57 protein-coding genes and 1 riboswitch (1 of these 58 cut by a window edge) are annotated in these 55,043 nt (G+C 66.6%); of the genes, 29 read left to right on the top strand and 28 right to left on the bottom strand.

The window, feature by feature from the left end; all coding sequences use genetic code 11:
* The first annotated feature begins 95 nt into the window (after positions 1 to 95).
* Positions 96 to 1,031: a ribose-phosphate pyrophosphokinase gene (locus ASE90_RS09290; RefSeq protein WP_055999154.1), complete on the top strand. Its 936-nt coding sequence runs from the start codon at positions 96 to 98 to the stop codon at positions 1,029 to 1,031.
* Between the two features lie 80 nt (positions 1,032 to 1,111).
* On the top strand, positions 1,112 to 1,603 hold the full coding sequence (locus tag ASE90_RS09285; RefSeq protein ID WP_055999152.1) for a DUF6622 family protein: 492 nt from the start codon (positions 1,112 to 1,114) through the stop codon (positions 1,601 to 1,603).
* 4 nt (positions 1,604 to 1,607) lie between these two features.
* On the opposite strand, the gene ASE90_RS09280 is transcribed toward ASE90_RS09285, so the two are convergent.
* From ASE90_RS09280 to ASE90_RS19680, 3 genes are read right to left on the bottom strand one after another with little or no spacing between them, the layout of a single operon-like run.
* Entirely contained in the window at positions 1,608 to 2,354 is a 747-nt protein-coding gene (locus ASE90_RS09280; protein ID WP_055999150.1) for a sulfite exporter TauE/SafE family protein, read from the bottom strand.
* Between the two features lie 4 nt (positions 2,355 to 2,358).
* Positions 2,359 to 2,751, bottom strand: coding sequence for a hypothetical protein (locus ASE90_RS09275; RefSeq protein WP_055999147.1), 393 nt, complete (start codon positions 2,749 to 2,751; stop codon positions 2,359 to 2,361).
* Entirely contained in the window at positions 2,748 to 2,903 is a 156-nt protein-coding gene (locus ASE90_RS19680) for a hypothetical protein (RefSeq protein ID WP_156357595.1), read from the bottom strand. The genes ASE90_RS09275 and ASE90_RS19680 overlap by 4 nt, the downstream gene beginning before the upstream one ends.
* Positions 2,904 to 2,958: 55 nt before the next feature.
* Here ASE90_RS19680 and ASE90_RS09270 point away from each other — a divergent pair, with 55 nt between their 5' ends.
* From ASE90_RS09270 to ASE90_RS09255, 4 genes are all read left to right on the top strand, one after another.
* Positions 2,959 to 3,234: a hypothetical protein gene (locus tag ASE90_RS09270; protein ID WP_235531733.1), complete on the top strand. Its 276-nt coding sequence runs from the start codon at positions 2,959 to 2,961 to the stop codon at positions 3,232 to 3,234.
* 122 nt (positions 3,235 to 3,356) lie between these two features.
* Positions 3,357 to 4,556, top strand: a complete 1,200-nt coding sequence (gene sucC / locus ASE90_RS09265) for an ADP-forming succinate--CoA ligase subunit beta (protein ID WP_055999141.1) — start codon at positions 3,357 to 3,359, stop codon at positions 4,554 to 4,556.
* A gap of 307 nt (positions 4,557 to 4,863) precedes the next feature.
* A complete protein-coding gene (locus ASE90_RS09260; RefSeq protein ID WP_055999138.1) occupies positions 4,864 to 5,613 on the top strand; it encodes an electron transfer flavoprotein subunit beta/FixA family protein in 750 nt (249 codons plus the stop codon).
* Complete coding sequence (locus tag ASE90_RS09255; RefSeq protein WP_055999135.1) at positions 5,610 to 6,539, top strand: electron transfer flavoprotein subunit alpha/FixB family protein; 930 nt, start codon at positions 5,610 to 5,612, stop codon at positions 6,537 to 6,539. Before ASE90_RS09260 ends, ASE90_RS09255 begins: the two co-directional genes overlap by 4 nt.
* Before the next feature lie 389 nt (positions 6,540 to 6,928).
* On the opposite strand, the gene ASE90_RS21005 is transcribed toward ASE90_RS09255, so the two are convergent.
* The 3 genes from ASE90_RS21005 to ASE90_RS09240 form a co-directional block, all read right to left on the bottom strand.
* Positions 6,929 to 7,242, bottom strand: a 314-nt coding sequence (locus ASE90_RS21005; RefSeq protein ID WP_414889055.1) for an IS1 family transposase, incomplete at its 3' end; no start/stop codon positions are given.
* Entirely contained in the window at positions 7,242 to 7,439 is a 198-nt protein-coding gene (locus ASE90_RS20590) for a hypothetical protein (RefSeq protein WP_235531732.1), read from the bottom strand. The genes ASE90_RS21005 and ASE90_RS20590, both read right to left, overlap by 1 nt.
* A gap of 376 nt (positions 7,440 to 7,815) precedes the next feature.
* Positions 7,816 to 8,355, bottom strand: a complete 540-nt coding sequence (locus ASE90_RS09240; protein WP_055999126.1) for a hypothetical protein — start codon at positions 8,353 to 8,355, stop codon at positions 7,816 to 7,818.
* Between the two features lie 72 nt (positions 8,356 to 8,427).
* Here ASE90_RS09240 and ASE90_RS09235 point away from each other — a divergent pair, with 72 nt between their 5' ends.
* The gene (locus ASE90_RS09235) at positions 8,428 to 9,657 is read left to right on the top strand and encodes a dipeptidase (protein ID WP_055999123.1); all 1,230 of its coding nucleotides are present in this window, start codon (positions 8,428 to 8,430) and stop codon (positions 9,655 to 9,657) included.
* Here the strand turns inward: ASE90_RS09235 and nhaA are convergent.
* The 4 genes from nhaA to mnmA form a co-directional block, all read right to left on the bottom strand.
* A complete protein-coding gene (gene nhaA, locus ASE90_RS09230; protein WP_055999120.1) occupies positions 9,644 to 10,834 on the bottom strand; it encodes a Na+/H+ antiporter NhaA in 1,191 nt (396 codons plus the stop codon). The two genes, ASE90_RS09235 and nhaA, sit on opposite strands and share 14 nt — an antisense overlap.
* 46 nt (positions 10,835 to 10,880) lie before the next feature.
* Positions 10,881 to 11,699, bottom strand: a complete 819-nt coding sequence (gene dapD, locus ASE90_RS09225; protein WP_055999117.1) for a 2,3,4,5-tetrahydropyridine-2,6-dicarboxylate N-succinyltransferase — start codon at positions 11,697 to 11,699, stop codon at positions 10,881 to 10,883.
* Positions 11,696 to 12,358, bottom strand: coding sequence for a pyrimidine 5'-nucleotidase (locus tag ASE90_RS09220; RefSeq protein ID WP_055999114.1), 663 nt, complete (start codon positions 12,356 to 12,358; stop codon positions 11,696 to 11,698). Before ASE90_RS09220 ends, dapD begins: the two co-directional genes overlap by 4 nt.
* 116 nt (positions 12,359 to 12,474) lie before the next feature.
* The gene (mnmA, locus tag ASE90_RS09215; RefSeq protein WP_055999111.1) at positions 12,475 to 13,569 is read right to left on the bottom strand and encodes a tRNA 2-thiouridine(34) synthase MnmA; all 1,095 of its coding nucleotides are present in this window, start codon (positions 13,567 to 13,569) and stop codon (positions 12,475 to 12,477) included.
* A 178-nt stretch (positions 13,570 to 13,747) separates the two neighbouring features.
* On the opposite strand from mnmA, the gene ASE90_RS20285 reads away from it, so the two are divergent.
* The 3 genes from ASE90_RS20285 to ASE90_RS09200 all read left to right on the top strand — a co-directional run bounded on the left by ASE90_RS20285 (position 13,748) and on the right by ASE90_RS09200 (position 14,716).
* Positions 13,748 to 13,951, top strand: a complete 204-nt coding sequence (locus ASE90_RS20285) for a hypothetical protein (RefSeq protein WP_200910846.1) — start codon at positions 13,748 to 13,750, stop codon at positions 13,949 to 13,951.
* Positions 13,952 to 14,051: 100 nt separating this feature from the next.
* Complete coding sequence (locus ASE90_RS09205; protein ID WP_055999108.1) at positions 14,052 to 14,354, top strand: DUF1153 domain-containing protein; 303 nt, start codon at positions 14,052 to 14,054, stop codon at positions 14,352 to 14,354.
* A 110-nt stretch (positions 14,355 to 14,464) separates the two neighbouring features.
* Positions 14,465 to 14,716, top strand: coding sequence for a GlsB/YeaQ/YmgE family stress response membrane protein (locus ASE90_RS09200; protein ID WP_055999105.1), 252 nt, complete (start codon positions 14,465 to 14,467; stop codon positions 14,714 to 14,716).
* A gap of 141 nt (positions 14,717 to 14,857) precedes the next feature.
* Here ASE90_RS09200 and ASE90_RS09195 read toward each other — a convergent pair whose 3' ends face one another.
* Together ASE90_RS09195 and msrA are read right to left on the bottom strand one after the other, a co-directional pair.
* Positions 14,858 to 16,678 carry a GAF domain-containing protein gene (locus tag ASE90_RS09195; protein ID WP_055999102.1) on the bottom strand — a complete coding sequence of 607 codons (1,821 nt, stop codon included), beginning with the start codon at positions 16,676 to 16,678 and terminating at the stop codon, positions 14,858 to 14,860.
* A gap of 146 nt (positions 16,679 to 16,824) precedes the next feature.
* Positions 16,825 to 17,367, bottom strand: coding sequence for a peptide-methionine (S)-S-oxide reductase MsrA (gene msrA, locus ASE90_RS09190; RefSeq protein ID WP_055999099.1), 543 nt, complete (start codon positions 17,365 to 17,367; stop codon positions 16,825 to 16,827).
* 65 nt (positions 17,368 to 17,432) lie between these two features.
* On the opposite strand from msrA, the gene galE reads away from it, so the two are divergent.
* Entirely contained in the window at positions 17,433 to 18,434 is a 1,002-nt protein-coding gene (gene galE, locus ASE90_RS09185) for a UDP-glucose 4-epimerase GalE (protein WP_055999096.1), read from the top strand.
* Here the strand turns inward: galE and ligD are convergent, their stop codons facing one another.
* Both ligD and ASE90_RS09175 read right to left on the bottom strand, forming a co-directional pair.
* Positions 18,435 to 20,846 carry a DNA ligase D gene (gene ligD, locus ASE90_RS09180; protein ID WP_055999093.1) on the bottom strand — a complete coding sequence of 804 codons (2,412 nt, stop codon included), beginning with the start codon at positions 20,844 to 20,846 and terminating at the stop codon, positions 18,435 to 18,437. It lies immediately after the preceding gene.
* Position 20,847: 1 nt separating this feature from the next.
* Positions 20,848 to 21,747: a Ku protein gene (locus tag ASE90_RS09175; RefSeq protein ID WP_055999280.1), complete on the bottom strand. Its 900-nt coding sequence runs from the start codon at positions 21,745 to 21,747 to the stop codon at positions 20,848 to 20,850.
* A gap of 116 nt (positions 21,748 to 21,863) precedes the next feature.
* Here ASE90_RS09175 and pdxH point away from each other — a divergent pair, with 116 nt between their 5' ends.
* The 4 genes from pdxH to ASE90_RS09155 all read left to right on the top strand — a co-directional run bounded on the left by pdxH (position 21,864) and on the right by ASE90_RS09155 (position 25,522).
* Positions 21,864 to 22,439, top strand: a complete 576-nt coding sequence (gene pdxH, locus ASE90_RS09170; RefSeq protein WP_055999090.1) for a pyridoxamine 5'-phosphate oxidase — start codon at positions 21,864 to 21,866, stop codon at positions 22,437 to 22,439.
* Positions 22,436 to 23,392 (top strand): cation diffusion facilitator family transporter, encoded by a 957-nt coding sequence (locus ASE90_RS09165; RefSeq protein ID WP_055999087.1) that lies wholly within the window; start codon positions 22,436 to 22,438, stop codon positions 23,390 to 23,392. Before pdxH ends, ASE90_RS09165 begins: the two co-directional genes overlap by 4 nt.
* Positions 23,392 to 24,174, top strand: coding sequence for a PhzF family phenazine biosynthesis protein (locus ASE90_RS09160; protein WP_055999084.1), 783 nt, complete (start codon positions 23,392 to 23,394; stop codon positions 24,172 to 24,174). Before ASE90_RS09165 ends, ASE90_RS09160 begins: the two co-directional genes overlap by 1 nt.
* Positions 24,175 to 24,460: 286 nt before the next feature.
* Positions 24,461 to 25,522, top strand: coding sequence for an LLM class flavin-dependent oxidoreductase (locus tag ASE90_RS09155; protein ID WP_082449682.1), 1,062 nt, complete (start codon positions 24,461 to 24,463; stop codon positions 25,520 to 25,522).
* Here ASE90_RS09155 and ASE90_RS09150 read toward each other — a convergent pair.
* From ASE90_RS09150 to ASE90_RS09140, 3 genes are read right to left on the bottom strand one after another with little or no spacing between them, the layout of a single operon-like run.
* On the bottom strand, positions 25,444 to 26,829 hold the full coding sequence (locus ASE90_RS09150) for a sensor histidine kinase (protein WP_055999082.1): 1,386 nt from the start codon (positions 26,827 to 26,829) through the stop codon (positions 25,444 to 25,446). The genes ASE90_RS09155 and ASE90_RS09150 overlap by 79 nt on opposite strands.
* Before the next feature lie 11 nt (positions 26,830 to 26,840).
* Positions 26,841 to 27,530, bottom strand: coding sequence for a response regulator transcription factor (locus ASE90_RS09145; protein ID WP_055999079.1), 690 nt, complete (start codon positions 27,528 to 27,530; stop codon positions 26,841 to 26,843).
* A gap of 22 nt (positions 27,531 to 27,552) precedes the next feature.
* Entirely contained in the window at positions 27,553 to 27,867 is a 315-nt protein-coding gene (locus tag ASE90_RS09140) for a hypothetical protein (protein ID WP_055999076.1), read from the bottom strand.
* Between the two features lie 86 nt (positions 27,868 to 27,953).
* On the opposite strand from ASE90_RS09140, the gene ASE90_RS09135 reads away from it, so the two are divergent.
* Positions 27,954 to 29,723, top strand: coding sequence for an ATP-binding cassette domain-containing protein (locus ASE90_RS09135; RefSeq protein WP_055999073.1), 1,770 nt, complete (start codon positions 27,954 to 27,956; stop codon positions 29,721 to 29,723).
* Between the two features lie 234 nt (positions 29,724 to 29,957).
* Here the strand turns inward: ASE90_RS09135 and ASE90_RS09130 are convergent, their stop codons facing one another.
* Genes ASE90_RS09130 through ASE90_RS09110 form a run of 5 tightly spaced genes read right to left on the bottom strand, consistent with a single transcriptional unit; the run spans position 29,958 to position 37,619 of the window.
* The gene (locus ASE90_RS09130) at positions 29,958 to 30,767 is read right to left on the bottom strand and encodes an ATP-binding protein (RefSeq protein ID WP_055999070.1); all 810 of its coding nucleotides are present in this window, start codon (positions 30,765 to 30,767) and stop codon (positions 29,958 to 29,960) included.
* A gap of 20 nt (positions 30,768 to 30,787) precedes the next feature.
* Positions 30,788 to 32,842: a tetratricopeptide repeat protein gene (locus ASE90_RS09125; RefSeq protein ID WP_055999067.1), complete on the bottom strand. Its 2,055-nt coding sequence runs from the start codon at positions 32,840 to 32,842 to the stop codon at positions 30,788 to 30,790.
* Positions 32,826 to 34,181, bottom strand: coding sequence for a PEP-CTERM-box response regulator transcription factor (prsR, locus tag ASE90_RS09120; RefSeq protein WP_055999064.1), 1,356 nt, complete (start codon positions 34,179 to 34,181; stop codon positions 32,826 to 32,828). The genes ASE90_RS09125 and prsR overlap by 17 nt, the downstream gene beginning before the upstream one ends.
* Positions 34,178 to 36,226, bottom strand: coding sequence for an XrtA/PEP-CTERM system histidine kinase PrsK (prsK, locus tag ASE90_RS09115; protein ID WP_055999061.1), 2,049 nt, complete (start codon positions 36,224 to 36,226; stop codon positions 34,178 to 34,180). The genes prsR and prsK overlap by 4 nt, the downstream gene beginning before the upstream one ends.
* Before the next feature lie 4 nt (positions 36,227 to 36,230).
* A complete protein-coding gene (locus ASE90_RS09110; protein WP_055999058.1) occupies positions 36,231 to 37,619 on the bottom strand; it encodes a TIGR03013 family XrtA/PEP-CTERM system glycosyltransferase in 1,389 nt (462 codons plus the stop codon).
* A gap of 179 nt (positions 37,620 to 37,798) precedes the next feature.
* Between ASE90_RS09110 and ASE90_RS09105 the strand changes: the two genes are divergently transcribed.
* The 5 genes from ASE90_RS09105 to ASE90_RS09085 all read left to right on the top strand — a co-directional run bounded on the left by ASE90_RS09105 (position 37,799) and on the right by ASE90_RS09085 (position 41,826).
* A complete protein-coding gene (locus ASE90_RS09105; protein ID WP_082449681.1) occupies positions 37,799 to 38,854 on the top strand; it encodes a mannose-1-phosphate guanylyltransferase/mannose-6-phosphate isomerase in 1,056 nt (351 codons plus the stop codon).
* A 128-nt stretch (positions 38,855 to 38,982) separates the two neighbouring features.
* Positions 38,983 to 40,428, top strand: coding sequence for a S41 family peptidase (locus tag ASE90_RS09100; protein WP_082449680.1), 1,446 nt, complete (start codon positions 38,983 to 38,985; stop codon positions 40,426 to 40,428).
* Between the two features lie 42 nt (positions 40,429 to 40,470).
* A complete protein-coding gene (locus ASE90_RS09095) occupies positions 40,471 to 40,776 on the top strand; it encodes an alkylphosphonate utilization protein (protein ID WP_055999056.1) in 306 nt (101 codons plus the stop codon).
* Positions 40,773 to 41,501: a uracil-DNA glycosylase gene (gene ung / locus ASE90_RS09090; RefSeq protein ID WP_082449679.1), complete on the top strand. Its 729-nt coding sequence runs from the start codon at positions 40,773 to 40,775 to the stop codon at positions 41,499 to 41,501. The genes ASE90_RS09095 and ung overlap by 4 nt, the downstream gene beginning before the upstream one ends.
* Before the next feature lie 46 nt (positions 41,502 to 41,547).
* A complete protein-coding gene (locus ASE90_RS09085) occupies positions 41,548 to 41,826 on the top strand; it encodes a hypothetical protein (RefSeq protein WP_055999055.1) in 279 nt (92 codons plus the stop codon).
* 49 nt (positions 41,827 to 41,875) lie between these two features.
* Here the strand turns inward: ASE90_RS09085 and ASE90_RS09080 are convergent, their stop codons facing one another.
* A complete protein-coding gene (locus ASE90_RS09080) occupies positions 41,876 to 43,135 on the bottom strand; it encodes a hypothetical protein (protein ID WP_235531730.1) in 1,260 nt (419 codons plus the stop codon).
* A gap of 268 nt (positions 43,136 to 43,403) precedes the next feature.
* Positions 43,404 to 44,312 carry a helix-turn-helix domain containing protein gene (locus tag ASE90_RS09075; protein ID WP_055999052.1) on the bottom strand — a complete coding sequence of 303 codons (909 nt, stop codon included), beginning with the start codon at positions 44,310 to 44,312 and terminating at the stop codon, positions 43,404 to 43,406.
* Positions 44,313 to 44,400: 88 nt separating this feature from the next.
* On the opposite strand from ASE90_RS09075, the gene ASE90_RS09070 reads away from it, so the two are divergent.
* Positions 44,401 to 44,655, top strand: a complete 255-nt coding sequence (locus ASE90_RS09070) for a type II toxin-antitoxin system Phd/YefM family antitoxin (protein ID WP_055999049.1) — start codon at positions 44,401 to 44,403, stop codon at positions 44,653 to 44,655.
* Entirely contained in the window at positions 44,652 to 44,918 is a 267-nt protein-coding gene (locus tag ASE90_RS09065) for a Txe/YoeB family addiction module toxin (protein ID WP_055999046.1), read from the top strand. Before ASE90_RS09070 ends, ASE90_RS09065 begins: the two co-directional genes overlap by 4 nt.
* A 667-nt stretch (positions 44,919 to 45,585) precedes the next feature.
* Here the strand turns inward: ASE90_RS09065 and thiC are convergent.
* From thiC to ASE90_RS09050, 3 genes are all read right to left on the bottom strand, one after another.
* Positions 45,586 to 47,481, bottom strand: a complete 1,896-nt coding sequence (thiC, locus tag ASE90_RS09060; protein WP_055999041.1) for a phosphomethylpyrimidine synthase ThiC — start codon at positions 47,479 to 47,481, stop codon at positions 45,586 to 45,588.
* Between the two features lie 27 nt (positions 47,482 to 47,508).
* Positions 47,509 to 47,617: riboswitch (TPP riboswitch) on the bottom strand.
* Positions 47,618 to 47,732: 115 nt separating this feature from the next.
* Positions 47,733 to 48,803 (bottom strand): DNA polymerase IV, encoded by a 1,071-nt coding sequence (dinB, locus tag ASE90_RS09055; protein WP_055999039.1) that lies wholly within the window; start codon positions 48,801 to 48,803, stop codon positions 47,733 to 47,735.
* Positions 48,804 to 48,911: 108 nt separating this feature from the next.
* The gene (locus ASE90_RS09050) at positions 48,912 to 49,847 is read right to left on the bottom strand and encodes an ABC transporter ATP-binding protein (RefSeq protein WP_055999036.1); all 936 of its coding nucleotides are present in this window, start codon (positions 49,845 to 49,847) and stop codon (positions 48,912 to 48,914) included.
* A gap of 86 nt (positions 49,848 to 49,933) precedes the next feature.
* Between ASE90_RS09050 and ASE90_RS09045 the strand changes: the two genes are divergently transcribed.
* Positions 49,934 to 50,161, top strand: coding sequence for a zinc-finger domain-containing protein (locus ASE90_RS09045; protein WP_055999033.1), 228 nt, complete (start codon positions 49,934 to 49,936; stop codon positions 50,159 to 50,161).
* Positions 50,162 to 50,460: 299 nt separating this feature from the next.
* Here ASE90_RS09045 and ASE90_RS09040 read toward each other — a convergent pair whose 3' ends face one another.
* On the bottom strand, positions 50,461 to 50,922 hold the full coding sequence (locus ASE90_RS09040) for a hypothetical protein (protein ID WP_055999030.1): 462 nt from the start codon (positions 50,920 to 50,922) through the stop codon (positions 50,461 to 50,463).
* A gap of 154 nt (positions 50,923 to 51,076) precedes the next feature.
* On the opposite strand from ASE90_RS09040, the gene tldD reads away from it, so the two are divergent.
* From tldD to ASE90_RS09015, 5 genes are all read left to right on the top strand, one after another.
* Complete coding sequence (tldD, locus tag ASE90_RS09035; RefSeq protein ID WP_055999027.1) at positions 51,077 to 52,498, top strand: metalloprotease TldD; 1,422 nt, start codon at positions 51,077 to 51,079, stop codon at positions 52,496 to 52,498.
* Positions 52,498 to 52,701: a DUF2007 domain-containing protein gene (locus tag ASE90_RS09030; protein WP_055999024.1), complete on the top strand. Its 204-nt coding sequence runs from the start codon at positions 52,498 to 52,500 to the stop codon at positions 52,699 to 52,701. Before tldD ends, ASE90_RS09030 begins: the two co-directional genes overlap by 1 nt.
* 146 nt (positions 52,702 to 52,847) lie before the next feature.
* Complete coding sequence (locus ASE90_RS09025; RefSeq protein ID WP_055999021.1) at positions 52,848 to 53,186, top strand: P-II family nitrogen regulator; 339 nt, start codon at positions 52,848 to 52,850, stop codon at positions 53,184 to 53,186.
* An 11-nt stretch (positions 53,187 to 53,197) separates the two neighbouring features.
* Positions 53,198 to 54,562: an ammonium transporter gene (locus ASE90_RS09020; RefSeq protein ID WP_055999264.1), complete on the top strand. Its 1,365-nt coding sequence runs from the start codon at positions 53,198 to 53,200 to the stop codon at positions 54,560 to 54,562.
* 339 nt (positions 54,563 to 54,901) lie between these two features.
* Positions 54,902 to 55,043: the 5' portion of a thymidylate synthase gene (locus ASE90_RS09015; protein WP_055999017.1), read on the top strand. Its footprint extends 653 nt past the window's final position; the window shows 142 of its 795 coding nt (coding positions 1-142); its start codon is at positions 54,902 to 54,904; its stop codon lies beyond the right edge, outside the window.

The raw sequence follows: 55,043 nt of genomic DNA, 5'->3' as shown, positions 1-55,043 counted from the left end.
TGTCGCATCGGCGCAAACGCGGGCGTCACATGGCTTTCACAATTCGTCCGCGGCCTCTATGGCGCACCCATCTTTTCATCGATACGGGCGCACCCATGAAGCTGCTGGCGGGCAATTCCAATCTTCCCCTGTCGACCGCGATCGCGGACTATCTGGAGATTCCGCTGACCACGGCCAGCGTGCGCCGCTTCGCCGACGAGGAAATCTTCGTCGAGGTGCTGGAGAATGTCCGCGGCGAAGACGTGTTCGTCGTTCAGTCGACCAGCTATCCGGTCAACGACAACCTCATGGAAATGCTGATCATGATCGACGCGCTGAAGCGCGCGTCGGCGCGTCGCATCACCGCCGTCCTCCCCTATTTCGGCTATGCGCGGCAGGACCGGAAGCCCGGCCCCCGCACCCCGATCTCGGCGAAGCTGGTCGCCAACATCATTACCGAAGCCGGTGCCGACCGCGTGCTGTGCGTCGATCTGCACGCCGGACAGATTCAGGGCTTCTTCGATATCCCGACCGACAATCTCTATGCCGCGCCGGTCATGTCGGAGGATATCAAGACCCGGTTCGGCGAGCATAACCTGATGGTCGTGTCGCCCGACGTCGGCGGCGTGGTCCGCGCGCGCAGCCTTGCCAAGCGCCTCCACAACGCCCCGCTCGCCATCGTCGACAAGCGTCGCGAGCGCGCCGGCGAATCGGAGGTCATGAACATCATCGGCGATGTCGAGGGTCGCTTCTGCGTCCTGATCGACGATATCGTCGATTCGGCGGGCACGCTGTGCAACGCCGCCGCCGCGCTCAAACAGGCGGGCGCGGTCGGCGTCGTCGCCTATTGCACCCACGGCGTCCTGTCGGGCGGCGCGGTGGCGCGGGTCGAGGCGTCGGCGCTGGAGGAACTGGTCATCACCGATTCGATCGGCAACCACGACGTGATCGCGCAGGGCAAGAAGATCCGCCACCTGACCATCGCCCCGCTGCTCGCCGAAGCGATCCGGCGAATCGCGGATGAATCGTCGGTGTCGAGCCTGTTCGACTGACGCGGGGCTCGTCCGCGCCTTGTCAACCGGTCGTCATGCTATAGCATGGCGGCATCGTCCTTTGGGGGAAGGAACACGTCATGCATGCCAGTCAGATCGCAACCGGGGCACCGACATGGGTGTATGCCCTGCTGGCGGGGCTCGTATTCCTTGGCGTGCGGCGGCTGCGGACGCGCGAGGTGCCGGTCGCGGTCGCGCTGCTTCCGTCCATCGCCTTCCTGTTGTGGAGCGTGATGGGGGTCGCTGCCTTCGCCCATCAGGTCGGGATCCTGCCTGCATTGGGGGCCTGGGCGGGCGGTGCTGCTTTGGGGGCGGCAAGCGGCGCGTTGCTGCCCGATCCGCGCGGGCAGCGGTTGCCGGGCGGGCGGGTGCGCCAGCCGGGGTCCCCGTTGCCGCTGATCCTCTATCTCGGGGTATTCGTCGTCCGCTTCGCCTGCGGCGCATGGGCGGCGGTCGTTCCGGCGAACGCGGTGCTGGCCACTGCGATCGGCATTGCGGCGGGGGCGGCGGTAATGGCACGGCTGCTGGTCGGCGTCGCGCGTTGGCGAACGGTTTCCGCCCTGCCCGCCTGAACGGTCAGGCCACCCCATCCCAGACCAGCTTCACCCCGACCGCGATCATCAACCCATAGATCGCGGTGTAAAACCGCTTCGCCGACACCCGCCGGACCAGCCACACCCCGGCAACCGTCGCCGCGATCGCCACCGGCAACAGCACCGCCGACGTCGCGAGGTTCGCCGCCGTGAACTGCCCCAGTGCCAGATAGGCCGGCACCTTCAACCAGTTGACCGCGCCGAAGAACAGCGCGGTCGTCCCCACCAGCACGTCGCGCGGAAGCTGGCGCGGCAACACCCACAGCTGGAACGGCGGTTGCCCGGCATGGGCGATCTGGCTGGTGAACCCCGATGCCACGCCGAACATCGTGCCGACCCAGCCCGGCGATCGCCGCGCGGCCGGCATCCCGTTGCGTTCGGTCCATAGCCGCCACAGCCCGAACGCGATCGAAATCGCCCCGACCACCGCCAGCACTGCCGAAGGTTGCACCGCGCTTGCAAAGCCATAGCCCAGCAGGATGCCGATCCCCGCGCCCGGCAGCATCCACGCGATCACCCGCCAGTCGATCGTCCGCCGGAACGCCCAGATGCCGACGACGTCCTGCACGATCAGGATCGGCAACAGGATCGCCGCCGCGCGCACCGGATCGACCGCCAGCGCCAACATCGGCAGCGACAATGCCCCCATCCCCGAAAAGCCGCCCTTGGCCAGCCCCAGCATCAGCACCGCCGGCACCGCCAGCGCATAGAAGAACGGATCGTCGATCATGCGGTCAGTCGTCGCGCCGCTCGCCCAGCGCCTGCGCGATGCGGAACAGCGCCAGCACCCCGACCGCCATCACCGCGACCAGCGCCAGCACGGCATAGGTCAGCACCTCCAGCCAGCGCGCGACGGCGCGGGTGGCGTCGGCGTGGCGTGCCGCCGCGATGCTTTGCGGCGTTTCGACGCGCGGCGCGCCGGTGGTGAACGGCGCGGGCCGCGGTGCCGGCACCGGCTCGCCGGTACGCGGATCGACCCGCTGCACATCGCCGGTGTCAACTTCCGCGCCGGGACGCGACGTTCCGCCATCGGTCGACATGGTCGCAACCGCCCCGACCATCGCCAGCGTGGCAAAGATCGCCAGCGCCCATGACAGCGCCCGGGCCTGCCAGCCTTCGGGCGTCATCGGCGGTCACCCCGGTTGCGGTGCTGCGCAGTCGCCGCGTGGACCGACCGACCCATCGGCGCGCGATCTGCGGAACAGGCGACCCGTGCCGCGAACCCCGCCATGACGGTCATGGTCGCGACGAAGATCGGGATGGCGATTGCCGAGTGCATCCGGGGGCTATAGCGGCTTGGCCTTGACATTGCGACGCCTTCCGCCCCGTTCCTCTTGGTCCTGGCGCTCGCCGGCTGCGCCGTGCCCGAGGCGCGGTTGCGCAGCGGATTGCAGGGGGCGGGACTGTCACGGTCGCTGTCGGCCTGCATGGCGCAGCACATGGTCGACCGTCTGAGCCTTGCCCAATTGTTGCGGATGTCCGACCTGCCCGCCGCGCGCGATGCCAACGACCTGCCGGGGTTTCTGCGGCGGGTGCGGGCGCTTGGCGATCCCGAAATCGTCGCGGTAACCGGCAGTTCGGCGGCGCTCTGCGCGACCGGCCTTCGGTAAAGCATCTGCGACGCAATTGCATTAAGCCAGTTTAACACTGGATTCGGTGGTCAGCTTGTGCTTTAGGCGTGGCAACTTTGCCAACTTACCAGACACCCACCCGAGAGGCGGAAGGCGAATCCATGAACATTCACGAATATCAGGCCAAGGAACTGCTCGCGAAGTTCGGCGTGCCCGTGCCCGCCGGTTTCTCGGCGATGACCGTCGACGAAGCCGTCGAAGCCGCCGGCAAGCTCCCCGGACCGCTCTATGTCGTCAAGTCGCAGATTCACGCCGGCGGCCGCGGCAAGGGCAAGTTCGTCGAACTCGGCCCGGATGCGAAGGGCGGCGTCCGCCTCGCGTGGAACCTCGACGAAGTGCGCGCGCACGCGACCGACATGCTCGGCAACACGCTGGTCACGATTCAGACCGGCGACGCGGGCAAGCAGGTCAATCGCCTGTACGTGACCGACGGCGCGAACATCGCCAAGGAATTCTACCTCGCGCTGCTCGTCAACCGCGCCACCGGTCGCGTGTCGATGGTCGCCAGCACCGAAGGCGGCATGGACATCGAAGCGGTCGCCCATGACACGCCCGAGAAGATCCATTCGATCGACATCGACTCCGCGACCGGCTTCATGCCGCATCATGGCCGCGCCATCGCCGCCGCGCTCGAACTGAAGGGCGATCTCGCCAAGCAGGCCGCCAGCGTCGCGTCGAAGCTGTACGATGCGTTCCTCGGCACCGATGCCGAACAGATCGAGATCAACCCGCTCGCCGTCACCGAGGAAGGCCAGTTGGTCGTACTCGACGCCAAGGTCGCCTTCGACGGCAACGCCATGTTCCGTCACAAGGACCTGATGGAACTGCGCGACACCACCGAAGAAGACGCGATGGAGTTGGAGGCGTCGAAGTACGACCTGGCCTACATCAAGCTCGACGGCGATATCGGCTGCATGGTCAACGGTGCCGGCCTCGCCATGGCGACGATGGACATCATCAAGCTGAACGGCATGTTCCCGGCCAACTTCCTCGACGTCGGCGGCGGCGCGAACAAGGAAAAGGTCACCGCCGCGTTCAAGATCATTCTCGCCGATCCGGCGGTGAAGGGCATTCTCGTCAATATCTTTGGCGGGATCATGAAGTGCGACATCATCGCGGAGGGCATCGTCGCCGCCGCAAAGGAAGTGAACCTGTCGGTGCCGCTGGTCGTCCGTCTGGAAGGCACCAACGTGCAGGCCGGCAAGGACATTCTGGCCAATTCGGGTCTGGCGATCGTTCCGGCCAACGATCTGGGCGATGCCGCCAAGAAGATCGTCGCGGAAGTGCAGAAGGCCGCCTGATTCATGGCAGTCCGGCTCGCCCCTGATGACACACGACGGGCTTGGTCGTTTGTCAAAGGAGCAGCGGTCGGCACTCTGGTCATGATGGTTCGGATCCGGCTGCTGTAAGCGCTGAACCCAGCGGAAATGGGGTCCGGGCGGAAACGTCCGGGCCCTTTTTCGTTGGGGAGGCAAGGTAATTCGGTCTAGGGTCGCCGCCTGCCGCTACGGCGTCCCGGCGTTTCCATACCGGACTTGCGAAACCCACGCAGAGCCGCCACAGAAACGCGCGATGCCACAGCGCAAGACGTTTTGAGAGGGAGTGCCCATGAAGGTGCTGGTGCCGGTCAAGCGTGTGCTTGATTACAATGTGAAGCCTCGTGTGAAAGCCGATGGGAGCGGGGTCGACCTCGCCAACGTCAAGATGAGCATGAACCCGTTCGACGAGATCGCGGTCGAGGAAGCGATCCGCCTGAAGGAAAAGGGCGTGGCGACCGAGATCGTCGTCGTGTCGATCGGCGAGCAGAAGGCGCAGGATACGTTGCGCACCGCGCTGGCGATGGGTGCCGACCGCGCGATCCTGATTACCAGCGACACCAAGGTCGAGCCGCTGGGCGTCGCCAAGCTGTTGAAGGCGGTGATCGACGAGGAAGCGCCGGGACTGGTCATTCTCGGCAAGCAGGCGATCGACGACGACAACAACCAGACCGGGCAGATGCTGGCGGCGCTGACCGGCTATCCGCAGGGCACCTTCGCCAGCAAGGTCGAGGTGGCGGGCGGCACGGTCAATGTCACCCGCGAAGTCGATGGCGGGCTGGAGAGGGTCGCGCTCAACCTGCCGGCGATCGTCACCACCGACCTGCGCCTGAACGAGCCGCGCTATGCGTCGCTGCCCAACATCATGAAGGCCAAGTCGAAGCCGTTGGTGGCGAAAACCGCCGCCGATTACGGCGTCGATGTCAGCCCGCGCCTGACCACGGTGAAGGTCGAGGAACCGTCGAAGCGGCAGGCCGGGGTCAAGGTCGCCGACGTCGACGAACTGGTCGGCAAGCTGAAGACGCTGGGAGTGGTCGCATGAAGACGCTGGTTTGGGTTGAACATGACGGACAGGCGGTCAAGGACGCGACCTACGCCGCCGTCACCGCCGCCGCCAGGCTGGGTGAAGTCGAGGCACTGGTCGCAGGGCAAGGCGTCGATGGCGTTGCACAGGCCGCTGCACAGATCGCCGGGGTCGCCCGGGTGCTGGTCGCCGACGACGCCGCCTTTGCCCACAACCTTGCCGAGAACGTCGCGCCGCTGGTCGTCGAACTGATGGGCAGCCACGATGCGTTCGTCGCGGCCGCGACGACGACGGGCAAGAACATCGCGCCGCGCGTCGCCGCGCTGCTCGACGTGATGCAGATCAGCGAAATCCTGTCGGTCGAGGGGCCGGACAGCTTCACCCGCCCGATCTATGCCGGCAACGCGATCGCGACGGTGAAGACCAGCGATCCCAAGCTGGTGCTGACGGTGCGCGGCACGGCGTTCGACAAGGCGGAAGCGACCGGCGGATCGGCCTCCGTTGAGGCGGTTACCTCGACCGGTGACAAGGGCGTCTCCAAATTCGTCGGTGCGGAGATCGCCGCGTCGGAACGCCCCGAACTCACCAGCGCCAAGATCATCGTCTCCGGCGGTCGCGCGCTGGGATCGGAAGAGCAATTCCACGCGCTGATCGATCCGCTCGCCGACAAGCTCAACGCCGCCGTCGGCGCATCGCGTGCGGCGGTCGATGCCGGCTATGCGCCCAACGACTATCAGGTCGGCCAGACCGGCAAGATCGTCGCGCCGGAGGTCTATATCGCGGTCGGTATTTCGGGCGCGATTCAGCATCTGGCGGGGATGAAGGATTCGAAGGTCATCGTCGCGATCAACAAGGACGAGGACGCACCGATCTTTCAGGTCGCCGATGTCGGGCTGGTCGGCGATCTGTTTACGCTGGTGCCGGAGCTGACCGCCAAGCTTTGAGTGAAGCAGAGCGAGCTGCTGAACGATACGCGCGGGCAAAGCCCGAGCGCACAAAGCGCCGGCCGGCCGGCGTCGCCATCGCGACGACCGACGACGCGGGGTTCACTCCCGCGTCGGCCTTTGTCGAAGAACCTGTCTGGTCGAACACTACCCCAAAGGCCGTCGTGGAACCGATGGTCCCGGCACCGAACGTGCCGCCAATCCTCCCCGGTACGGGGAGTATGCACTTCAGACTCTGTAGACGTTTTCTGTCTAGGAAGATGTCGAGGGTGATCTCGAGCATCTGTTGGGTCTTGGAGGCGCGCTTGGTTCGGCGGTTGAAGCGGGCCAGCATGTCGCGAAACGAGGCGTTGGACGATTCGATCAGATGCGTCTGCGCCTTGGTCTGNAGGGTGATCTCGAGCATCTGTTGGGTCTTGGAGGCGCGCTTGGTTCGGCGGTTGAAGCGGGCCAGCATGTCGCGAAACGAGGCGTTGGACGATTCGATCAGATGCGTCTGCGCCTTGGTCTGCTGGTGGGGTTCGGGCGCGCCGATCCGCGCGAAGGCGAGGTGGTAGCAGGAGTTGGCGTCGGTGAAGATGGCGCYGATCTGGCCGACAGCGGCCTTGGCCAGGGCGTAGATGGCGCTCGCGCTGGTGACGCCGCGATCGCCCACATGATAGGCGACGACGCGTCGATGCCGGCGGCTGTACGCCGTCCAGATTACCGCTCGCTGCCGTTTTTTTGGACGTAAGTGTAGATTTCGTCCATCTCGATGACGTCGGCGACGCCGGTGTCGACCGGAGCGGCTTGCGCAAGTTTGAGCTGCAGCACCGCATGGTCCTTGCGGATCCACTTGAGGACCCCCGCCGGCGATGCACCCAGCACCCGGCCGATCGCCCGGATGCCCATGCTGTTCATGTACATCTCGATCGCCAGGGCTTTCGTCTCAGTACTGAACCTGGGCTGGCTGTCGGTGCAGTATCGACCGCAGGTCCGGCACGCGTAGCGCTGATGGCCCGACTTGCGTCCTCGCTTGATCAGGTCCGTCCCATCACACTCTGGACACCGCATCCCATCCTCCCTGTCCCAACTTGCAGGAACAGAAAAGAATCCAGAAAACACCCCATGTAAACAGTCCCCCGGCACGGGGGGGGGGGGGCCATGCACAGCATGGTGGGGGGGGGCTGCCCGCCAACGGGACGGTAGCGTTCCGGGCCCGCCCCCTCCACCAGCTACGCCGGTCCCCCTCCCCGTACCGGGGAGGAATTTCAGCCCGAGTCACACCAGCAACCCCTTACTTCGCCGCCACCGGCAACGGCACCGCCGGATCGAGCGGGATCGCGATCCGCTTGGCCCGCTCCTCCTTCGACGGCTTGCCTTTCCCCCCGCGAACGACGTCGCCGAGCAGCTTGAAAAAATTGGTCGCCTCGCCGGGTTCTTCGCAGCAACTGTTCGGATCGATCAGCTTGCCGACCGCGCGGACGAGGAAGGTGCCCCCGCCAAAGATATCGACCCCGGTCGTGCACCCTTCCGACAGCGTCGCGCACGGACTGGCCGTCGCCGCCATCGCCCCGCGCCCATCGGCATAGGGATTGGACGGTAGCGGCCGCTCGGGCGGGGTGCGTTCGGATGGCAGCGGAAGCCGCGGCGTCTGTACCTCCTTGCCGCAGACGAGAATTTCGTCGTCCTGCGAATTGCGCCGCGCCGACGCGCACGGATCGACGAGGATCGAAATTCGCTCGGGCGGCGCGTCGATCGGGACGGCGGGAGTCGCGGCCTGTCCGGCAAGCAACAGCAACAGGGGAACCATCGGCGCATCTCCCTTCGCGGCCATGCACGCAGCCTATGACCTGCCGCTACTGTAGCACTTGTCGCGCGCCTGCGCGACGCGGTAGCTTGGCCCCCGATGCTGCTTCCCCTGCTCCTGCTCGCCGCGCAGGCACCTGTGCCGGCCGCCGCCGACATCGCTCGCGCCGAACGCGTGCTGGCGCGCACCCCGATCATCGACGGGCATAACGACCTGCCCTGGGAAATTCGCGACGGGCATCATGCCGCGGTCGAGGCGGTCGACCTGACCGCCGATACCAGCCGCATCGAACCACCGCTCCAGACCGATCTGCCGCGCCTCGCCAGGGGGCATGTCGGCGGACAATTCTGGTCGGTATGGATTCCGGCGACGACGACCGGTCCGCAGGCGGTCGAAACCACGATCGAACAGATCGACATCGTCCGCCGCATGATCGCCGCCAACCCGACACGCATGGCGCTGGCCCGCGACGCCGCCGACATGGCGCGGATTGCGAAGCGCGGCCGCGTCGCCTCGCTGATCGGCGTGGAGGGCGGGCACCAGATCGATGGCCGGCTGTCGGTCCTGCGCCAATATTACAATCTCGGCGTCCGCTACATGACGCTGACCCATGGCAAGAGCGTCGGCTGGGCCGACAGTTCGACCGATGCGCCGCAGGCGAACGGGCTAACCCCGTTCGGACGGCAGGTGGTGGCGGAGATGAACCGCTTGGGCATGCTGGTCGATGTCGCGCACGTCTCCGACGCGACGATGGCGGCGGTGCTGGCGGCGACGAAGGCCCCGGTCATCGCCTCGCATTCCAACGCCCGCGCGATCGCCGACCGGCCGCGCAACATTCCCGATCCGTTGCTGGCGGCGATCGGCCGCAACGGCGGCGTGGTGATGGTCAACGCCTATCCTGCGTTCCTGTCGAGCGCATGGAACGACTGGGACAACCGGCGCAGTGCCTTTGCCAAGGCACAGGGACTGCCGGGTAACCGCTACGGCACGCAGACGCCGCCCGCGATCAAGGCCTGGGAAGCCGCCAACCCCGCCCCCCGCGTCACCGCCGCGACGATGGCCGATCATGTCGAGCATATCGCGAAAATCGCCGGGCGGGCGCATGTCGGCATCGGTGGGGATTATGACGGCATTTCGGGCACCGGACCGGAGGGCATGGGCGGCGTCGACGGCTATCCGCTTTTGTTCGCCGAACTGGCGCGGCGCGGCTGGTCCGACAGCGACCTGAGCGCACTGGCGCAGGGCAATGGCCTGCGCGTGCTGGCGAAGGCAGAGGCCGTGGCGAAGGCGATGGCCGGTCAGAAGCCGGTCGACGCTATCTACCCCTGACCGGTGCGAACCGCAGCAGCGCGGCGCCGAGCAATGCCGACAGCAGCGATCCGGCGAGTACCCCGATCTTGACCTGATCGATCGCCGCCGCATCGCCGGCAAAGGCGAGACCGCCGATGAACAGGCTCATGGTGAAGCCGATCCCGGCCAGCGCCGCGACGCCCCACAGTTGCACCCAATTGGCATCGCCCGGCCGGCACGACAGTCCGCTGCGCACCGCCAGCCAGATCGCGCCGAGCACGCCGACCTGTTTACCGACGAACAGCCCGACCGCGACCGCCAGCGGCAGGGGTACCCACAGGATCGACAGCGGCACGCCTGTCACCGCAACCCCGGCATTGACGAAACCGAACACCGGCACGACCGCGAAGGCGACCCACGGATGAATGGCATGTTCGAGCCGGTGAAGCGGTGAATCGATCGCCTCCGGCGCGCCCGGTGTCGGTTTGACCGGAATGGTCATCGCCGCCAGCACCCCGGCAACGGTCGCATGGATGCCGGACAGGAACACCAGATACCATAAAGGCACGGCCAAGATCAGATACGGCGCCAGTCGCACCACGCCCGCCCGGTTCAGCGCGATGAGCATCGCCAGCACCAGCGCTGCGCCGCCCAGCGCCGTCAGGTCGAGACCGCTGGTATAGCCCAGCGCGATGATCGCGACCGCACCCATATCGTCGACGATCGCCAGCGTCGTCAGAAACAGCTTCAGCGCCGCCGGCACGCGCTTGCCAAGCAGCGCCATCACCCCGACGGCAAAGGCGATATCGGTCGCCGCCGGAATCGCCCAGCCGCGTGCGATGCCCGGCGTCGATCGCGCGACCAGCAGGTACAGGATCGCCGGCGCTGCCATGCCGGCGATCGCCGCGATCACCGGCAGGCGGCGCTGCTCCCATGTCGCCAGTCGCCCGTCGACCAGCTCGCGCTTGATCTCCAGACCGACCAGCAGGAAGAACAGCGCCATCGCCGCGTCATTGACCCACAGATGCACCGTCATCGGTCCATGGCGGTCGCTGAGCACCGGCCCGGTGGTCAGGTGCAGCAGATGGAAATAGGCGTCGGCCGTGCCGGGCAGGTTGGCGAGCAGCAAGGCCGCCGCCGAAGCCAGCATCAGCACGATGCCGCCCGCAGCTTCGCCGTGCAGGAGGGTACGGATCATGGAACGGGGCCGGTTCATGCGCCCGCCCTACCAAATCACCCCCGTCACGGGGAGGGACTTCGGATCAGTCCCGCAGCAACTCGTTGATGCTGGTCTTCGACCGCGTCTGGGCATCGACCCGCTTGACGATCACGGCACAGTATAGCGCCGGCTTGCCCTCGCCGCCACCGATCGATCCCGGGACCACCACCGCATATGGAGGGACTTCACCACGGAAGGTTTCGCCGGTTGTGCGGTCGATGATCTTGGTCGATGCGCCGAGATACACGCCCATCGACAGCACCGCGCCCTCACCGACGCGGACGCCCTCAGCCACTTCGGCCCGCGCGCCGATGAACGCGCCATCGCCGATGATGACCGGATCGGCCTGCAGCGGCTCCAGCACGCCGCCGATCCCGGCCCCGCCCGACAGGTGGACGTTCCTGCCGATCTGCGCACAGCTGCCGACGGTCGCCCAGGTGTCGACCATCGTGCCTTCGCCGACATAGGCACCGATGTTGACGAAGCTCGGCATCAGGATCGCGCCCTTGCCGACGAACGCGCCGCGGCGGACGATGCTGCCCGGCACCGCGCGGAACCCGGCCTCGCGGAACCGGTGTTCGCCCCAGCCGGTGAACTTGCTCGGCACCTTGTCGAACCAGTTGGTGCCGCCGGGGCCGTCCATGATCTGGTTGTCGTTCAGGCGGAACGATAGCAGCACCGCCTTTTTCAGCCACTGATTGACCTGCCAGCCGTCACGTACCGGCTCGGCCACGCGCGCCTCACCCGAATCGAGCAGTGCCAGCGCGGCGTCGACAGCGTCACGAACCTCGCCCTGCGTATGGACGGTCAGCTCGGCACGGTTTTCCCATGCGGCATCGATCTGGGCAGCAAGGTCGGTCATGATTCCTCCACGAAGCGTAGCCACGCGACGATGTCGTGCGTGATGTAATCGATATGGTCGCGGTCCACGGGCAGCCCCTGTTCGGACCCGTTGTCGACCCAGACCGTCGTCATGCCCACTTCCTTCGCGGGGACGAGGTTGCGGGCCATATCCTCGGCGAACAGCGCGGCCTTGGGGTTAATCTCCCACGCTGCGCACAGCCCGTCATACGCGCTGGTGTGCGGTTTCGGGCGATAGGCGGTGGCATGGATGTCATGGATGCCCGCAAAGCTGTCGGACAGGCCGAGCTTGTCGAGCACCCGCTGCGCATATGGCGCATCGCCATTGGTGAAGACCAGCTTGCGCCCCGGCAATCCGGCCAGCAGCCGCGGCAGATCGGGATCGGGGACCAGCGGCGACAGGTCGATGTCGTGGACGAAATCGAGAAAATGGTGCGGATCGACCGCCTGCTCGGCCATCAGCCCCGACAGCGACGTGCCGTGATTGTGGAAATGCATCTTCTGCACCCGGTGCGCTTCCGCCGCATCGCAGCCCAGCAGGTCGCAGATATATTGCCCCATGCGCGCCTCGACCTCGGCGAACAGATTGCTCGACGCCGGATAGAGCGTGTTGTCGAGATCGAAGATCCAGTCACGGACATGGGCGAGCGCGGGTAGCATCGGTCGCGGGCTGTAGGCGGGTGCGAGATATGCTGCAAGCTCCTCCCCGGTACGGGGAAGGGGACCAGCGCAGCCGGTGGAGGGGGCAGGCCGCGCAACGCGGTACCGGGAAGGACTTACGCGGCCTCCGTCGTCTCGATCCAGCCGCCGCCCAGCACTCGTTCCCCGGCATACAACACCGCCGCCTGTCCGGGCGCGACGCCATATTCGGGTGCATCGAACACCAGCCTGTCGCCTTCCAGTCGCGCTGGTACCGGCTTCGCCATCGACCGCACCTTGGCGGTCAACGGACCAGCATGGTCGCCGCCGATCCAGTTGATCTGCGACAGGCGCGCCGCACCGACCGCCAGAGCACTGCGCGGTCCGACGACCAGTCGCTTCGTCTCCGGCTCCAGCCGCACGACATAGAGCGGCTCGGCTAGGCCGCCGATCTCCAGCCCGCGCCGCTGCCCGACGGTATAGCCGACCAGCCCGCCATGCTGCCCGAGCACCTGCCCGCCCAGATCGACGATCTCGCCGCCCTCGTTCGCTTCGGGGCGCAGCTTGCGGACCAGACCGGCATAGTCACCATCGGGCACGAAGCAGATATCCTGACTGTCGGGCTTGCCCGCGACGCCCAGCCCTAGTTCGGCGGCGATCTCGCGCACGCGCGCCTTGGGCATGCCACCCAGCGGAAAACGGAGGAAGTCGAGCTGATCCTGCGTCGTCGCGAACAGGAAATAGCTCTGGTCGCGCGCCGGATCGACCGCGCGGTGCAGTTCCGCGCCGGCCGCGCCCATCGCTCGCCGGATATAATGACCGGTCGCGAGGCAATCCGCGCCCAGATCACGCGCCAGCGCGAACAGGTCGGTGAATTTCGGCCCCATATTGCACTTCACGCACGGGATCGGCGTCCGCCCGGCCAGATAGGCATCGGCGAAATCGTCGATCACCGTCTCGCGGAAACTGGTTTCGTGATCGAACACATAATGGGCGATGCCCAGCCGGTCGCATACCGCGCGCGCGTCGCGAATGTCGCGGCCGGCGCAGCACGACCCCGCCCGACCGACCGCCGCGCCATGGTCGTAGAGTTGCAGCGTGACGCCGATCGTCTCCGCGCCGGTAGCATGGGCAAGCGCGGCAACGACCGAACTGTCGACCCCGCCCGACATGGCGACGACGATCCGTCGTGCGGCAACCGGCGATTCGAGTTGAAAATCAGCAGCATTCATGCGGCCGCCGATAATCCTTTCGCGGCCGGCTTGCAAAAACGGGGCGTCATTTACCGGACCTTCAGGTGTGTCGGGTAGCAACAGGGTTCGAAACCCATGTGGGAAAGATGCATTGGAACTGAGCTTCGCCCGTTTCGACCGTGGTAGCACGGTCACACCGTTACCGACGGAACTGGCCGTGTTGCTGGCCTCGGCGACGGGCCGGCAGGCCGCGACGCCGACGGCCCGGTTGCAGACGCAACTGACGTGGAAGCGCGCGCCGGTATCGCTGCTGACCCCGACCGAGGGCGCGTTCAACTGCTGGACGGCGACGCTGCTCGATCCGCGTATCGTGGCGGAGCAACGGTCCATCGCCAATTCCGCATGGGTGCCGCGCGAATGAAGACCATGTTTACCTAGCCGTTTTAGCTCATGTTCAGCCGTGTTCAGTATGACCGAAAAAGTAGGTTTCAGGGGTCTCCCACCCCGGCTCGAGGTCCAGTATGATTGAGAACCAGAAAATTCGTCCGGCAAAGGTGATCGGTCCGCTCGGCGAACCGCTTACGCTCGATACGCTGCCGCCAGCCGAAACGACCCGGTGGGTCGTCCGGCGCAAGGCGGAAGTGGTCGCGGCGGTCAATGGCGGGCTGATAACCGTCGACGACGTTTGCATGCGGTACAATCTGTCGGCCGAGGAGTTCGCCGGATGGCAGCGCGCGGTCGACCGGTCGGGTATGCCGGGGCTGCGGGTGACCCGGATCCAGCACTACAAAACGCTCTACGAACGCCAGCAGCGAAAATATTAAGGTATTCGTTAAATACGCAGGCGGAACAACCTAGTCCCTTGAGAGTCTTTCCCTCAGTACGCCCGGTACGCACAGCATCGGGTAGCAGGCACCAAATGGAGGGACGTGAAATGGGTATCATTCTCTGGCTGATCGTGGGCGGTGTCGTTGGCTGGCTGGCCAGCATCATCATGCGGACGGACGCGCAGCAGGGCATTTTCCTGAACATCGTCGTCGGCATCGTGGGCGCAGTAATTGCCGGCTTCGTTACCGGTGCCAACATCAACAACGGCATCACGGTTACCAGCTTCCTGTATTCGCTGGTTGGCGCAGTGGTGCTGCTGGCAATCGTGAACCTCGTGCGTCGCGGTACGGTGCGTTAAGCACCTGCTCTCGAACCGAGACGAATGGGCCGCCCCTTACCGGGCGGCCTTTTTGGTTTTCGAAGACCGGGTATCTCTTGTTCGTAGCCGAGGGACTGTTTGCTGCTACGCCAAAAACGCGTTCCGCAGCACCAGCGGCCTTCAGCCCCCGGTCAACTCCGATACCGCAGCGCGCATCGTCACCACGACCCCGTCCGGTTCGAAACACGTCTCGCTGTCGCCGTTGCCGGTCAGCCCCAGCCGCAACAATTTAGACCCGAAACCACGGCGGGTAGGCGTCCGGACCGGAGGGCCACCACGTTCGCGCCAGATAAAGCACAGTACGCCGTCCTCCACGATCCACTCGATCGAGACGCGTCCGGCACCTGCCGACAACGCCCCGTACTTGACCGCATTGGTCCCCAGTTCGTGTAGCATCAGCGCCAGCGACAGCGCGGCCCGTGCGCCGAGCGCGACGTCGGGACCCGACAGGGCGATGCGATCGTCGCAGCCGAAGACGGCAAGCACCTGCCGTACCGTCGCATGCATATCGGCACCGACCCAGTTCCGTTCGACCAGCACGTCATGGGCAACGCCCAATGCCTGCAAGCGCCGCTCGAACGCGTCGAGTGGCTCGCGCGCGATCGTCCCGCGCAACGTCTGCGACGCGATCGCCTGCACCATCGACAGCGTGTTCTTCAACCGATGCGCCAGTTCCTGGATCAACAGGTTCCGCTGCACTTCGGATTCAACCTGCGCCATGCCGACCTCGACACGGTCAGCGACCTTGCGCAGGAACACGATTTCCTCGGCTCGCCAGTGCCGCGGTGCCGGATCATGGACCACGAAGGCCGAAACGATGCGTCCGTCCCGACGCACGGGGACGATCACGAAGGCGGCGACCGACATCGCCAGCAGGCCATCGGCCCGATGGAGCGTGCGCGAATCGGTCTGTACGTCGCGCACGACCACCGCCTCCCCGACCAACGCCGATGCAACCTGCGCCACGGCGGCGGCATCATGGCAGTCGCGCAACACGTCACCGAGTTCGATCAGGACGCTCTGTCGCCCTTCGGCCCCGCGTTCGTTGGTAATATCCTGCAGGATCGCACCGAACCGTTCGCTGTCGATGCGGAAACAATGTCCGCGAAACCAGCGGCGCAGCGTCGGGATATGATGGACGAACCCGACCGGCGTCCCGTCGCGCAGCAATCCGTGCAGATCGTCCGCCCAGCTTCCCGGGGCAGCCGCGTCCAACATACGTCCGGTCCTCGACAACATCGTCGCGCGATCGATCCCCCATAGTGCATACCACGCTGGATTGGCGTCGAAAAACTGCCAGTCGACGACGCGACCATCGTCGTCACGCAACGCCTTGCCCAGCGCAAAACCGTCGCCGAGATTCTGGAACAGGCCCTGCCAGCGTTGCTCGTTACCGCTCAGCGCCGTTTCGGCATCGGCGATCCGCGCCAGGGTAACGTCGCGTTCGGCCAGCAACCGCCGCATTTCCAGCATTGCTACCACCTGTCGCGCCAGGCTGCGCATCATTTCGCGCTGGATGTCGGTCAACCCTTCCGGCCGGGGAACGACATCGAGGACGCACAGCGTCCCCGTCGCCACGCCGTTCAGACGCAACGGCACCCCGGCATAGAAGCGGACTTTGGGGCCGGCCGTAACGATCCCGCTATCGCGCGTCCGCGCATCGATCGACAGGTCGGGAATGACCAGCATGTCGTCGGCATCCAGCGCATGAATACAGATCGCATCGTCGAGCGACGTGCCCGGCGCATCGGTGCCGACCCGTGCCGAAAACCATTGCCAACCAGCATCGATGATCGTGACGAGCGCCACCGGCGCCGCACATATCTGTGCCGCCAGCCGTACGAGATCGTCCTGCGCCGCATCGCCGGTCAACTGTATCAAACGATAGTCGCGTATCGCCGCCAGCCGTTCCGCCGCCGCAGGGTCATCATTCGCCCCCATGTCCTCTGCCCCCCAAGGCCATGTTCTGAATAGCGATTCTCCGTAGACAGCACAAGGGCCGCACCATGGTTGGCACGGCCCTTGCACCTTACAGACCTTCGCCGGTCGACCGAAATCACATCGGTCCCGGTAGTATCTCGTCCCGATCAGGCGGTTTCGGCACTCCGCGTCCGCGCCGCGAAGCTCTTGCGCAGCTTTTGCAGCTTGGGCGGAATGATCGCCAGGCAATAGGGATTACGCTGTCCCTCACCGTCCCAATATTCCTGATGATAGTCCTCGGCCGGATACCAGGTCGACAGCGGTTCGATCGTGGTCACGATCTTGCCGCGTCCTTCGCCCGCCCGTTCGATCCCGGCGCGCGCCGCCGCTTCCTGTTCGGGCGACATCGGGAAGATCGCCGAGCGATACTGGGTGCCGACGTCGTTGCCCTGCCGGTTCAGTTGCGTCGGATCATGCGTCGCAAAGAAGATGTCGAGCATGTCGTCATAGCCGATCACCGCCGGATCATAGGTAACCCGGATCGCCTCGGCATGGCCGGTATTCCCGCCACAGACCTGTTTGTACGTCGGATGTTCGATCGTGCCGCCGATATAGCCGCTTTCGACCTGTTCGACGCCGATCACATCGCGAAACACCGCTTCGGTGCACCAAAAACATCCGCCGGCGAATATCGCCTGTTCGGTAGCCATTGCGTAATCTCCTTCTGTCAGGGAGATAGGCGCGCGCTGCGGCGGTACAATCGGGGACAGACAAGATGAGCGACGGCAAGGTTCTGGTTACGGGCGGGGCGGGATATATCGGCAGCCATGCGGTGCTGGCGCTGCTCGATGCGGGGCATGACGTCGTCGTCGTCGACAATCTGGTCACCGGCTTCGACTGGGCCGTCGATTCGCGTGCCGCGCTGGTCGTCGCCGATATTTCCGACGACAATGCCGTCCGCGCCGCGCTTCGCGAGCACAAGGTCCATGCGATCCTGCACTTCGCCGGATCGGTGGTGGTGCCCGAATCGGTCGAGAACCCGCTTAAATATTATCGCAACAACACCGCCGCCTCGCGCAGCCTGATCGAAAGCGCGGTTGCCGAGGGGGTGAAGCACTTCATCTTCTCCTCGACCGCCGCGACCTACGGCATCCCGGACGTCGTGCCGGTGCGCGAGGACAGCCCGAAACAGCCGATCAATCCGTACGGCATGTCGAAGCTGATGACCGAGATCATGCTGGCCGACGTCGCCGCCGCGCATCCGATCAACTATGCCGCGCTCCGTTATTTCAACGTCGCCGGTGCCGATCCCAAGGGCCGCTCGGGCCAGTCGACGGCCGGCGCCACCCACCTCATCAAGGTCGCGGTCGAGGCGGCGATCGGCAAGCGTAGCCATGTCGGCGTCTATGGCACCGATTTCGCCACGCCCGACGGCACCGGCGTGCGCGACTATATCCATGTCAGCGATCTGGCCGACGCGCATGTTCATGCGCTCGACCTGCTGATGGCCGATCCGACCAGCAACCACACGATGAACGCCGGCTATGGCCGCGGCTATTCGGTGCTCGAAGTGCTCGACGCCGTCGACCGGGTCACCAACCTGACCATCGACCGCCGGCTGGAGGGTCGCCGCGCCGGCGATCCCGACGCGCTGGTCGCCGACAACAGCACGATCCTGTCGACGCTGCCGTGGCGGCCGCAACATGCCGATCTCGACCAGATCGTCCGCGACGCGTTGGGATGGGAACGCGCATTAGCGGAGCGCAACGCGCAGTAATCACCGATCGGGCAACACCTGATCGGCGACACCCCAGCCGGCCAAAAGCCGGCTGTCGGCACGCTTCAGCAATTCCCCGGCGTCGCGGATCGTCCAGCGCGCCGGGCTGTCGATATCGTCGAGCTCCCGCCATGCGACCGGGGCCGCCACCGGCGCACCGGCCCGCGCCCGCGCCGAATAGGGGAGCACGGCGGTGCTGCCGCGCTGGTTGCGCAGCCAGTCGATGAAGATGCGCCCCTTCCGCTTCGCCTTCGCCATCGTCGCCACGAAGCGGTCGGGTTCGGCCTGCGCCAGCGCGCGGGCGAAGCGATCGGCAAAATCCTTGACCGCCGGCCACTGCGCATCGGGGGTCAGCGGCACGACGACATGAACCCCCTTCCCCCCCGACAGCATCGCGAAGCTCGCCAGTCCGAGGTCGGCGAGATGGCGGTGCAGGTCGTGCGCGGCGCGCTTCACATCGCCGAAATCGAGGCTCTCATCGGGATCGAGGTCGAACACCATCCGGTCGGGCCGTTCGACATCCTCGACCCCTGCACCCCAACCGTGAAACTCGATCGTTCCCATCTGGACGCACGCCAGCAGTCCCGCGGCGTCGCGCACGAACAGATAGGGCTCGCGCCCGCCATCCTTCTCCGCGATCTCGACCGACAAGACCGCATCACCGAAGCTGCCGGCATCATGCTTCTGGAAGAAACACGCCTTGGCCCGCCCCTGCGGACAGCGCACCAGACTGATCGGCCGGTTCGCCGCCCATGGCAGCAACAGCGGCGCGACCGCCTCGACATAGTCGGCCAGATCGCCCTTGGTCAGCCGATCGCCGGGAAAGATCACCCGGCCGGCGCTGGTGATGCGCGCCTTCGATGCCCGTTCGACCGGTGCCGGCGTCTCGCGCACGACATCCTTGGCTGCCTTGTCGCCGCGCAGGCCTAGAAAGCTGGCATGACGGACGATGTCGTCGGCGGTGAATTCGGCAAAGGCGACCTCGGCGACCAGCGTCGGCGTCACGAACCGCGCCCCCCGCCGGACGGCGGCGGGCAGATCGAGCGGCGGGGTCTTGCGCTCCAGCGGCGCCAGCGCATCGCGCAGTTGCGCCATCGTCGCGGCATCGAACCCGGTTCCGACCCGGCCGGCATAGCGCAAGCCATCCTCGCCCTGCACCGCCAGCAACAGCGACTTGAACGGCCGGCCGCGTGCCTCGCTCGGCACCCAGCCGACAAGGATGAACTCCTGCCGGTGGGTACATTTGACCTTCACCCACCCCTTGGTCCGGGTGCCGCGATAGGGGGCGTCGGCCTGTTTCGACACGATCCCTTCAAAGCCCTCCCGGCACATCGCCGCGAACAGTTGCTCGCCCGATCCGGTGACATGGTCGGAATAGGCCAGCCGGGGATCGGCATCGGCCAGCACCCCCCGTAACCGTTCCTTGCGCCGGACCAGCGGTTCGTCGCGCCGGTCGCCGCCGGCATCATGCAGCAGGTCGAACAGGAAACAGCGCATGCCGCCGCCGTCTTTGATCGCTGCCTGCAACGTCGAGAAATCGGGTTTGCCGTCGCGAAGCGCCACGACCTCGCCATCGAGCAACAGCCCCGGCGGCAGGCTCCGCGCGGCCTCGGCGACGTCCGGGAACCTGCTCGTCCAGTCCAGCCCGGTCCGCGTATAAAGGCGCGGTCCGTCGCCGCCGGTCGCGATCAGGATGCGATAGCCGTCATATTTGACCTCGTGCAGCCAGTTGCTGCCCGTCGGCACGCTATCGACCAACGTCGCCAGTTGCGGATCGGCGAAGGCGGGCCGCGCAACCTTTCCCTTTCCCCGCCTCGTCGGCTTCACCGACGGCTTGCCGGCGGTGATCTCCTCCATCGTCCGCCCGGTCTTGACGCTGGTCAACAGCGTATCGGTCAGCAGGTCGGTGCCCCCCGCGTGCGGGTCGGCGACCTTGCGCAACAGCCAGTTCTCGCGCTTTTCGTTGCCGCGCGGCTTCAGCCGGACCAGCAACCATTCGCCGCGCATCCGCTTCCCCGCGAGCACGAAGTGGAGATGGCCCTCGTCCAGATCCTTCGCCGATTTGCCGGCGATCGGCGACCAGGTGCCGGTATCCCACAGCATCACCGTGCCACCGCCATATTCGCCCGCCGGGATCACCCCTTCGAAGTCGGCATAGGATAGCGGATGATCCTCGGTCCGGACCGCCAGCCGCTTCTGGTCGGGATCGATGCTGGGGCCGCGCGTCACCGCCCAGCTTTTGAGCACCCCATCGATCTCCAGCCGGAAATCATAATGCAGCCGGGTCGCGTCGTGCTTCTGGACGATGAAGCGATTGCCCTTGCCCGTGGCCAGCGTCCCGGCTGGTTCGGCAGTGCGCGCGAAATCGCGCTTCGCGTTATACCTTGCCAGCGGGTCCGGTTTCGCCGCCATGTCAGGCGCGCTTGGCGGCCGCCGGCTTGCGCGCGGTGGTTTTCGCAGCCGGCTTGGCCTTCGGTGCCGCACGCTTCTTGGGCGCGGGCTTGTCGTCACCCGCCTTCGCCGCGCCTCCCTTTTCGAGCGACTTCTTGAGGGCGGCCATCAGGTCGACGACATTACCGCCGCTCGGCCGCTCCTCCTCGGTGGTGTCGACGATCTTGCGGCCCTTCGCCTTCACCTTGCGTTCGACCAGATCCTTCAGCGCGTCGACATAGCGGTCGTGAAACTCCTGCGGATCGAATTTCGCGGTCTTTTTCGCGATCAGCGTCTCGGCAAGATCGAGCAGGTCGTCGTCGGGCTTGGCATCCGGAATGTCGCGAAAATAGCCCTGCGCGCGGTTGACCTCGTCGGCATAGCGCAACGTTTCCAGCACCATGCCGCGCCCACAGGGTTTCAGGCTGACGACATATTCGCGCCCTCGCAGCGCCAACTGGCCCAGCCCGACCTTCCTCGTGCGCTTCAGCGCCTCGCGCAGCACGATGAACGCCTCTTCGGCCAGATCGTCGGCAGGCACCACGAAATAGGGCTTTTCGTAATAGATCACGTCGATCTCATGCGCGTCGACGAACTGGGTCAGTTCCAGCGTCTTCTTCGACTCCAGCTTGACGGCGTCGATCTCCTCCTGATCGAGCAGGACATATTCGCCCTTTTCAATCTGGTACCCCTTCATGATTTCGTCCGGATCGACCGGGCCGATGCCGGTTACCGATTTCTCGTAATGGATCGGCTTGCCGCTGGGTTCGTGAATCTGGCGAAAGCTGATGCTCGCGCCCGATTTGGTCGCGCTGTAGATTTCGACCGGGATCGATACGAGGGCAAGGCGGATCTGCCCCTGCCAATATGCGCGTGCCGCCATGCCGGAATTCCCGAAATCGTTGCTCAACCGATTCAATCCGCAGGGGAAAGACTCGTTCCGCATGTGCGGAATGCGCCGGGGTGAAATTGCTGACGAAAATGCGTATGTGCCGGGATATGACCGATCCCTTTGCCCTGTTCGATCAGTGGTTCGCTGAAGCCAAGGCCAGCGAGCCCAACGATCCCAATGCGATGGCACTCGCCACCGCCGATGCCGCCGGACGCCCGTCGGTACGGATGGTGCTGTTGAAGGGCCATGGCCCCGACGGCTTCGTGTTCTACACCAATCGCGAGGGGCGCAAGGCCGCCGACCTGACCGCCAATCCCAACGCCGCCCTGCTGTTCCACTGGAAATCCCTGCGGCGGCAGATCCGGATCGAGGGGCCGGTGACGCTGGCAACCGACGCTGAATCGGATGCCTATTTCGCATCGCGCGGTCGCGATTCGCAGTTGGGGGCATGGGCATCGGACCAGTCGCGTCCGCTCGCCGACCGGGAAACGTTCGAAGCGCGCTTTGCCGAAATGTCGGATCGGTTCGAGGGACAGGACGTGCCCCGCCCGCCCTTCTGGGGCGGCTACCGCGTGACGCCGGTATCGATCGAGTTCTGGCAGGACCGCGCCCACCGGCTGCACGAACGCCGCGTCTTCACCGCAGTCGAAGGCGGCTGGAGCGAAGGATTGCTGTTCCCGTGACCGAGACCGAACGCAAGCGGGTGATCCCGCTCGCCACCCGCGCCGCCATTGCGTCGGTGACGATGGCGATGTTCCTGCTGGGTCTGAAGGGCTTTGCGGCGTGGCATACCGGATCGGTGGCGATGCTCGGCAGCCTTGCCGACACCGCGCTCGACCTGCTGGCGTCGCTGGTGACGCTGTACGGCGTGCGCCTTGCCGCAACGCCTGCCGATCACGACCACCGCTTCGGCCATGGCAAGGCGGAGGCGCTGGCGGCGTTGTTTCAGGTCATGCTCATCACCGCCTCGGCTGCGGGAATCGCGTGGCGCGCCATCGCCGCGTTCGGTGCGCCCGGCGAAACGCAGGACGTCGAATTCGGTATCGGCGTGTCGGTGATCGCGATGGTCGCGACCTTCGCGTTGCTTGCCTATCAGAAGTCGATCATCGACCGTACCGGTTCGGTCGCGATCCGTGCCGATAACGTCCATTATCAAAGCGACCTGTTGCTCAACCTCGCCGTCATTGTCGCAATGGTTCTCGACCAGATCTTCGCAGTGCGTGGTGCCGACCCGGTAATGGGTATCCTGATCGCGCTCTGGCTCGGCTGGGGTGCGTTTCAGGCGTCGAGTCAGGCAATCGACCAGTTGATGGACAAGGAGTGGCCGGAGGACGAACGCCGCGCGTTCCTCGACGTTGCCGCCCGGCAGGAAGGGCTGCGCGGCATCCACGATTTCCGCACGCGCCGCTCTGGCAGCCATGATTTCGCGCAATTCCATATGGAGGTCGCGCGCGACATGACCGTCGCCGACGCGCACGACGTGGTAGAGGGCGTCGAGCGCGCGCTGCGCAGCGCCTTCCCCAAGGTGGAAGTGCTGATCCATCTCGATCCCGAAGGCCATGTCGATACCGACAACCCGCTGGTCGAGGCCGATGTGACCCCGCACTGGTTCGGCAAGCGCGTGGGAAGTTACTGATGGCGATGCCGTTCACCGTCGTCGACGCCTTCACCGATCGGCCGTTCTCGGGCAATCCGGCGGCGGTGATGCTGCTCGACGCATGGCCCGACGATGTGCTGCTTCAGTCGATCGCGCTGGAGCATAATCTGTCGGAAACGGCGTTCGTCGTGCCCTCGGACGGCGACGCCGATTACGAGCTTCGCTGGTTCACCCCGACCGTCGAGATCGCGATGTGCGGCCATGCGACGCTGGCGAGCGGCCATGTCGTGCTGGGCGACCGCGACGCCGTCCGCTTCGCCACGCGCAAGGCCGGGGTGCTGACCGTCGGGCGCGATGGCGATGGCTATATGCTCGACCTGCCGGTGACGCGCGTCGCGTCGGCGCCCGATGTGGCGTTGCTGGCGGCGCTGCGGTGCGAGGGGGAGGTGTTCGCCAGCGTTTCCGGCGCGCAGCAGACCAGCATCATCCTGCTGCCCGATGCCGCCGCCGTTCGGGCCTGTGCGCCCGATATGGCCGCGCTGGCGACATGCGAAGTGATGGCGATCGTCACCGCGCCGGGCGACGTCGCCGATATCGTCAGCCGGGTGTTCGTGCCCGCCTGGGGCGTGGACGAAGACCCGGTGACCGGATCGGCCCATGCCGCGCTCGCGCCCTTCTGGGCCGAACGGTTGGGGCGCGATCGTTTCACGGCGTATCAGGCGAGCGCCCGCGGCGGGCATCTGACCTGTACGCTCAGCGGCGAACGCGCGGTGCTGGGCGGGCAGTGCGTTACGGTGATGCAGGGCGAACTGTTGCTCTGATTGATTGTTCACGCGAAGGCGCGGAGGCGCAAAGGGCGCAGAGGGGTTGCGCGCGGCACGACCATTCCCGCGCCAGCGGCCTCATTTCATGGATGCCAGGGACAAAACGTCTCCCGACCGCGAGCGGCCCGCAAAGAGCGCAACCCCTTCGCGTACTTCGCGCCTTCGCGCCTTCGCGCGAACCAACTTCTTCTTCCTCCGCGTCCCCGCGCAAACCAACTTCTTCCCTACACCGCACAAGCAACGCTTCGGTAGCAATCCGCAACCGAGTGCCCATTTACCTCCCATGACCCGCTATTCGATGCTCGACCTCGTCCCCGTCCGTCAGGGCGGCACCCCCGGCGAAGCGCTGGCCGCTGCCGCCGACCTTGCCGCCCATGCCGAACGCGAGGGCTATCACCGCTATTGGGTAGCCGAACATCACGGCATGCCCGGCATCGCCAGCGCGGCGACGGCGGTGGTGATCGGCCATATTGCCGCTGCGACGAAGGCGATCCGCGTTGGCGCAGGCGGGATCATGCTGCCCAATCACGCGCCGCTGACCATCGCCGAACAGTTTGGCACGCTGGATGCGCTGTTTCCGGGGCGGATCGACCTTGGTCTGGGCCGCGCGCCGGGATCGGACCAGATCGTCGCGCGCGCACTGCGCCGGACGCTCGACAGCGATCCCAATGCCTTTCCGCAGGACGTGGTCGAGTTGCAGCGCTATTTCGCCGACGACGCGCGGGGCGGTATTCGCGCGGTGCCGGGTGCGGGTGCGAAGGTCGATCTATGGATTCTCGGATCGTCGCTGTTCGGGGCGCAACTCGCGGCCATGCTCGGCCTGCCCTACGCCTTCGCCTCACACTTCGCCCCCGCCGCACTCGATCAGGCACTGGACGCCTATCGCCGCAACTTCCGGCCGTCGGCAGTGCTTGACAAGCCCTATGCCGCGGCGGCGTTCAACGTGCTGGCGGCCGATACCGACGAGGAGGCCCGCTTGCTCGCCAGTTCGACCGAACAGATGTTCGTGGCGATCCGTACCGGCCAGCCGATCGAACTGCCGCCGCCTGTCGCCGGCTATCGTGAGCGGATCGGCGCGCAGGGCAATGCGATCCTCGACCATGTGCTCGAATGCTCGGCGATCGGCGGGCCGGAAACGGTGCGTGCCGGGCTGGCCAAGTTCATCGATCGGACGCAGGTCGATGAGGTCGTCATCACCGGCGCGATGTTCGAACCGGCGGCGCGCAAGCGCAGCGTGACGATTGCGGCGGAGGCGATGCGCGCGCTTCAGGCGGCGGGCAGCCGCAACCTGACCAGCAGCCCGCCCAGATCCTCGCTCTCTTCGAGGGAAGCGGTACCCTCGTAGATCTCGGCCACGTCGCGGACGATGGCGAGGCCGAGACCGGTGCCCGGCTTGCCCGAATCGAGCCGAACGCCGCGATCGAAAATGCGCAGCCGGTCCGCCTCCGGGATGCCGCGCCCGTCATCCTCGACCAGAAGCTCGACGAAGCCGGCATCGGCGCGCACCGTCATGAACACGCTGCCCCCGCCATATTTGGCGGCGTTCTCGACCAGATTGCCGAGGATTTCGTCGAGATCCTGTCGCTCGATCCGCGCGACCAGATCCTTCTGCCCATCAATATCGATGCGGACATTGGGATAGAGACGCGCGACGGCACGCTCGACCGCCTCGACCGACGTCCATACCTCCGCCCGGCTATGTGCCGATCCGCGCCGCCCGACCGCGCGGGCGCGAGCAAGGTGATGGTCGACCTGCCGCCGCATCGTCCGCGCCTCGCGGATGACGGTGTCGGCCAAGTCGTCCTGCCCGGCGGCTGCGGCGTTCATGATGACGGTCAGCGGCGTTTTCAGCGCATGGGCAAGGTTGCCGGCATGGCGCCGTGCCTCCTCCGCCTGCCGGTCGTTATGTTCGACCAGCGCGTTCAGTTCCTCGACCAACGGGGCGACTTCGGCGGGCATCGATCCCTCGACCCGCGCCGACTGTCCCGCACGCAACCGGGCAATGGCATCGCGCACCGCCCGGAGCGGCAACAACCCGTACCAGGTCTGCAACGCCGCCATAACGATCAGGCCGAGGCCCAGCAGCGCGAACGACCGCACCAGCGTCTTGCGCAGCGCCGCGATCAAGCCGTCGAGCACGTCGCGCGACTCCGCGACCTGAAACCGCCAGACCGTCGGCGATCCGGGCAGCGTCAGGTCACGCTCGACGATCCGCAGCTTCTGTTCGGGAAACGGCTTGGCGTCGTAGACCCGGATGTCGGTGTAGCGATAAGTGCGATCGACCGGCAGCTTGCGATCCCACAGCGAGCGCGACGGCCATGTTTCATGCCCTGGTCCGCTGACCTGCCAATACAGCCCCGAATAGGGTTCGAGGAACCGTTGATCGGACAATTGCCGGTTGAACGTCACCTCGCCGCTGGTGTCGATCTCCGCCGACACGATCAGCGAGTTGAGCAGATATTCGAGGCCGTCATCGGTATTGCGCGTCACCGCCGACACCAGCACCCGGTCAAGCGCGAAGCCGCCACCGGCCAGCAACAGCATGATCCACAGCGCCGCGACGACGATCATCCGCCGCGACAGCGACCCCGTCACCCGGACATAGGGTCGCGGCGCCGGCGCGCGGGGGGCAGGGTCGGCGCCGGTCGCCATCGCGTGTGCCTTCAGTCCTCCGCGCCCGCCGGCTTCGGCGCGCCCGGTTCGTCGAGACTGTAGCCGAGCCCGCGGATCGTCGTGATGACGTCGGCGCCCAGCTTCTTGCGGATACGCGTCACGAACACTTCGATCGTGTTCGAATCACGGTCGAAATCCTGATCGTAGATATGCTCGATCAATTCGGTGCGGCTGACCACCTTGCCCTTGTGATGGAGCAGGTAGGACAACAACTTATATTCCTGCGCGGTCAGCTTCACCGGTTCGCCGGCGCGCGTGACCTTGCCCGAACGGGTGTCGAGCCGGATATCGCCCGCCGTCAGTTCGGCCGACGCATTACCCGACGCGCGCCGGATCAGCGCGCGCAGCCGGGCGATCAGTTCCTCGGTCTGGAACGGCTTGGCGACGTAATCGTCGGCCCCCGCGTCCAGCCCTGCGACCTTGTCCGACCAGCTGTCGCGCGCGGTCAGCACCAGCACCGGCGCGCTGCGGCCTTCCTTTCGCCAGCGATCGAGCACGGTCAGCCCGTCGATCTCGGGCAGGCCGAGGTCGAGGATAATCGCGTCATAGGTCTCGGTCGAGCCGAGAAAATGCCCCTCTTCGCCATCGGTGGCGAGGTCGACGGCATAGCCCGCACCCTCCAGCGTGGTACGCAGCTGGCGGCCGAGATTGGGTTCGTCCTCGACGATCAGGACGCGCATCGGCTTCTCTCCCCTTTTTGATTCAACGACTACGGCCGGTGATTTGACCGGTACGGGCATCGACATCGACCCAGATCACCGCGCCATCGCGCAGGAATTTGAGCGTGTAAATGCCGGTCGCCGGATCATAGTCGAAGCCGAGATATTGCGCGCCGCGCATCTGCGGCACGACCCGGCGTTCGATCTCGCGCATCGGCAGGATGCGCCCCTCTTCGCGGGCAGCCTGTGCCGCGCGGTGATCGCGCAGCCGCTGGTCGACCGTCGCCTGCGCGACACCCGACACCGCCAGCAATCCCAGGGCAAGGAACCGAACGACCATCACCATCAGGCGTGGCATAGGGGCCACGCCTTGAACAGCCCGTGAATAGGGCAGACAGGCTGGCGTAACTTGCTTCGTTCGCAACTGCGGCTTACCTGCCACACATGGCTGCACCGATATTGTCCTATGAGGGCCTTGGATTGATCCAGGGCAATGGCTGGCTGTTTCGCGGGCTCGACATCCATGTCGGCACACGCGACCGGCTGGCGCTGATCGGGCGCAACGGCGCGGGCAAGACGACGCTGTTGAAGCTGATTGCCGGCGCGGTCGATGCCGATGAGGGCCGGCGGACGATCGTGCCGGGTACGCATGTCGTGCTGCTGGAACAGGACCCGCAGGTCGATGGCTATGCGACACTGCGGGACTTCGCCCTGCGCGGACCGCGTGCCCCGGCCGAGCACGAGGTCGATGCCATCGCCGACCAGCTCGGCATCGACCTGAACCGCGAGGCGGCGACCGCATCGGGCGGCGAGCGACGGCGGGCGGCGATCGCGCGCGCGCTGGCCGAGAATCCCGACGTGCTGCTGCTCGACGAACCGACCAACCATCTCGACCTGTCGGCGATCGAATGGCTGGAGGAATGGCTGAACCGCTTCAACGGCGCGTTCATCGTCATCAGCCACGACCGCGCCTTCCTGACGCGGCTGACCAAATCGACGCTTTGGCTGGATCGCGGCGGTATCCGCCGCGCCGAGATCGGGTTCGGCGGGTTCGAGGCGTGGATGGAACAGGCCGCCGCCGAAGAGGAACGCGCGGCGCAGCGGCTCGACGCGAAGCTGAAGATCGAGGAACACTGGCTCCACCGCGGCGTCACCGCACGGCGCAAGCGCAACATGGGCCGGCTCGAAAAGCTCCACGAATTGCGGGCGCAGCGCGCAGCGATGCAGGGGCCGCAGGGCACCGCCAAATTGGCAGTAGAGGCCGACGATACCAAGACCAAGGTGGTGATCGACGCCGAACATGTGACCAAGGCGTTCGGCGACCGCACGGTGCTGAAGGACTTTTCGTTGCGCGTCCGGCGTGGCGACCGGATCGGCATCGTCGGTGGTAACGGTGCCGGCAAGACGACGTTGCTGCGGCTGCTGACCGGCGACCTCGACCCCGATTCGGGCAAGATCATGCGCGCGCAGACGCTCGACGGCATCGTGATCGACCAGCAGCGCAAGCTGATGGCCCCGGAAAAGCGGGTGCGCGACGTGCTGGCGGACGGCGGCGACTGGATCGAGGTCAACGGGTCGAAGAAGCACGTCCATGGCTATCTGAAGGAGTTTCTGTTCGATCCGTCGATCGCCGAGGCGCGGATCGGCACGCTGTCGGGCGGCGAGCGGTCGCGGCTGCTGCTCGCCCGCGAATTCGCGCGGCCGTCGAACCTGCTGGTGCTCGACGAACCGACCAACGATCTCGACCTGGAGACGCTGGACCTGTTGCAGGAGGTGATCGGCGACTATGCCGGGACCGTGCTGATCGTCAGCCACGATCGCGACTTTCTCGACCGGACGGTGACGGTGACGCTGGGAATGGACGGCAGCGGCCATGTCGATGTCGTGCCGGGCGGCTATGCCGACTGGGTCGCCAAGCGGCGTGAACGGAGCGCGGCGAAGGCCAAGGCGAAGCCGGTCGAGGCCGCGCCGGCCAAACCGAAATCGTCCAAGATGAGCTACAAGGACCAGCGCGACCTCGACATCCTGCCCAAGCGGATCGAGGAACTGGAAGCGGCGATCGAACGCGACGAAGCGCTGCTGGCCGATCCGGCGTTGTACACCAAGGACCCGAAGCGCTTCGCGGCGCTGAACGCGCAGATCGAGAAGGCGCGGGCGGAAAAGGACGCGGCGGAAGAGCGCTGGCTGGCGCTGGCGGAAATGGCGGAGGCGTAAAGCCCCTCCCCGCTTCGCGGAGAGGGGGACCAGCCGCAGGCTGATGGAGGGGGACAGCCACAAGCGATGCGTCCGCCGACAGCAGAGATTGGTTCGCGCGAAGGCGCGGAGACGCGAAGACGACATCCGCGCGGCAGCGCCTTCGCTTTCAGCCAACGTTGGTGATGAAGGGCGGCAGAAGCCGCCGACGAAACCCCTTCGCGTCTCCGTGCCTTCGCGTGAACCAATCTTCTTCTAAACCACCTTGCCGTGGCGGCCGGCGAGATCAGTCACATACTGCCATGCCACGCGCCCCGACCGGCTGCCGCGCTTCGTTGCCCAGCCGATCGCGTCCTGCGCATCGAACGGCAGGGAATAGGCATCGCAGTAACGCTCGACGATCGCGACATAGTGATCCTGGTCGACAACGTGGAAGCCGAGCGACAGGCCGAACCGGTCGGCCAGTGCCAGCGCATCGTCGATGCCGTCGCGCGGGTTGATGGCGCTATCCTGCTCCTTCAGGTCGCGCGGGACCAAATGACGGCGGTTGGCGGTGACGATCAGCCGGACGTTCGGCGGCCGCCCCTCCGCGCCACCCTCCAGCAGCGATCGCAACGCGCGGCCATCGGCGGGGGTATCGAAGCCGAGATCGTCAACGAACACGACGAACGCGCGCGGCATGTCGGCCAGTAGCGCGAACAGCGCGGGTAGATTCGCCAGCGCCCCGGCCGATGCCTCCACCAGCGCGAGATTGCCGCCGTCCGCCTGCACCTGCCCGACCGCCGCCTTGACCAGCGCCGACTTGCCGGTGCCGCGCGCACCCCATAGCAGCACGTCATGCGCCGCCGCGCCCTTGGCAAGCCGGTCGAGATTGGCGGTCAGCGCGTTACGTTGCGCCTCGATCCCGACCAGCCGGTCGATCGGCAACGGCCGGAACCCCCGCGCTGCCGACAGCACTGCGCCGTCCCAGCCATAGGCCCGATGCGCCAGCGGATCGGCGGCGGGCGGCGGCGGTGGCGACAGGCGTTCGAGCGCGGCGGCGATGCGAAGGAGCGGATCGGTCATGTCGCCGCCCTAGCCAGCGACTAGGGCGCGATCAACGCCTGTGCCGCCGCGCGATCGGCAAAGCCCTTGTCCGCCAGCGCCGCCCGCGCATTGGCCGCTGCGACGGCGCGATCCCCGGCGGCGGCGGCGATCTGTGCCATGTGCCAGCGGATGCCGGCATGGGCCGGTGCGATCTGAACGGCCTTTGCCATTACCGGGATCGCCGCACCGATATTGTCGTTCGCGAACAAGGCCCAGCCGAGCGCATCCGCCACCAGCGGATTGGCCGGCGCGATCCGATAGGCGGCGGCGGCATAGTCCTGCGCGATCCACGCCTGTCCGGCACCGGCATAGGCGTTGGCAAGTTCCGCCAGCACCGCCGCATCGCGGTCCCCGACCAGCGCGCGCAGCCGTTCGAGCGTTTCGATCGCCGCGTCATCGTCCCCGGCGGCCGCCTGCCATTGCGCCGCCAACCGGAGTGCGTCGACGCTGGCCGGGTTCTGCGCCAGATAAAGCGACAGCGTTGCACTGGCCTGCGGGCGCTGTCCGGCGCGGTCGCGGGCATCGACCAGCCGCAGCATCGTCGCTTCGTCGAACCGGGTCGCGGCGGCGCGCGCATAGGCATCGGCCGCCTCGCCCATCCGGCCGGCGGCGGACAGCGTATCGCCCAGCACCAGTTGCGCGGCGGGCGCGCCGGGATTGGCGGCTGTCACCCGCTGCGCCGCCGCGACCGCTTCGACGTTCTTCCCCGCCGCCGCCAGCGCCCGGATATAGGGAACCGCCACCGCCGGATCGCCGGGGGTGAGCCGCGCATCCTCCGCCAGCATCGCAAGGTCTTCGTCGGGGGCAAAGGCGGCCGAGCGCCCGCGTCCGGGCGACGCGGCGCGATCGAGCATCACCGCTGCGCTTGCCCGGTCGCCCAGCCGCTCCATCGCCCGCGCCGCCAGCGTCAGCGAGTAGCTGTCGGCATCGCCGCGCATCGCTGCCGGCCGGATATAATCGAGCGCGTCCTGTGCGGCATTGCTCTTGAGCAGCGCCAGCGCCAACAGCTTGCGCGCGGTGACGTTGGTCGGCTGCCGCGCGACCAGTTCGCGCAGCGCGATCGCCGCCTGCCCCGCATTGCCCTTTGCCAGATCGATCGAGGCGCTCAGCAGCAATGCGCCCGGCACCCCGGCGACACCGCGCCCGGTCTTGTCGAGGATGCTGCGCGCGGTGTCGTAATCGCCGGCTCGCGCCGCCAGCACCGCTTGCAGATAATAGCCCTGCGCACTGCCCGGCCGCACCGCCATCGCCCGCCGCACCGCGTCCAGCATCGCGCTCGCCCGCCCGGCATCGCCGAGCGTCGCGGCATATTCGATCAGCGTGTCATAGCCGTACGGATCGCGCTTCAGCGCCGCTTCGAACCATGGCAGTGCCGCGACCAGTCCATATTGGACACGCACCGTTTCGGCGCGCAATCGCAGCGCGTCGGGCGACGACGGTTCGGCGCGGACCGCCGCCGCGGCCGCATTGATTGCGCCGACCATGTCGCCCGCACCCATCCGCATCTGCCCGAGCGCGACCCACGCAGCCGCGTCCTGTGGTGCGCGCGCGACGATCGCCTCCAGCGCGTTCAGTCCGCCAGCGACGTCGCCACCCGCCGCGACCGCCTGCGCACGGATGCGGTCGGCATAGCCGCGGTAGCGCGCCGGAGTCTCGTCCGCCTCGGTCACCGCGCCGGTCGCGTCGCCCTGTAGCAGCCGGGCATGGGCGCGCAGCTGATGGGTGCGCTGGGGATCGAAGCCTGCCGCAATAGCGCGGTCGACCGCGCCCTGTGCCGCGACGCCCTCGCCCAGCACCAGATGGGTGCGCGCCAGCACTGCCTGTGCCAGTCCCCATTTCGGGTCGGCGGCGGTCGCCGCCTGCGCCGCTTCGCGCGCCTGCGTCCAGTGCCCGGCTCCATATTGCGCCAGCGCCTGCGCCAGCCGGGTCCGGGCGTCGGCGGCATCGGCGCGCGCGGGCAGCACGCCGCCGATCGTGGCGAGCATTCCCGCCACGATCGCCAGCCCGCCCATGCCGAGCAGCGCGCGGACCGATCGATCAGGGTTGCAGGTCATAGCTTTTCATCAGATCATAGAGCGTCGGGCGGCTGATCCCCAGCAGCCGCGCCGTGCCCGAGATATTCCCCTGCGCCTGTGCCAGCGCCGACCGGATCGCCGACCGGTCCGCCGCCTCGCGCACCGCCTTCAGGTTGATCGGTCCCGACAGGGCCTGCGCGGTGCCGAGATCGAGATCGGCGGCGGTCACCGCCTTGCCATCGGCCATGATCGCCGCGCGCTTCACCCGGTTTTCCAGTTCGCGGACATTGCCCGGCCAGCCCCATGCCTCGATCGCCGCCAGCGCGTCGGGGGCGAAACGCTTCGGTCCCAGCCCCATCTGCGCGGCATGTCGGTCGAGGAAATGCCGCGCCAGCAGCGCCGGATCGCCCGGCCGCTGCGACAGCGACGGGATGCGCACCACGATCTCGGCCAGCCGGTAATACAGGTCCTCGCGGAACCGGCCATCGGCGACCATCGCGTCGATATCCTGATGCGTCGCGCACACGATCCGCGTGTCGACCGGGATCGCCTTGCGCCCGCCGATCCGTTCGATCACCCGTTCCTGCAGGAAGCGCAGCAGCTTGACCTGCAGAGGAAGTGGCACATCGCCGATCTCGTCGAGGAACAGCGTGCCCCCCGCCGCCTGTTCGATCTTGCCCTCGGTGGTCTTTACCGCGCCGGTGAACGCGCCCTTCTCATGCCCGAACAGTTCGCTTTCGAGCAGCGTTTCGGGAATGGCGGCGCAGTTGATGGCGATGAAATTGCCGCGCTTGCGCCGCGATGCGTCGTGCACCCCGCGCGCCAGCAACTCCTTGCCGGTGCCCGACGCGCCGAGCAGCATGACCGACACATCGGCCGGGGCGACCCGTTCGATGGTGCGGGTGACCTTCAGCATCTCCGGCGCGGCGGTAATCATGCCGCCCAGCACCGCCTGCCCCTCGATCCGGTCGGCCAGCCGGCGGTTCTCCGCCTCCAGCGCATGGACGTGGAAGGCGCGCGCGACGATCAGCCCCAGCGCGTCGATGTCGATCGGCTTGGCATAGAAATCCCATGCACCCAGATCGATCGCACGCAACGCGCTCGCCCGGTCGCCATGGCCGCTGGCGACGACGATCTTGGTATCGGGCTTGATGGCGAGGATGGCCTCCATCGTCGCAAAGCCTTCGGTCACGCCATCGGGATCGGGCGGCAGGCCGAGGTCGAGCGTCACGACCTGCGGTTCCTCGGCACGCACCGCCGCGATCGCCGCATCGCGATCGCTCGCGACGACGATGTCATAGCCTTCATAGGCCCAGCGCAACTGGCGTTGCAGCCCGGCATCGTCCTCGACGATCAACAGGCACTTGCGTATCGTCATGCCGCTTGCTCCAGCATGGGGACGGCCGCCGCCAGCGTCACGCGGAAGCGCGACCCCCGTCCCGGCTGGCTGTCGACAGCGATATGGCCGCCCATCGCGACCGCGAGTTGGCGCGCTTCGAACGCGCCGATGCCGAAGCCCGACGGCTTCGACGAGACGAACGGACGGAAGAGTTCGTCGCGAATGAACTGCCGGGTCATGCCGATGCCGGTGTCGATCACCTCGACCCACACCCGGTCGCCCGCATCGCCCAGCACGATGCGGACCGGATCGCTGCCGCCTGCATCGAGGGCGTTGTGGACCAGATGGTCGATCACCTGCTGCAACCGTGCCGGGTCGGCCGAGGCATGGAGTGTCGCCGGCCCATCGACCACCACCGCTCCCCGCGTTCGGAAGCGCGCCACCGATCCGGTCGCGACGCTCGCCAGCGCAACCGGGCGCAGCACCTCGCCACGCGCCGGTTCGCGTTCGGACAAGCGGGCGAGCAGGTCGTTCATCCGCGTGGCGGATTCGTTCAGCGTCGCGACCATGTCGGCGCGGAAATCGGGATTGTCGGCATGGCGCACAGCGTTGCGCGCGACGAGGCTCAACTGGCTGACGATATTCTTCACGTCGTGCAGGATGAAGGCGAAGCGGCGGTTGAACTCCTCGAACCGACGCGCCTCGGCCAGTGCCGACTGGGCGCGTTCCTCGGCCAGATAGCTTGCCACCTGTCGCCCGGCGATGCGCAGCAGGTCGAAATCCTCCCAGTCGAGCGCGCGGGCGAGCAGCGGCCGCGCGAGCAGGATCGCACCGGCCATCCGCCCCAGATGCGGCAACGGCACGACCACCCATGCTTCACCATGCGCCAGCATCGCCGCCGGCACCGCCGCGCCATCGGCGCCATCGAGCCGCTGGCGCAGCGGATCGAGTTCGAGGATGCGGCCGGTCACGCGCAGATGCTCCGCCAGCGCCATGCTGTCGGCGGCGGTGCCCAGCGCGTCGCCCTCCCAACGCCATGACGCGCCGACCGCCAGCCCGCCGCCTTCGGTGACTAGCAACAGGCCGGCCGGGGAGTCGGTCAGGTCGGCCACCGCCTTCACCAGCCGTTCGTCGAGCGGCGCGCCACCCTTGGGCTCGCCCAGCGTCTCGGTGAAGCGGGTCCATTCGGAGCGATAGTCGTAGCGGTGGGTGAAGAGGTGCTTGACCAGCTTGACCTTGACCCACGCCCGCAGCCAGCCCGACGAGGCGGCGGTCAGCACCGCGACGGTCGATCCGAACACGAACGCGGTCTGGCCGATCCGGGCATGGTCGCCGCCCAGCGCCGCGATCAGGCTGGTCGCCATGATCGTCACCGCGAAATAGGCCATTAGCCCCAGCACCGACAGGGTGTGGAAGGTCGCGACGCGCGACAGCTGCACACCGCCACTCCCCGGTCGCGACAGCGCCAGTGCGACCAGCAGCGCCATCGCCGCCAGGGCGACGCCGCGCGCCGCGATCAGTTCGGGCGGGGCCTGCCCGACCAGATAGGCGGCGATGCACAGATTGACGTCGATCAGCCAGAACGCGCCGGCCGCGACCAGCACCATCCGCGTCGCCGCCGATGCCGCCACCGGGAACAGGCCATGGAGCAACAGCAGCGCGCCGAGCGCCGCCAGCGCGCCGAGTACCGTCGATACCGCACCGATCATCGCCGCCGCCTGCGACCCCGGCATGGTCGCGGCGGCGAGGTCGAGTACGAGCTGCGCTATATCGACCGCCGCGACGGCACCGTAGGCGAGGATACGGCCCAGCCCCGCATCGTCGCTACTGGCGCGACGCTGGAGGGCGATCAGCAGCACCAGCCAGCCGAGCGTGCGCGCGCCCGCGAACAGGTGCGACACCGCCTGCGCATCGCCGATCCCCGCCACCGACAAGTTCCACAGCGCGGTCAGTCCCAGCGCCAGCGCCAGCCACCCACGCGGCAGCGCCGTATCGGCCGCACCGCGCCGAACCGTCCAGAACGCTAGCGCGCCGAACAGCAGCGCCGCGATCGCATGTCCCCAGACGATAAGCCCGATCAGCATGCGTTCACCGCGCTCCGCCCGACCAGATCACGACGCGCAGTGTCTGCAGCAGGATCAGCAGGTCGAGGAACGGCGAATAGTTCTTCGCATAATACAGGTCGTATTCCAGCTTCTGCCGGGCATCGTCGATCGATGCGCCATAGGGATAGTTGATCTGCGCCCAGCCGGTGATGCCGGGCTTCACCATATGCCGTTCGGCATAATAGGGCAGCTTGTCCTCCAGCGCGGACACGAATTCCGGGCGTTCCGGGCGGGGGCCGACGAAGCTCATCTCGCCGACCAGTACGCTCCAGCATTGCGGCAGCTCGTCGATCCGGGTCTTGCGCAGGATGCGGCCGATGCGGGTGATGCGGGGGTCGTTCTTTTCGGCCCAGACCGCGGTCCCCGCCGCCTCGGCATCGGTGCGCATCGACCGCAGCTTCGGAATGTCGAATCCGCTGCTGTACAGCCCGACGCGGCGCTGGCGGTAGAAGACGGGGCCGCGGCTATCGAGCTTCACCGCGATCGCCGCGACCAGCAGGACCGGCAGCGTCAGCGTCAGCAGCAACAGGCTGGCGGCGATGTCGAACATCCGCTTGAACACGCTCGACACCATCCGCCCCGACGAGAAGCCGTCGGAGAAGATCAGCCACGACGGGCTGACGCTGTCGAGGTCGACGCGACCCGTTTCGCGTTCGAGGAAGGTCGAGATTTCGTTGACATGGACACCGGTGGTGCGGATGCGCAGCAGGTCCTTCAGCGGCAGGGCGTTGCGCCGCTCCTCCAGCGCCAGCACGACCTCCGACGCGCCGAGCAGCACGACGTGATCAGCAAGATTATAGATGGCGTCGCGGGCGATCGCTTCGGGGATGACCCGGTTCGCCTCGCTCATCGCGACATAGCCGACGACCACGAAACCGGCGCCGGGCGTCCGGCCGAGATCCTTCAGCCGCTGCGCGCGCGGGCCTGCCCCCAACACGATCACCCGCCGCTTGAACGCCTGCCCCCCGAACAGCGTACCGGTCAGGATGCGCAAGGTCAGCAGCAGCACCGCCGCGAAGCCCAGCCCGTAAGCTAGATTGGACCGCCAGAAGGTGATCGACGGCGCGAGGAAGAAGACGACGGCGAGGAAGATCGCCCCCACCGCGACCGCGACGATCAGCCGCGCCGCGGCGAACTTGATCGATTGCAACGCATCGGTGCCATAAATGCCGACCGCGACCAGTGCGGTTTCGAGACAGACGGCGAAGCTGAGCAATTGCGGGATGCGGGTGTGAATCGGCTCGACCGCCATGTCGATCTGCATCGCCCGCGTGACCCAGCCAAGTTCGGCCGCCACCAGCAGGACGAGAAAATCGAGCAGACCCAGCAGCAAGACGGCGTGCGGAATATAATGTTTGAACAGCCGAATCATCGCCGGGCTCTCGATACAGGTGTAAGCCAGTCCGACACCCACCCCGTATCGCGCGAAAGCGCAAAGAAATACTGAACGCGACGGATACGCATCGTCACATCGTTGTTGTATCGCAACACTCGCTTGCCCGTCCGGGCGGGCCCTTTTTGCCTGCCTGATCCTGTTCGGAGATCCGATCCATGCCCGTTTCGTCCGCCATCGTCCCCGTCATTCTGTCCGGGGGGGCGGGCACCCGCCTGTGGCCGATGTCGCGGCCGGAACGGCCCAAACAGTTCCTCGCGCTGACCGCTGCCGAGACGATGTTGCAGCTGACCGCGCGCCGTGCCGCGGGCGAAGGCTATGCCGCGCCGATCGTCGTTGCCAATGCCGCCCATGCCGATGCGGTCGCCGAACAGCTGTCGGCCATCGGCTCGACCCCGCAGGCGATCATCCTCGAACCGATGGGCCGCAACACCGCGCCCGCCATCGCGCTGGCAGCGATCGCCGCGGGCGGCGGCGATGCGCCGTTGCTGGTGATGCCGTCGGACCATGTCATCCTCGACCTCGAGGCGTTTCGCGCCGCGATCGACCGCGCACTGCCGCTGGTCGAGGATGGCTGGATGGTGACGTTCGGCATCGCCCCCGATGCGCCCGAAACCGGCTATGGCTGGATCAAGGTCGGCGAGCCGCTGGCCGAAGGCGTGCACCGTGTCGACCGCTTCGTCGAGAAGCCACCGCTGGATGCGGCGGAAGCGATGCTGGCATCGGGCGATCATGCGTGGAACGGCGGCATCTTCCTGTTCCGCGCCGACCGGTTCCTCGACGCGATCGGCCGGTTCGTGCCGACGATGCTGGAAGCGGCGCAAGAGGCGATGGACCGGGCGCAGCGCGACGGCATCTGCATCCGCCCCGAGGCGGAGGCGTTCGCCGCCAGCCCGTCCGATTCGATCGACTATGCGGTGATGGAGCGCGACGACCGGGTGGCGGTCGCGCCGGTGGCGATGGGTTGGAGCGACGTCGGCAGCTGGGACGCGCTGCACGCGATCAGCGACCGCGACGATGCGCACAATGCCACCGGCGGCGACGTGACGCTGGTCGATACCACCGGCTGCCTCGTCCGGTCGGATGGGGTGCGGATCGCGATGGTGGGGGTCAGCGACCTGATCGTCGTCGCCAGCGGCAACGACGTCATGATCCTGCCGCGCGGACGTTCGCAAGAGGTCAAGCGCTTGCTGGAAGCGATGAAGGCGAACTGAACCGAACCAGTACGTTGGCGCACCGGCGAAACCCCCTTCCCTTCGCCGGTACGCAGCCTAGGCTGTCGCGACAGTATGGAGTGCGCGTTGTGCGGGCAGGATTCGGTGCGGCGTTGGGCGTATTGGCGATGCTCTCGGCCTGCGGAGGCGGCGGCGGAAACGGCAGCGTCCTGGGTGGCGGTAGCAGCGGCGGGGTTTCCCCGACGCCCTCCGCCACGCCGACACCGACGCCCACCACCACGGCGGGCTGTTCGCTGCGCGAGCGGCAGGACTGGGCGCTGGCCCAACTGCGCGAATGGTATCTGTTCCCCGAAACCCTGCCGGCGAGCCTGAGCCCCGCGCCCTACGCCACGGTCGACGCCTATGTCGACGCGCTGACCGCGACCGCGCGGGGGCAGGGGCGCGACCGGTACTTCACCTATCTGACGTCGATCGCCGAGGAAAATGCCTATTACGACGCGGGTGAGACCGCCGGCTTCGGCGCCCGCTTCGCGCTCGACACGACCGGCCGTCGCCTGTTCGTGATCGAATCGTTCGAGGGCACGCCGGCACTGAACGCCGGCATCGATCGCGGGACCGAGATCCTGCAGATCGGCACCGGCAGCGGCAGTCTGCGCAGCGTGTCGGCGATCATCGATGCGACCGGTATCGACGGCCTGAACGATGCGCTGGGCCCCGATACGGTCGGCACCGCGCGCACGTTCGAGTTCCGCACCGCCGAGGGCACCACCCGCACCGAGACCGTCGCCAAGGCCGACTATGCCCTGCTGCCGGTATCGACCCGCTATGGCGCCAAGGTGCTGACCGATGGCGGCAAGAAGGTCGGTTACGTCAACCTGCGCACGTTCATCACCACCGCCAACCAGCCGCTGCGCGACGCCTTCGCCAGTTTCCGGGCGCAGGGGATCACCGAGTTCGTCATCGATTTCCGCTACAATGGCGGCGGGCTGATCTCGGTCGCCGATCTGATGGGCGACCTGTTGGGTGGCGGCAAATCGACCAGCCAGGTCTATAGCTACACCACCTTCCGCCCCGAAAAATCGTCCGAGAACGAGACGAAATACTTCGCGCCGACCGCGCAGTCGGTGACGCCGACCAGGATCGCGTTCATCGGCACCGGCAGCACCGCATCGGCCAGCGAATTGGTCATCAACGCCTTCGTCCCCTATCTCGGCAACAACATGGCGCTGATCGGCACCAACACCTATGGCAAGCCGGTCGGGCAGATCGCGGTCGATCAGGCAGCGTGCGACGACCGGCTGCGCATCGTCGCCCTGTCGGTGCAGAATTCGGCGCGCTCGGCGGCCTATTTCGATGGCCTCGCATCGGTGGTGCCCAACACCTGTTCGGCGACCGACGACATCAATTATCCGCTGGGCGACCCGCGCGAGCAATCGGTCGCCCGCGCGCTCGACTTCCTTGCCGGGCGCAGCTGTTCGCGGATCGGATCGGCGGCGGCGACCGCCGCGACCCGCGACGGGCTGCGCGTCGCCGGCGACGGGGTCGAGGGACGCGCCCTGTTGCAACCCGCCCGCCCGTCGACCGTGCAGCGTGAGGTGCCGGGCTTGTTCTGACCCGGCCCGCTCGGCTACCCCGGCAGCGACGAGGGGGACGGCATGAGCGACGACGACTATATCTATGACGAGGCGACCGGCGAATGGGTGCCCGCGTCGCAGGCGACGACCACTGCCGCGCCGGACGACGCGGTGGTGGTGCGCGACGCGGTCGGCAACGTGCTGGCCGATGGCGATCAGGTGACGCTGATCAAGGACCTAACCGTCAAGGGCGCGGGCCAGACGCTGAAGCGCGGCACCCTGATCAAGTCGATCCGCCTGACCGGCGACGCGCAGGAGATCGACTGCAAGTTCGACGGCATCAAGGGGCTGGTGCTGCGCGCCGAGTTCGTCCGCAAGCGGACATGATCGCCGGGGTCGATCCCAGTTGGGAGCCGGCGCTTGGCCCCGTGCTGGCCAGCGACACGATGGCGAGCTTGCGCGATTTCCTGAAAGGCGAGAAGGCGGCGGGCAAGCGCATCCTGCCGCATTCGCGCGACTGGTTCGCGGCGCTGGCGCTGACCCCGCTTCCCCAGGTGCGGGTCGTCATTCTGGGGCAGGACCCGTATCACGGGCCGGGTCAGGCGCATGGCCTGTCCTTTTCGGTCCGGCCAGGCGTCGCGGTGCCGCCGTCGCTGCGCAACATCTTCAAGGAATTGCAGACCGATCTGGGCCTGACGCCGCCCGCGCACGGGTTTCTGGAGCATTGGGCGCGACAGGGGGTGCTGCTGCTGAACACCGTGCTGACGGTCGAACAGCACCGCGCCGCGTCGCATGCCGGGCGCGGGTGGGAGGCGTTCACCGACGCGGTCGTCCATGCCGTCGCCGACCGGGCGGAACCGACCGTGTTCCTGCTATGGGGCGCGCATGCCCAGAAGAAGGCGGCGTTCGTCCGCGACGTGGGCACAGGCGGTCGCCACCTCGTGCTGCGCGCCCGTCACCCCTCCCCGCTGTCGGCGCATAGCGGCTGGTTCGGCAGCCGTCCGTTCAGTCAGGCCAATGCGTTTCTGGCCGAGCACGGTCGGGGCACGATCGACTGGTCGCTGCCCGCGCTCGATACGATGCCGGAACCATCCTTCCCCGTCGACGATTGATGCGGCCGACCGCCAACTCGGCGGGACCAACTTCAAGGGGTTACAGATGAAGAAGATGATGACGGCGACCGGCCTGGCCACGTTGATGCTGCTGGGTGCCTGCGGCGGCAATGCCGACGACAAGGCCGCCGACAATATCGAGGCGATGACCGAGAACAAGGCGGACGCGCTGGAAGATCAGGCCGACCTGAGCAGCAACGAGCAGGTCGAGGACGCGCTGGAAGCGCAGGCCGAGAACGTCCGCGACATGGGCGAGGACGCCGCCGACAAGGCCGACGACAACGACAATGCGCAGGTCGAACAGGCCGTCCGCAACCAGATGTAAGCCGAACCGCCGCACCCCCGATCGCGGGGGTGCGGCACCGTTCCCTTGCCTATCCCGCGACCGATGCGTCCGGCGTCGCCACCACCGGTGGCAGATCGGGCATGCCCGGCAGGTCATAGCGATCCATGCTGATCCCGGCACAGCCATAGGTCGCCCGGTTCTGCCACTGCGCCCTGGTCAGCTTCGCCGCCAGCGCAGGTTGCCGCGTCGCCAGCGTCCTGGCCGCATCCTCGCCCTGCCCCGCAAAGAGCACGCCGTCGAACCGCTTTCCATCGGCATGGCGCGCATTCACATAGGGCACGAAGTCGCCGAGATACGCGACCTGTCCGGGCTCGACATGCACCATCGGCGCCCCGAAGCAGTTGGTTGTGGTGACCGGCAGGTTCGCGACCGACATCGCGTTCAGCACATAATCGCCCGGCGTCACGCGCAGCACCTGCACCTCATAGGGCGACTTCCGGTCGCCGCTGTTGACCGTCACGCCATAGGTGGTCAGGTCGTTCTTCGCCTTCCAGTCGCGTGGGCGGTACAGCGCGTCGTGCTTGCCCGCATCGTAGCGCAGCAGCTGCAACTGGGCCGAGCGGCCGGCGCTGGCCGCGTCCAGCCGGCGAAAGGCGACGACGATCGCCGCCTCGCCCGGTGCCAGCACGAACGGCGCGGCGGCATCGACCTTCTTCCCCAGAAACACCGTCCCCGGCAGGGTCAGCGGGGCATCGATCCGCCATGACGGATCGACCGGGGTGGTGAAGCCGGTGCGCTCGGTCACCTTGCCGGCGACCGCCGCCTCGCCGATCTGCCGGTCGAGATAGGCGATCCGCTCGGCCTCTGGCATCGCCGTGATCTTCGCGGCGACGGCATCGTCGCGCTCGACCAGCCGCCAGCCACGGATCAGCAAACAGCTTTGCCGGTTCGCCCGCCGCTGCTGCCCCTGCGCGATCGCGCCGGCGATCAGCCCGCCGAGCAGGCCACCGGCCCCCGCCGCGATCGGCGAGATCACCGCCGGGTTGTAGACCATCGGCACCGTCCCCGCCGGGGTGCGCGATCCGCGCGCGATCAGCCGGCATTGCTGCCACGCCAGATCATAGTCGGCCCGCGTCGCGCCGGGCCGGTTGTAGAAGCGCGACGGCGTCAGGTCGCGCGCGGCATCCTCGGCGATCTCCTTGGGATCGTCGACCGGCGCGACCGCGTCCTGCGCGACGGGCGTCGCCGCCCCGCCGCCGGTCGGCACCTGCATCGTCTGCACCGCCTGCGCCAGCACCTGCCCAGGCAACATCGCCGCCATTCCCGCGATCAGGATCGAACGTTTCATCATACCCCCCTGCCGGCGCTCGCCCCCGAGGCCGGTCTAAGGAGATGATAGCATCGTATCCGGTTCAGGGAAGCGGGCAGCCGCAGGCAGGCGGGACAGGACCGGACGGGCGGCGGACGCCGGATGACGCCCCACCTCCCGTCCAAAGGTCACAAAGGTCACACTCGCCGCATCGTGCGCGCCGTGCGTGGCGGCTTGGGGCGCGGGCGTTTGCCGTGGGGTTCGGACGCCGGATCGTGCCGGGAGCCCTGTCCAAAGGTCACGAAAGTCACACTCGCCGCGTCTTGCGCGCCGCACGTGGCGGTTTCGGGCGTTTGGGGCGGGGAACGGTGATGCCGCGCTTGGCCAGTTCCAGTTCGATCTCGAACGCCTCGCCCAGCGGCCCGGGTTCCGACAGATGCAGGTCGTCCTGCGCGGCCCATGCCGCCGCCAGTGCTTCGGGCATGGGCGGCTCGACCGGTGCCGCGACCGGTTCGGGACGACGGTCGGGGTCGAGCCAGCCGGGAAGTTTGCCATCGCCTAGGTCGGCGACCTCGATCGCGACGTCGAGATCGGCAGGGGCCATCAGCTTTTCGGGCTCGGCGGGTGGCACGGGGGTGAGCGCGTCGAGCGCCTCGGCGACGCTGGGCGTCGGGGTTGGGGCCGGTGCCTCCGCCTCGCCGCGCGCCGACCGGCGGCGCTGCTGTTTGCCGTAGCGGTCGGGATAATGGGCGGCGAGCAGGAACATCAGCATCCGGTCGCCGGGGCGATGCCGCGACCCGACCCGCCGCCCATTGGCATCGAGCACCGGTTCGACGGTGCCGTTGATCGCGCGGTCGAATGCCACGTCGACCAGCATCCCCACGGCTTGCGCGACGGCGGCATCCCACGCGCGCGCGAAGGCCTCGCCACCGGGTGAACGGCGCAGGCGATAGGCGGTGCTGGGCGACATGCCGACCGCGCGCGCCGCATCGGCGACCGACCCGCCATCGGCGAGGGTTTCGATGAAATCGCGCTGTTTCTTATCGGACCAGCCGTCGCTGCGCGGTTTGCGGCGGACGGGGACCCATTGATAGTCGGCGGGGTCATAGCCGTTGGCGTCGAGATAGGGCGTCTCGGACGGAACGGTCAGGTTCGAGGGGGCGTGCGCCGGGACGGGCGCGGGCGAATGCTCGGAGAGCTGGCTTTGGTTGCGCATGGGCGGAGGGGAACATATTGGGAACTTGTAGGACAGGAGTTTTTGCGCGGCCCCTTGTGTTCTGTACAATGTTCCGTACACTCTGCTCATGGAATCGATCAGCTTCACCGAATCCCGTGCCAACCTGAAGTCGGTTATGGACCGGGTCGTTGCCGACCGGGTGCCGGTGGCAATCACTCGTCAGCGGGGTGAGGGCGTCGTCATGGTATCGGCCAGCGAATGGGCGTCGATCGAAGAGACGCTGTATCTGCTGCGATCGCCGAAGAATGCGGAGCGGTTGCTGAAAAGCATCGCGGAACTGGAAGCTGGTGGCGGTGAGGTTCACGAGCTGATCCAGCCGTGAACGTCCGTTTCTCGTCGCGTTCATGGGCGGAGTATCTCGACCTGCACGCGACCGACCTCAAGCTGTTCGCAAAGTGCAACGCGCTGATCGAGGAATGTCGGCGGCATCCGTTCAAGGGAACGGGCAAGCCCGAGCCGCTGGGCGGAAACCTGTCTGGCTGGTGGTCGCGTCGGATCAGCCATGAGCATCGGTTGGTGTATCGAGTGGCCGGGTCGGGCGAGATGCAGATGCTGGAGGTGGCGCAGTGCCGGTATCATTATTGAGCTTAAAGAACCACAACGATCAAAATAACCGAACGTTGACGCTTCTGACACTTGCACCGCGATTTAGTTTCTGACACCTTACCAATGTCGAAGCTGAATGGCTCCACCGCATAGCGGTGATCGCCCCGTTGACGCTTCGATGCACAGTCGTGCGGGCACAACTCCCCCGCGCAGCGGGGCTTGCGTAACGTTCTTTAAAGTAACTGCTCGACTGTATCAGCGTTGCACCACCTCTTGCCGGAGGTGGTGCAAGCTGGAGGCGGATGCCTACCTCGCTCTGGAGAACGAGGTTGAACCTTAGTTGCCCTCACATAAGAGTCAACGCGCGCATCCGACGTTGCACTCATTCTCAACAGAGGCGACAAAGCATGACTAACGGGCGCGTGAAACTGGGAACGATGGTCGACATCGGTGATTACTGCCCGGAAACCGGATACTGGCGTCATGGAGCGTCCGGTTCCCCTACATACATCGCGCAGGGGCATCGCATTCCTCCAACTGATGATGGTACCAGCGTTTGGACGTTGATCCTTTACGCATAAACTGAAGGCCGGCGGGAACCCCGCCGGCCTTTTTATTGAACGTGCCGCCCGCCCGCGGCCACGCCCCTCCACCATGCTGCGCATGGTTCCCCTCCCCGCATAGCGGGGAGGAGTTTTTAGTCCGATTACTCCGCTGGCAGGTACACCTCGCTGCCCTTCTCGCGGAACTTCTCGCTCATTTCCGCCATGCCGGCCTCGGCCGCCGCTACCGAGGCGGGGCCGTTGGCGAACAGCGCGCGGTCCGCATCCGCCTTGTCGGCGGCGAGGAAGGTGTCGGCCGGGGCGTTCTGCTTGGCGGCGAATTCGCGGACTTCGGCCGTGATCTTCATCGAGCAGAATTTGGGACCGCACATCGAACAGAAATGCGCGGTCTTGGCGCCTTCGGCGGGCAAGGTCTGGTCGTGGTAGGATTCCGCCGTGTCGGGGTCGAGCGACAGGTTGAACTGGTCGCGCCAGCGGAAATCGAAGCGGGCGCGCGACAGGGCGTCGTCGCGCATCTGTGCGGCCGGATGGCCCTTGGCCAGATCGGCGGCATGGGCGGCGAGCTTGTAGGTGACCACGCCGACCTTTACATCGTCGCGGTCGGGCAGGCCCAGATGCTCCTTGGGCGTGACGTAGCAGAGCATCGCCGTGCCGTACCAGCCGATCATCGCCGCGCCGATGCCGCTGGTGATATGGTCGTAGCCCGGCGCGATGTCGGTGGTGAGCGGCCCGAGGGTATAGAAAGGCGCTTCACCGCAGACCTGCAGCTGCTTTTCCATATTCTCCTTGATCTTGTGCATCGGCACATGGCCGGGGCCTTCGATCATGACCTGCACGTCCTGCGCCCAGGCACGGTGGGTCAGTTCGCCGAGCGTGAAGAGCTCGCTGAACTGCGCTTCGTCATTGGCATCGGCGATCGAACCGGGGCGGAGACCATCGCCCAGCGAATAGGCGATGTCATACGCCTTCATGATCTCGGTGATCTCGTCGAAATGTTCGTAGAGGAACGATTCGCGGTGATGGGCGAGGCACCATTTCGCCATGATCGACCCGCCGCGCGACACGATGCCGGTGACGCGCTTCGCGGTCATCGGGATGTAGGGCAGGCGGACGCCGGCATGGATGGTGAAGTAATCCACGCCCTGTTCGGCCTGTTCGATCAGCGTGTCGCGGAAGATGTCCCACGTCAGTTCCTCGGCGATGCCGCCGACCTTTTCGAGCGCCTGATAGATCGGCACCGTGCCGATCGGCACCGGCGAGTTGCGCAAAATCCATTCGCGGGTGTCGTGGATGTTGCGGCCGGTCGACAGGTCCATGACCGTGTCGGCACCCCAGCGGATCGACCAGACCAGCTTGTCGACTTCGGCGGCGACGTTCGATGCGACCGCGCTGTTGCCGATGTTCGCGTTGATCTTGACGAGGAAATTGCGGCCGATCGCCATCGGCTCGGTTTCGGGGTGGTTGATGTTGTTGGGGATGATCGCCCGGCCCCGCGCCACTTCGTCGCGGACGAATTCGGGGGTCACATAGTCGGGGATCGCCGCGCCGAAGCTCTCGCCGTCGCGGACATAGTTCGCGAGAGCCTCGCGACCGAGATTTTCGCGGGTCGCGACATATTCCATTTCCGGCGTGATGATGCCGCGCCGGGCATAGTGCATCTGGCTGACGTTCGCGCCGGCCTTGGCGCGCAAGGGCCGCTTGACGACGTTGGGGAAGGGCTGGACGCCGCCCGAGCGGTCGGGACCGAGCTGGCCGTTATCCTCGGGGCGCAGTTCGCGGGCGTCGTAGCTCTCGACGTCGCCGCGGGCCATGATCCAGTCGCGGCGCAGCTGCGGCAGGCCGGCCATGATGTCGATGCGGGCATTGGGGTCGGTGTACGGCCCCGACGTGTCATAGACGTTGAGCGGCGGTTCTCCGCAAGACGGGTCGAGGTCGATCGCGCGCATCGCGACGTTCAGGGGGCCGATATGCACCTTGCGGCTGCCACGGATCGGGCCGGTGGTGACGCCGATTTCGGTCTTTGCGGGGATGTCTGCCATATTCCACTCCATGCGGAGGGGGCGGAATTGTCGTGACCGCGCCCTCCCTACGCCGGTGTCAGCCGGATCAGGTTCAGCGGGTCGAAGGCTGCGGCCTTCCTCTCAAGCGTGACGGAACGCTCCCCCGGGGACGGTGCGGTTGTAGGCGCGTTGCGGGCGGGCGTCAAAGCAATGGTACGGGCCGGCGACGATCCGCCATCCTTCCGGCCTTCGCCGGAAGGACGATGGTCGGCTGGGGTGCCGCCCCGCCGCTACAACAGGTCGAGCTGCCCGCTGGGCGGCTCGCCCGCACCGAAGCCGGCCATGGTCACCCCGACCAGCCGCAACCCCATGCGCAAGGGATAGAGCGTCGCGATCAGCCCGCGCGCGGTGGCGTGCAGCGTCGCGCGGTCGCGGACCGGGGCGCCCAGCGTGCGGCTGCGGGTGACGATGCGGAAATCGGCGTATTTCGCCTTTACGGTGACGGTGCGGCCATGCTGTCCGGTCTTCTCCACCCAGTCCCAGACGTCGTCGGCCATCGCCAGCACGCGTTCCTCGATCGCTTGCGCGTCGGTCAGGTCGCTATGGAAGGTGGTTTCGGAGCCTGACGATTTGCGCACGCGGTTGGGGCGGACCGGGCGGTGATCCTCGGCGCGGGCGATGCCGTGATACCAGCCGCCCGCCTTGCCGAAGGTGCGTTGCAGGTCGGGCAGCGTCCAGCCCGCCAGATCGGCGCCGGTACGGATGCCCAGCGCCTCCATCCGCTCGACCGTCTTGGGGCCGATGCCGTGGAACTTGCCGACCGGCAGCGACGCGACGACGCGCGGGCCGGCCTTGACCGGAATGACGAACTGGCCATTGGGCTTGTTCATGTCGGACGCCAGTTTGGCGAGGAACTTGTTGTAGCTGATCCCCGCCGAGGCGGTGAGGCCAGTGACCGCAAGGATGCGCGCGCGGATTTCCTCCGCGGTCGCGGTGGCGCTGGGCAGGCCGCGCCGGTTGGCGGTGACGTCGAGATAGGCCTCGTCGAGCGACAGCGGCTCGACCAGATCGGTATAGTCGAGAAAGATGTCGCGGATCTGGCCGCTGACCGCCTTGTACACCTCGAAGCGGGGACGGACGAAGATCAGGTCGGGGCAACGCCGGATCGCGGTGACCGACGGCATCGCGCTGCGCACGCCGAACACGCGCGCTTCATAGGATGCGGCGGCGACCACGCCACGCCCGCTCGACCCGCCGACCGCGACCGGCTTTCCTTTAAGCTCAGGCGCATCGCGCTGTTCGACCGACGCGAAAAAGGCGTCCATGTCGACATGGATGATCTTGCGGGTGAGGTCCGACATCTCGCGGGTTTACAATGGCCTGCGGATGGGTTTGCCCTGCGGCGCGGCGTGGCGCAAGAACAAAAGGCGAATGTGCTTACTCCCCTCCCTGGAAGGGGAGTAAGCGACTCAGTTGTTCGTCAGGTTGAGGAACACGTCCTCGAGGTCCGCCTCGCGTGTCACGACGTCGACGATGCCGTACCCTTGCGCCGCGACCGCCGCCAACACCTCACCGGCGTTCGCCACATCCTTGCGATAGGTGATCGCGAGCAGCCGGTCGCCCTTGCGCTCGACCTTCTCGAATACCCCGGCGGCGGGTAGCTCGGCGAGGTCGCGATCGAGCGTCAGTTCGACCGCCTTTTCCTGCGCCATGCCCAGCAATTCGCGGGTCGGCTGGTTGGCGACGACGCGGCCATGGTTGATGATGGCGATGCGGTCGCACAACTGCTCCGCCTCTTCCAGATAGTGGGTCGTCAGCACCACCGTCACGCCGTCGGCATTGAGTTCGCGGACATAGTCCCATAGCTGCTGGCGAAGCTGGATATCGACGCCGGCGGTCGGTTCGTCGAGCACCAGCACCGGCGGCGAATGGACCATCGCCTTGGCCACCATCAATCGCCGCTTCATGCCCCCCGACAGGGTGCGGGCATAGGCATTGGCCTTGTCCTCCAGATGGACGGCGCGCAGCAGGTCCATCGTGCGCCGTTTCGCCTTCGGCACGCCGTACAGGCCGGCCTGGATTTCCAGCGTTTCGGCGGGGGTAAAGAACGGGTCGAACAGGATTTCCTGATTGACGATACCGATCGACGCCTTGGCATTGCGCGGATGCTGGTCGATGTCGAAGCCCCAGATCGACGCCGTGCCGCCGGTCTTGTTGACGAGTCCCGCCAGCGTGTTGATGAGCGTCGACTTGCCCGCGCCATTGGGGCCGAGCAGCCCGAAGATTTGCCCACGCGGCACATCGAACGACACGCCGTCGAGTGCGACCTTGGCCGGTGCCCCGCCCTTTCCGGCAGCATAGGTCTTGCACAGGTCGCGGATCGAGATGGCGGCTTGGGTTTCCATAGGGTCCGCCGATACGCCCGCCCCGGCCCCAAGCCAAGCACCGATCCAACTTGTCGAGCCTTCGCGGCATTGCTATCGCAGGAACCATGCTGCCCCCGCCCGAACTCCTCCGCGTCTCCACCCCTCGCGTCGCCTGCGACGGCTCCGGCGAAATCGCCGCCGCGCTCGGCCACCCGCGCGTGTGGTTGCAGATCGACGACACGGGCTATGTCGATTGCGGCTATTGCGACCGGCGCTTCGTGCTGATCGGTGGTCCGGCCGATGGGGCGGACCAGAGCAAGCTGAAGGATCATGGGGACGGCGCGGGCCGGTAAGGCCGAACGCAGTTCGGACGACCAGCATGGCCCGCCCGGCCGGCGGCGGGCAAGCTCGCCTTTGCCTGCCGACTGACGACGCGGCTTTGCCGCGGCGGTGCTGAACTCCCTCCCGTCTCTCCGAACGTCATTCCAGCGAAGGCTGGGATCTCCCGATGATGACGCGTGACAGGAGCCGCTGAAGGCCCCAGCCTGCGCTGGGGCGAAGGTTTATCCGGTCGCTGACAATACGTTCTTTCGAACGTCCCCGGTCGGACCGGCATAAGCACGCACGTTGAACGGCGTAGCCGCGCAACGCCTTATCCGCCGAGCATTTCGATCCGCTCGTGCTCAGTGCATAGCGCGATCGCGGCTAGCGTTCGCTGTCCCTTCGCCAGCGCTATTACCGTTATCAAACTGCGCACCAAGCTGTCGTCCTGTGCCTCCCGCAGATCGCGCAACGCCAACGGCAATGCAGATTTCCAAGCGGTTTCGTAATCACCAGCGAGTTCGACCGGCATTGGCACACTGCCTCCCGCCAGACGCGCCTCTTCGATCGAAGCAATCAACGCATAGCCGTTCCAATCGGGCAATTCCGCCTGTTCCAGCATCCGCACAATCCCGGGGACGGCGGCATAGGACGCCGAGTTTACCGAGCCTTGATGGTATAGATTGTCCCACAGCTCGCGGACGACCTCAGAAGCCGCGCTTTCATGCCATGCCTCGATCAGTGGACCGGGGTCGAATGGCTCACCATAAGCGTTCAGCAGAACAGTGGTCACATGGCACTCCGCCTATCGATGGTTTCCTGCAATGCCCAAATAGATACGAAGAGTCATCTGGGTCGCTGATGTGCGCCGTGTCGCACGTCCTGCGCATTCTGCGCCAACTCTGTTCCCCCATTCCCCCACGCCACCGCCACCCTATATTCCACCAATGACCCCGACCGATCCCCGCTCGTACCTCTATGCCGGCGACCTCGACCCCGCCGCCGCCCTTCGCGCCACGCAGGAGACGCTGCGACATGCCGAGGATGGCGAACTCTATCTCCAGTATCGCCGATCCGAGGCGTTCGGGTTCGACGACGGCCGGTTGAAGACCGCGTCGTACGACACCCATGCCGGCTTCGGCCTGCGCGCGGTGTCGGGGGAGACGACCGCCTTCGCCCATGCCAACGAACTGTCCGAAGCGGCGATCCGCCGCGCGGGCGAGACGATGGCGCTGATCGATCCGGCCAAGGGGGCCAAGGCACCGCCGCCGCGCGGCAACAACCGGCATCTCTATACCGCCGCCGATCCGCTCGACCTGATCCCCTTCGCTGACAAGGTCGCGCTGTGCCAGTCGATCGACGCCGCCGCCCGTGCGCGCGATCCGCGCGTCTGCCAGGTCTCGGCCAGCCTGCTCGGGTCGTGGACGGTGGTCGAAATCGTCCGTCCCGATGGATTCGTCGCCACCGACGTCCGTCCGCTGGTGCGGATGAACGTGTCGATCGTGGTCGAATCGAACGGACGGCGCGAAACGGGCAGCTACGGCATCGGCGGGCGCTATCTGTACGATTCGCTGTTCGCGCCCGAGACGTGGAACCGTGCGATAGACGTCGCGCTGGCGCAGGCGCTGGTCAATCTGGAGGCGGTCGACGCGCCGGCAGGCGAGATGACGGTGCTGCTCGGCAATGGCTGGCCCGGCATCCTGTTGCACGAGGCGATCGGCCACGGGCTGGAGGGCGATTTCAACCGCAAGGGCACCAGCGCCTTTTCGGGACGGATCGGCGAGCGGGTGGCGGCTCCCGGCGTGACGGTGATCGACGACGGGTCGATCGCCGACCGGCGCGGATCGCTGTCGATCGACGACGAGGGCACACCGACCCAGGAAAATATCCTGATCGAGGATGGCATCCTCAAAGGTTATATCCACGACCGGCTCAACGCGCGGCTGATGGGCGTCGCGCCGACCGGCAACGGCCGGCGGCAGGATTTTTCGCATGCGCCGATGCCGCGCATGACCAACACCTTCCTGTCGGGCGGCAAGGACGATCCGGCCGAGCTGCTGTCGCGGGTGAAGAACGGCATCTTCGCCAAATCCTTCGGCGGCGGGCAGGTCGACATCGTGTCGGGCAAGTTCGTGTTTTCCTGCACCGAAGCCTATCGGGTCGAGAATGGCCGGATCGGTGCCCCGATCAAGGGCGCGACGCTGATCGGCGATGGGCCGGAGGTGCTGAAACAGGTGCGCGGCATCGGCAACGACTTCGCGCTCGACGAAGGCGTCGGCATGTGCGGCAAATCCGGGCAGTCGGTGCCGGCGGGCGTTGGACAGCCGACCTTGCTGATCGACGGGCTGACCGTCGGCGGCACCGCCTGATGGCGCTTGCGGAACTCGGTCGCTTTCCGCGCGTCGAGGCGCAGATTATTGTCGGCCGGCTGACAAGCGAAGGCATCCCGGCAGTGGCGTTCGATGGCGAGGCGAGCATCGGCGACGGCAGCTGGCTGTTGATCCCGGTGCGGGTGATGGTCGATGCCGACGACCTGTCCGATGCCCGCCGGATCATCGATCGTGCTGCCTGAAAAACGGGCAATCGTGCGGCGCTGCACAAATTAACCGCTCGGTAACCATATTGCCAAGCCGCTAACCGGCGTAAAACCAGTAAAATCCTGTTTGGCACGAAGGATGCAGAGCTCCCTCATGAGCAATCATGCGACGAGGGGGCGACATGAAATTAGTCATCGCCATCATCAAGCCATTCAAGCTGGATGAGGTACGCGAAGCACTGACCGAGATCGGCGTCGCGGGCATGACCGTGACCGAGGTCAAGGGATTCGGCCGGCAAAAGGGCCAGACCGAAATCTATCGCGGCGCGGAATACAGCACCAATATGGTGCCCAAGATCAAGATCGAGGTCGTGTGCGACGCCGACATCGCCGCGCGCGTCGTCGAAGCGGTGCAGGCCGCCGCCAACACCGGCGCGATCGGCGATGGCAAGATCTTCGTTCTCGACGTCGGACAGGCGGTGCGGATCCGCACCGGCGAAACCGACCTGACCGCGCTGTGATGGGGGGCATCATGCAACATCCGAAGACATTGATGGCGGGGGCCGCGCTCGGCCTGTTCGCCGCGCTGCCCGCATGGGCGCAGGACGCGGCGCTGCAGGCGCCGGCCGCCGCCGCCGCGCCGGTCGCGACGGTGAACAAGGGCGACACGGCATGGATGATGGTGTCGACCGTCCTCGTGCTGATGATGATCGTCCCCGGCCTCGCGCTGTTCTATGGCGGTCTGACCCGCACCAAGAACATGCTGTCGGTGATGACGCAGATCGGCGCGGTCGCGTCGCTCGCGATGCTGATCTGGGTGATGTACGGCTATTCGCTGGCCTTCGGTCCCGACGTCGCGAACGCGACGCTGTCGGGCTTCATCGCCAGCCCGGGCAAGGCGTTCCTGTCGGGCGTCACCGCCGCGTCGCAGGCGGCGACCTTCACCGTCGGCGTCGAAATCCCCGAATATGTCTTTATCTGCTTCCAGATGACCTTTGCCGCGATCACGATCGCGCTGGTGCTGGGATCGGTGGTCGAACGCATCAAGTTCGCTGCGGTCATGGTCTTCGCCATCGTCTGGCTGACGATCACCTATTTCCCGATCGCGCACATGGTGTGGGCGACCAGCGGCTATTTCTTCAAGGCGGGTGCGCTCGACTTCGCCGGTGGCACCGTCGTCCACATCAACGCCGGCGTATCGTCGCTCGTGCTCGCCATCCTGCTGGGCAAGCGGATCGGGTTCCCGACCGAGCGCATGGCACCGCACTCGCTGACGCTGACCATGGTCGGCACCGGGCTGCTGTGGGTGGGCTGGTTCGGCTTCAACGCCGGCTCGGCGCTCGAAGCCAACGGCACCGCCGGTCTCGCCATGATCAACACCTTCGTCGCCACCGCTTCGGCCGGGGTGTTCTGGATGCTGGCCGAGAAGTTCTCGGGGCATAAGGGTTCGGCGCTCGGCTTCTGCTCGGGCATCATCGCCGGGCTGGTCGCGGTGACGCCGGCTGCCGGCAACTCGGGTCCGTTCGGTGCGATCGTGCTGGGTGCCATTGCCTCGGTCGTCTGCTTCTTCGCGGTGACCGTGCTCAAGCCCAAGCTCGGCTATGACGACTCGCTCGACGCGTTCGGCATCCACGGCGTCGGCGGCATCATCGGCGCGATCGGTACAGCCGTGGTCTATGCCCCGTCGCTGGGCGGTCCGGGTGCGGCCGACTACGACATGGGTGCCAAGCTCGGCGTACAGGTGTTCGCGGTGATCGTGACTATCGTCTGGGCGTCGGTCGGTACCGCGATCGCATGGTTCGTTGCCAAGGCGCTGACCGGTGGCCGGGTCTCGAAAGAAGTCGAACTGGAAGGTCTCGACCTCGGCGAGCATGGCGAGCGCGCCTACAACTACTGAGTTTCTCCTCTTCCGGGCGGCGGCCTAGTCCCCTGCCGTCCGGTCACCACTTTCCTCCTGCGGAAAACCCCTGGGCCGGTGCGGAAACGCATCGGCCCTTTTTTTGTGTTTCATCGGCGGGGGGAAAAAGCAGAAAGGGGTTCACGCGAAGGCGCGAAGACGCGGAGGGGGTGCGCTTGCTGGTGCTGATGCGCGTCAGCGCTACCAGTTCGCCCGCTGGCAGCCTGGAATGTGGCCGCTGGCGCGGGGGACGGTGCAGCAAGCGCAACTCCTCCGCGTCTTCGCGCCTTCGCGTGAACCCGTTTCCTTCCCCTGTTTTGCGGCCTAAAGACGGCGCTTATGACACCCTATCTCGACCTGATGCAGCGCGCCCTAGACCATGGCGTGCCGACCGACGACCGCACCGGAGTCGGCACCCGGTCGGTGTTCGGGCACCAGATGCGCTTCGACCTGTCCGCCGGCTTTCCGGCGCTGACGACCA

It is taken from the genome of Sphingomonas sp. Leaf67, from assembly GCF_001421965.1.
Taxonomy (GTDB): Bacteria; Pseudomonadota; Alphaproteobacteria; order Sphingomonadales; family Sphingomonadaceae; genus Sphingomonas.
This window is presented reverse-complemented; position numbering and strand designations above follow the sequence as displayed.

Bases quoted from the DNA above. Each gene is read 5' to 3' on its own strand.
- prsK (WP_055999061.1), bottom strand. From the start codon at position 36,226: ATGCTGATCGGGCTTATCGTCTGGGGACATGCGATCGCGGCGCTGCTG.
- ASE90_RS09025 (WP_055999021.1), top strand. From the start codon at position 52,848: ATGAAATTAGTCATCGCCATCATCAAGCCATTCAAGCTGGATGAGGTA.
- ASE90_RS09255 (WP_055999135.1), top strand. From the start codon at position 5,610: ATGAAGACGCTGGTTTGGGTTGAACATGACGGACAGGCGGTCAAGGAC.
- ASE90_RS09070 (WP_055999049.1), top strand. From the start codon at position 44,401: ATGGAATCGATCAGCTTCACCGAATCCCGTGCCAACCTGAAGTCGGTT.
- dinB (WP_055999039.1), bottom strand. From the start codon at position 48,803: ATGTCGGACCTCACCCGCAAGATCATCCATGTCGACATGGACGCCTTT.
- nhaA (WP_055999120.1), bottom strand. From the start codon at position 10,834: ATGAACCGGCCCCGTTCCATGATCCGTACCCTCCTGCACGGCGAAGCT.
- ASE90_RS09095 (WP_055999056.1), top strand. From the start codon at position 40,471: ATGAGCGACGACGACTATATCTATGACGAGGCGACCGGCGAATGGGTG.
- ASE90_RS09105 (WP_082449681.1), top strand. From the start codon at position 37,799: ATGCCCGTTTCGTCCGCCATCGTCCCCGTCATTCTGTCCGGGGGGGCG.
- tldD (WP_055999027.1), top strand. From the start codon at position 51,077: ATGACCCCGACCGATCCCCGCTCGTACCTCTATGCCGGCGACCTCGAC.
- ASE90_RS09145 (WP_055999079.1), bottom strand. From the start codon at position 27,530: ATGCGCGTCCTGATCGTCGAGGACGAACCCAATCTCGGCCGCCAGCTG.
- ASE90_RS09155 (WP_082449682.1), top strand. From the start codon at position 24,461: ATGACCCGCTATTCGATGCTCGACCTCGTCCCCGTCCGTCAGGGCGGC.
- ASE90_RS09160 (WP_055999084.1), top strand. From the start codon at position 23,392: ATGGCGATGCCGTTCACCGTCGTCGACGCCTTCACCGATCGGCCGTTC.
- ASE90_RS09220 (WP_055999114.1), bottom strand. From the start codon at position 12,358: ATGCTACCCGCGCTCGCCCATGTCCGTGACTGGATCTTCGATCTCGAC.
- prsR (WP_055999064.1), bottom strand. From the start codon at position 34,181: ATGACGATACGCAAGTGCCTGTTGATCGTCGAGGACGATGCCGGGCTG.
- sucC (WP_055999141.1), top strand. From the start codon at position 3,357: ATGAACATTCACGAATATCAGGCCAAGGAACTGCTCGCGAAGTTCGGC.
- ASE90_RS09200 (WP_055999105.1), top strand. From the start codon at position 14,465: ATGGGTATCATTCTCTGGCTGATCGTGGGCGGTGTCGTTGGCTGGCTG.
- ASE90_RS09135 (WP_055999073.1), top strand. From the start codon at position 27,954: ATGGCTGCACCGATATTGTCCTATGAGGGCCTTGGATTGATCCAGGGC.
- ASE90_RS09280 (WP_055999150.1), bottom strand. From the start codon at position 2,354: ATGATCGACGATCCGTTCTTCTATGCGCTGGCGGTGCCGGCGGTGCTG.
- ASE90_RS09125 (WP_055999067.1), bottom strand. From the start codon at position 32,842: ATGACCTGCAACCCTGATCGATCGGTCCGCGCGCTGCTCGGCATGGGC.
- ASE90_RS09085 (WP_055999055.1), top strand. From the start codon at position 41,548: ATGAAGAAGATGATGACGGCGACCGGCCTGGCCACGTTGATGCTGCTG.
- galE (WP_055999096.1), top strand. From the start codon at position 17,433: ATGAGCGACGGCAAGGTTCTGGTTACGGGCGGGGCGGGATATATCGGC.
- ASE90_RS09030 (WP_055999024.1), top strand. From the start codon at position 52,498: ATGGCGCTTGCGGAACTCGGTCGCTTTCCGCGCGTCGAGGCGCAGATT.
- ASE90_RS09045 (WP_055999033.1), top strand. From the start codon at position 49,934: ATGCTGCCCCCGCCCGAACTCCTCCGCGTCTCCACCCCTCGCGTCGCC.
- ASE90_RS09075 (WP_055999052.1), bottom strand. From the start codon at position 44,312: ATGCGCAACCAAAGCCAGCTCTCCGAGCATTCGCCCGCGCCCGTCCCG.
- ASE90_RS09205 (WP_055999108.1), top strand. From the start codon at position 14,052: ATGATTGAGAACCAGAAAATTCGTCCGGCAAAGGTGATCGGTCCGCTC.
- ASE90_RS09110 (WP_055999058.1), bottom strand. From the start codon at position 37,619: ATGATTCGGCTGTTCAAACATTATATTCCGCACGCCGTCTTGCTGCTG.
- dapD (WP_055999117.1), bottom strand. From the start codon at position 11,699: ATGACCGACCTTGCTGCCCAGATCGATGCCGCATGGGAAAACCGTGCC.
- ASE90_RS09175 (WP_055999280.1), bottom strand. From the start codon at position 21,747: ATGGCGGCACGCGCATATTGGCAGGGGCAGATCCGCCTTGCCCTCGTA.
- pdxH (WP_055999090.1), top strand. From the start codon at position 21,864: ATGACCGATCCCTTTGCCCTGTTCGATCAGTGGTTCGCTGAAGCCAAG.
- ASE90_RS09140 (WP_055999076.1), bottom strand. From the start codon at position 27,867: ATGCCACGCCTGATGGTGATGGTCGTTCGGTTCCTTGCCCTGGGATTG.
- ASE90_RS09235 (WP_055999123.1), top strand. From the start codon at position 8,428: ATGCTGCTTCCCCTGCTCCTGCTCGCCGCGCAGGCACCTGTGCCGGCC.
- thiC (WP_055999041.1), bottom strand. From the start codon at position 47,481: ATGGCAGACATCCCCGCAAAGACCGAAATCGGCGTCACCACCGGCCCG.
- ASE90_RS09275 (WP_055999147.1), bottom strand. From the start codon at position 2,751: ATGACGCCCGAAGGCTGGCAGGCCCGGGCGCTGTCATGGGCGCTGGCG.
- ASE90_RS09130 (WP_055999070.1), bottom strand. From the start codon at position 30,767: ATGACCGATCCGCTCCTTCGCATCGCCGCCGCGCTCGAACGCCTGTCG.
- msrA (WP_055999099.1), bottom strand. From the start codon at position 17,367: ATGGCTACCGAACAGGCGATATTCGCCGGCGGATGTTTTTGGTGCACC.
- ASE90_RS19680 (WP_156357595.1), bottom strand. From the start codon at position 2,903: ATGCACTCGGCAATCGCCATCCCGATCTTCGTCGCGACCATGACCGTC.
- ASE90_RS09050 (WP_055999036.1), bottom strand. From the start codon at position 49,847: ATGGAAACCCAAGCCGCCATCTCGATCCGCGACCTGTGCAAGACCTAT.
- ASE90_RS09285 (WP_055999152.1), top strand. From the start codon at position 1,112: ATGCATGCCAGTCAGATCGCAACCGGGGCACCGACATGGGTGTATGCC.
- ligD (WP_055999093.1), bottom strand. From the start codon at position 20,846: ATGGCGGCGAAACCGGACCCGCTGGCAAGGTATAACGCGAAGCGCGAT.
- ung (WP_082449679.1), top strand. From the start codon at position 40,773: ATGATCGCCGGGGTCGATCCCAGTTGGGAGCCGGCGCTTGGCCCCGTG.
- ASE90_RS09150 (WP_055999082.1), bottom strand. From the start codon at position 26,829: ATGGCGACCGGCGCCGACCCTGCCCCCCGCGCGCCGGCGCCGCGACCC.
- ASE90_RS20590 (WP_235531732.1), bottom strand. From the start codon at position 7,439: ATGAACAGCATGGGCATCCGGGCGATCGGCCGGGTGCTGGGTGCATCG.
- ASE90_RS09020 (WP_055999264.1), top strand. From the start codon at position 53,198: ATGCAACATCCGAAGACATTGATGGCGGGGGCCGCGCTCGGCCTGTTC.
- ASE90_RS09240 (WP_055999126.1), bottom strand. From the start codon at position 8,355: ATGGCCGCGAAGGGAGATGCGCCGATGGTTCCCCTGTTGCTGTTGCTT.
- ASE90_RS09290 (WP_055999154.1), top strand. From the start codon at position 96: ATGAAGCTGCTGGCGGGCAATTCCAATCTTCCCCTGTCGACCGCGATC.
- ASE90_RS09080 (WP_235531730.1), bottom strand. From the start codon at position 43,135: ATGAAACGTTCGATCCTGATCGCGGGAATGGCGGCGATGTTGCCTGGG.
- ASE90_RS09195 (WP_055999102.1), bottom strand. From the start codon at position 16,678: ATGGGGGCGAATGATGACCCTGCGGCGGCGGAACGGCTGGCGGCGATA.
- ASE90_RS09100 (WP_082449680.1), top strand. From the start codon at position 38,983: ATGCTCTCGGCCTGCGGAGGCGGCGGCGGAAACGGCAGCGTCCTGGGT.
- mnmA (WP_055999111.1), bottom strand. From the start codon at position 13,569: ATGAATGCTGCTGATTTTCAACTCGAATCGCCGGTTGCCGCACGACGG.
- ASE90_RS09260 (WP_055999138.1), top strand. From the start codon at position 4,864: ATGAAGGTGCTGGTGCCGGTCAAGCGTGTGCTTGATTACAATGTGAAG.